The sequence below is a fragment of the Clostridium guangxiense genome, from assembly GCF_021043395.1.
Lineage (GTDB): Bacteria > Bacillota > Clostridia > Clostridiales > Clostridiaceae > Clostridium_S > Clostridium_S guangxiense.
In genome coordinates, this window is record NZ_JAJNKE010000020.1 from 1 (window position 1) to 57,095 (window position 57,095).

Annotated in this window: 71 protein-coding genes, 2 tRNA genes, 1 pseudogene, 1 riboswitch and 1 other annotated feature (1 of these 76 running past the window's edge); of the genes and pseudogenes, 71 read left to right on the forward strand and 3 right to left on the reverse strand. The window is 32.4% G+C overall.

The window, feature by feature from the left end; genetic code table 11:
• Window positions 1-254: 254 nt before the first annotated feature.
• The 64 genes and pseudogenes from rlmB to LQK79_RS12475 form a co-directional block, all read left to right on the forward strand.
• Window positions 255-1,004: pseudogene (gene rlmB / locus LQK79_RS12160) on the forward strand (23S rRNA (guanosine(2251)-2'-O)-methyltransferase RlmB); the annotation flags it as partial.
• A 4-nt stretch (window positions 1,005-1,008) separates the two neighbouring features.
• The gene (locus LQK79_RS12165; RefSeq protein WP_053243590.1) at window positions 1,009-1,536 is read left to right on the forward strand and encodes an NYN domain-containing protein; all 528 of its coding nucleotides are present in this window, start codon (window positions 1,009-1,011) and stop codon (window positions 1,534-1,536) included.
• 63 nt (window positions 1,537-1,599) lie between these two features.
• Window positions 1,600-2,241 (forward strand): RNA polymerase sporulation sigma factor SigH, encoded by a 642-nt coding sequence (sigH, locus tag LQK79_RS12170; protein WP_053243589.1) that lies wholly within the window; start codon window positions 1,600-1,602, stop codon window positions 2,239-2,241.
• Between the two features lie 86 nt (window positions 2,242-2,327).
• Window positions 2,328-2,402: transfer RNA gene (locus LQK79_RS12175), tRNA-Gly, on the forward strand.
• A gap of 10 nt (window positions 2,403-2,412) precedes the next feature.
• A tRNA-Thr gene (locus LQK79_RS12180) sits at window positions 2,413-2,488 on the forward strand.
• 102 nt (window positions 2,489-2,590) lie between these two features.
• A complete protein-coding gene (tuf, locus tag LQK79_RS12185; protein ID WP_053243635.1) occupies window positions 2,591-3,784 on the forward strand; it encodes an elongation factor Tu in 1,194 nt (397 codons plus the stop codon).
• Window positions 3,785-4,037: 253 nt separating this feature from the next.
• Window positions 4,038-4,187 (forward strand): 50S ribosomal protein L33, encoded by a 150-nt coding sequence (gene rpmG, locus LQK79_RS12190; protein ID WP_053242928.1) that lies wholly within the window; start codon window positions 4,038-4,040, stop codon window positions 4,185-4,187.
• A gap of 44 nt (window positions 4,188-4,231) precedes the next feature.
• Complete coding sequence (gene secE, locus LQK79_RS12195) at window positions 4,232-4,456, forward strand: preprotein translocase subunit SecE (protein WP_053242927.1); 225 nt, start codon at window positions 4,232-4,234, stop codon at window positions 4,454-4,456.
• A gap of 46 nt (window positions 4,457-4,502) precedes the next feature.
• Window positions 4,503-5,024, forward strand: coding sequence for a transcription termination/antitermination protein NusG (nusG, locus tag LQK79_RS12200; protein ID WP_053242926.1), 522 nt, complete (start codon window positions 4,503-4,505; stop codon window positions 5,022-5,024).
• Between the two features lie 42 nt (window positions 5,025-5,066).
• The gene (rplK, locus tag LQK79_RS12205; protein WP_053242925.1) at window positions 5,067-5,492 is read left to right on the forward strand and encodes a 50S ribosomal protein L11; all 426 of its coding nucleotides are present in this window, start codon (window positions 5,067-5,069) and stop codon (window positions 5,490-5,492) included.
• A 66-nt stretch (window positions 5,493-5,558) separates the two neighbouring features.
• The gene (gene rplA / locus LQK79_RS12210; RefSeq protein WP_231016745.1) at window positions 5,559-6,248 is read left to right on the forward strand and encodes a 50S ribosomal protein L1; all 690 of its coding nucleotides are present in this window, start codon (window positions 5,559-5,561) and stop codon (window positions 6,246-6,248) included.
• 36 nt (window positions 6,249-6,284) lie between these two features.
• Window positions 6,285-6,420: a sequence feature (ribosomal protein L10 leader region), on the forward strand.
• A gap of 56 nt (window positions 6,421-6,476) precedes the next feature.
• Entirely contained in the window at window positions 6,477-6,983 is a 507-nt protein-coding gene (rplJ, locus tag LQK79_RS12215; protein ID WP_084757065.1) for a 50S ribosomal protein L10, read from the forward strand.
• Between the two features lie 54 nt (window positions 6,984-7,037).
• Complete coding sequence (gene rplL, locus LQK79_RS12220) at window positions 7,038-7,403, forward strand: 50S ribosomal protein L7/L12 (RefSeq protein WP_053242923.1); 366 nt, start codon at window positions 7,038-7,040, stop codon at window positions 7,401-7,403.
• Window positions 7,404-7,807: 404 nt separating this feature from the next.
• Window positions 7,808-11,515 carry a DNA-directed RNA polymerase subunit beta gene (rpoB, locus tag LQK79_RS12225; protein WP_053242922.1) on the forward strand — a complete coding sequence of 1,236 codons (3,708 nt, stop codon included), beginning with the start codon at window positions 7,808-7,810 and terminating at the stop codon, window positions 11,513-11,515.
• A 21-nt stretch (window positions 11,516-11,536) separates the two neighbouring features.
• Window positions 11,537-15,067, forward strand: a complete 3,531-nt coding sequence (gene rpoC, locus LQK79_RS12230; protein WP_231016746.1) for a DNA-directed RNA polymerase subunit beta' — start codon at window positions 11,537-11,539, stop codon at window positions 15,065-15,067.
• Window positions 15,068-15,186: 119 nt separating this feature from the next.
• Window positions 15,187-15,426, forward strand: a complete 240-nt coding sequence (locus tag LQK79_RS12235; RefSeq protein WP_053242921.1) for a ribosomal L7Ae/L30e/S12e/Gadd45 family protein — start codon at window positions 15,187-15,189, stop codon at window positions 15,424-15,426.
• A 127-nt stretch (window positions 15,427-15,553) separates the two neighbouring features.
• Window positions 15,554-15,931, forward strand: a complete 378-nt coding sequence (gene rpsL / locus LQK79_RS12240) for a 30S ribosomal protein S12 (protein ID WP_053242920.1) — start codon at window positions 15,554-15,556, stop codon at window positions 15,929-15,931.
• Between the two features lie 168 nt (window positions 15,932-16,099).
• Window positions 16,100-16,570 carry a 30S ribosomal protein S7 gene (rpsG, locus tag LQK79_RS12245; protein WP_053242919.1) on the forward strand — a complete coding sequence of 157 codons (471 nt, stop codon included), beginning with the start codon at window positions 16,100-16,102 and terminating at the stop codon, window positions 16,568-16,570.
• Between the two features lie 97 nt (window positions 16,571-16,667).
• On the forward strand, window positions 16,668-18,734 hold the full coding sequence (gene fusA, locus LQK79_RS12250; RefSeq protein WP_053242918.1) for an elongation factor G: 2,067 nt from the start codon (window positions 16,668-16,670) through the stop codon (window positions 18,732-18,734).
• Between the two features lie 24 nt (window positions 18,735-18,758).
• The gene (gene tuf, locus LQK79_RS12255; protein ID WP_053243635.1) at window positions 18,759-19,952 is read left to right on the forward strand and encodes an elongation factor Tu; all 1,194 of its coding nucleotides are present in this window, start codon (window positions 18,759-18,761) and stop codon (window positions 19,950-19,952) included.
• A 340-nt stretch (window positions 19,953-20,292) separates the two neighbouring features.
• Window positions 20,293-20,601 (forward strand): 30S ribosomal protein S10, encoded by a 309-nt coding sequence (gene rpsJ / locus LQK79_RS12260; RefSeq protein WP_053242605.1) that lies wholly within the window; start codon window positions 20,293-20,295, stop codon window positions 20,599-20,601.
• Window positions 20,602-20,663: 62 nt separating this feature from the next.
• Window positions 20,664-21,293 carry a 50S ribosomal protein L3 gene (gene rplC, locus LQK79_RS12265; protein WP_053242604.1) on the forward strand — a complete coding sequence of 210 codons (630 nt, stop codon included), beginning with the start codon at window positions 20,664-20,666 and terminating at the stop codon, window positions 21,291-21,293.
• A gap of 23 nt (window positions 21,294-21,316) precedes the next feature.
• A complete protein-coding gene (gene rplD / locus LQK79_RS12270; RefSeq protein WP_231016747.1) occupies window positions 21,317-21,937 on the forward strand; it encodes a 50S ribosomal protein L4 in 621 nt (206 codons plus the stop codon).
• The gene (rplW, locus tag LQK79_RS12275) at window positions 21,937-22,236 is read left to right on the forward strand and encodes a 50S ribosomal protein L23 (RefSeq protein ID WP_053242602.1); all 300 of its coding nucleotides are present in this window, start codon (window positions 21,937-21,939) and stop codon (window positions 22,234-22,236) included. The genes rplD and rplW overlap by 1 nt, the downstream gene beginning before the upstream one ends.
• Window positions 22,237-22,288: 52 nt before the next feature.
• Complete coding sequence (gene rplB / locus LQK79_RS12280) at window positions 22,289-23,122, forward strand: 50S ribosomal protein L2 (RefSeq protein WP_053242601.1); 834 nt, start codon at window positions 22,289-22,291, stop codon at window positions 23,120-23,122.
• Window positions 23,123-23,193: 71 nt separating this feature from the next.
• The gene (gene rpsS, locus LQK79_RS12285; RefSeq protein WP_053242600.1) at window positions 23,194-23,475 is read left to right on the forward strand and encodes a 30S ribosomal protein S19; all 282 of its coding nucleotides are present in this window, start codon (window positions 23,194-23,196) and stop codon (window positions 23,473-23,475) included.
• Between the two features lie 20 nt (window positions 23,476-23,495).
• The gene (gene rplV, locus LQK79_RS12290; protein WP_053242599.1) at window positions 23,496-23,831 is read left to right on the forward strand and encodes a 50S ribosomal protein L22; all 336 of its coding nucleotides are present in this window, start codon (window positions 23,496-23,498) and stop codon (window positions 23,829-23,831) included.
• A gap of 16 nt (window positions 23,832-23,847) precedes the next feature.
• The gene (gene rpsC / locus LQK79_RS12295) at window positions 23,848-24,516 is read left to right on the forward strand and encodes a 30S ribosomal protein S3 (protein ID WP_231016748.1); all 669 of its coding nucleotides are present in this window, start codon (window positions 23,848-23,850) and stop codon (window positions 24,514-24,516) included.
• Window positions 24,517-24,533: 17 nt separating this feature from the next.
• Window positions 24,534-24,977, forward strand: coding sequence for a 50S ribosomal protein L16 (rplP, locus tag LQK79_RS12300; protein WP_053242597.1), 444 nt, complete (start codon window positions 24,534-24,536; stop codon window positions 24,975-24,977).
• Entirely contained in the window at window positions 24,967-25,161 is a 195-nt protein-coding gene (gene rpmC / locus LQK79_RS12305) for a 50S ribosomal protein L29 (RefSeq protein ID WP_053242596.1), read from the forward strand. The genes rplP and rpmC overlap by 11 nt, the downstream gene beginning before the upstream one ends.
• Window positions 25,162-25,191: 30 nt before the next feature.
• Window positions 25,192-25,446: a 30S ribosomal protein S17 gene (rpsQ, locus tag LQK79_RS12310; RefSeq protein WP_084757022.1), complete on the forward strand. Its 255-nt coding sequence runs from the start codon at window positions 25,192-25,194 to the stop codon at window positions 25,444-25,446.
• A 24-nt stretch (window positions 25,447-25,470) separates the two neighbouring features.
• Window positions 25,471-25,839, forward strand: coding sequence for a 50S ribosomal protein L14 (rplN, locus tag LQK79_RS12315; RefSeq protein WP_053242594.1), 369 nt, complete (start codon window positions 25,471-25,473; stop codon window positions 25,837-25,839).
• 16 nt (window positions 25,840-25,855) lie between these two features.
• The gene (gene rplX, locus LQK79_RS12320) at window positions 25,856-26,176 is read left to right on the forward strand and encodes a 50S ribosomal protein L24 (protein ID WP_053242593.1); all 321 of its coding nucleotides are present in this window, start codon (window positions 25,856-25,858) and stop codon (window positions 26,174-26,176) included.
• A 22-nt stretch (window positions 26,177-26,198) separates the two neighbouring features.
• Window positions 26,199-26,741: a 50S ribosomal protein L5 gene (gene rplE, locus LQK79_RS12325; RefSeq protein ID WP_053242592.1), complete on the forward strand. Its 543-nt coding sequence runs from the start codon at window positions 26,199-26,201 to the stop codon at window positions 26,739-26,741.
• Window positions 26,742-26,757: 16 nt separating this feature from the next.
• Window positions 26,758-26,943, forward strand: coding sequence for a type Z 30S ribosomal protein S14 (locus tag LQK79_RS12330; RefSeq protein ID WP_053242591.1), 186 nt, complete (start codon window positions 26,758-26,760; stop codon window positions 26,941-26,943).
• 28 nt (window positions 26,944-26,971) lie between these two features.
• Complete coding sequence (rpsH, locus tag LQK79_RS12335) at window positions 26,972-27,376, forward strand: 30S ribosomal protein S8 (protein ID WP_053242590.1); 405 nt, start codon at window positions 26,972-26,974, stop codon at window positions 27,374-27,376.
• Window positions 27,377-27,401: 25 nt separating this feature from the next.
• On the forward strand, window positions 27,402-27,941 hold the full coding sequence (gene rplF, locus LQK79_RS12340) for a 50S ribosomal protein L6 (protein ID WP_053242589.1): 540 nt from the start codon (window positions 27,402-27,404) through the stop codon (window positions 27,939-27,941).
• Window positions 27,942-27,962: 21 nt separating this feature from the next.
• Complete coding sequence (rplR, locus tag LQK79_RS12345; RefSeq protein WP_053242588.1) at window positions 27,963-28,325, forward strand: 50S ribosomal protein L18; 363 nt, start codon at window positions 27,963-27,965, stop codon at window positions 28,323-28,325.
• A gap of 17 nt (window positions 28,326-28,342) precedes the next feature.
• On the forward strand, window positions 28,343-28,840 hold the full coding sequence (gene rpsE, locus LQK79_RS12350) for a 30S ribosomal protein S5 (protein WP_053242587.1): 498 nt from the start codon (window positions 28,343-28,345) through the stop codon (window positions 28,838-28,840).
• A 12-nt stretch (window positions 28,841-28,852) separates the two neighbouring features.
• Window positions 28,853-29,032: a 50S ribosomal protein L30 gene (rpmD, locus tag LQK79_RS12355; protein WP_053242586.1), complete on the forward strand. Its 180-nt coding sequence runs from the start codon at window positions 28,853-28,855 to the stop codon at window positions 29,030-29,032.
• An 18-nt stretch (window positions 29,033-29,050) separates the two neighbouring features.
• Window positions 29,051-29,491: a 50S ribosomal protein L15 gene (gene rplO, locus LQK79_RS12360; RefSeq protein ID WP_053242585.1), complete on the forward strand. Its 441-nt coding sequence runs from the start codon at window positions 29,051-29,053 to the stop codon at window positions 29,489-29,491.
• Window positions 29,492-30,775, forward strand: a complete 1,284-nt coding sequence (gene secY / locus LQK79_RS12365; protein WP_053242584.1) for a preprotein translocase subunit SecY — start codon at window positions 29,492-29,494, stop codon at window positions 30,773-30,775. It begins immediately after the preceding gene.
• A gap of 30 nt (window positions 30,776-30,805) precedes the next feature.
• Entirely contained in the window at window positions 30,806-31,462 is a 657-nt protein-coding gene (locus LQK79_RS12370) for an adenylate kinase (RefSeq protein WP_231016749.1), read from the forward strand.
• Window positions 31,459-32,208 carry a type I methionyl aminopeptidase gene (gene map / locus LQK79_RS12375; protein WP_053242582.1) on the forward strand — a complete coding sequence of 250 codons (750 nt, stop codon included), beginning with the start codon at window positions 31,459-31,461 and terminating at the stop codon, window positions 32,206-32,208. The genes LQK79_RS12370 and map overlap by 4 nt, the downstream gene beginning before the upstream one ends.
• A 12-nt stretch (window positions 32,209-32,220) precedes the next feature.
• Window positions 32,221-32,499, forward strand: a complete 279-nt coding sequence (locus tag LQK79_RS12380) for a KOW domain-containing RNA-binding protein (protein WP_053242581.1) — start codon at window positions 32,221-32,223, stop codon at window positions 32,497-32,499.
• 7 nt (window positions 32,500-32,506) lie between these two features.
• The gene (infA, locus tag LQK79_RS12385) at window positions 32,507-32,725 is read left to right on the forward strand and encodes a translation initiation factor IF-1 (RefSeq protein ID WP_053242580.1); all 219 of its coding nucleotides are present in this window, start codon (window positions 32,507-32,509) and stop codon (window positions 32,723-32,725) included.
• 15 nt (window positions 32,726-32,740) lie between these two features.
• Window positions 32,741-32,854, forward strand: coding sequence for a 50S ribosomal protein L36 (gene rpmJ, locus LQK79_RS12390; protein ID WP_003720928.1), 114 nt, complete (start codon window positions 32,741-32,743; stop codon window positions 32,852-32,854).
• A 122-nt stretch (window positions 32,855-32,976) separates the two neighbouring features.
• Window positions 32,977-33,348, forward strand: coding sequence for a 30S ribosomal protein S13 (gene rpsM, locus LQK79_RS12395; protein ID WP_053242579.1), 372 nt, complete (start codon window positions 32,977-32,979; stop codon window positions 33,346-33,348).
• 15 nt (window positions 33,349-33,363) lie between these two features.
• Entirely contained in the window at window positions 33,364-33,759 is a 396-nt protein-coding gene (gene rpsK / locus LQK79_RS12400; protein WP_053242578.1) for a 30S ribosomal protein S11, read from the forward strand.
• A 28-nt stretch (window positions 33,760-33,787) separates the two neighbouring features.
• Window positions 33,788-34,408 carry a 30S ribosomal protein S4 gene (gene rpsD, locus LQK79_RS12405; protein WP_053242577.1) on the forward strand — a complete coding sequence of 207 codons (621 nt, stop codon included), beginning with the start codon at window positions 33,788-33,790 and terminating at the stop codon, window positions 34,406-34,408.
• A 63-nt stretch (window positions 34,409-34,471) separates the two neighbouring features.
• Window positions 34,472-35,419, forward strand: coding sequence for a DNA-directed RNA polymerase subunit alpha (locus tag LQK79_RS12410; protein WP_053242576.1), 948 nt, complete (start codon window positions 34,472-34,474; stop codon window positions 35,417-35,419).
• Between the two features lie 93 nt (window positions 35,420-35,512).
• Window positions 35,513-35,854, forward strand: coding sequence for a 50S ribosomal protein L17 (gene rplQ, locus LQK79_RS12415; RefSeq protein WP_053242575.1), 342 nt, complete (start codon window positions 35,513-35,515; stop codon window positions 35,852-35,854).
• An 84-nt stretch (window positions 35,855-35,938) separates the two neighbouring features.
• Window positions 35,939-36,784, forward strand: coding sequence for an energy-coupling factor transporter ATPase (locus LQK79_RS12420; protein WP_053242574.1), 846 nt, complete (start codon window positions 35,939-35,941; stop codon window positions 36,782-36,784).
• Entirely contained in the window at window positions 36,769-37,632 is an 864-nt protein-coding gene (locus LQK79_RS12425) for an energy-coupling factor transporter ATPase (protein ID WP_231016750.1), read from the forward strand. Before LQK79_RS12420 ends, LQK79_RS12425 begins: the two co-directional genes overlap by 16 nt.
• Window positions 37,625-38,431, forward strand: a complete 807-nt coding sequence (locus LQK79_RS12430; protein WP_053242573.1) for an energy-coupling factor transporter transmembrane component T family protein — start codon at window positions 37,625-37,627, stop codon at window positions 38,429-38,431. Before LQK79_RS12425 ends, LQK79_RS12430 begins: the two co-directional genes overlap by 8 nt.
• Before the next feature lie 14 nt (window positions 38,432-38,445).
• Window positions 38,446-39,180: a tRNA pseudouridine(38-40) synthase TruA gene (gene truA, locus LQK79_RS12435; RefSeq protein WP_231016764.1), complete on the forward strand. Its 735-nt coding sequence runs from the start codon at window positions 38,446-38,448 to the stop codon at window positions 39,178-39,180.
• A gap of 183 nt (window positions 39,181-39,363) precedes the next feature.
• Window positions 39,364-39,798, forward strand: coding sequence for a 50S ribosomal protein L13 (gene rplM / locus LQK79_RS12440; protein WP_053242572.1), 435 nt, complete (start codon window positions 39,364-39,366; stop codon window positions 39,796-39,798).
• Between the two features lie 24 nt (window positions 39,799-39,822).
• A complete protein-coding gene (gene rpsI / locus LQK79_RS12445) occupies window positions 39,823-40,215 on the forward strand; it encodes a 30S ribosomal protein S9 (protein WP_053242571.1) in 393 nt (130 codons plus the stop codon).
• A gap of 403 nt (window positions 40,216-40,618) precedes the next feature.
• A complete protein-coding gene (locus LQK79_RS12450) occupies window positions 40,619-41,245 on the forward strand; it encodes a DUF47 domain-containing protein (protein ID WP_231016751.1) in 627 nt (208 codons plus the stop codon).
• Complete coding sequence (locus LQK79_RS12455; protein WP_053242570.1) at window positions 41,238-42,230, forward strand: inorganic phosphate transporter; 993 nt, start codon at window positions 41,238-41,240, stop codon at window positions 42,228-42,230. The genes LQK79_RS12450 and LQK79_RS12455 overlap by 8 nt, the downstream gene beginning before the upstream one ends.
• 223 nt (window positions 42,231-42,453) lie before the next feature.
• Complete coding sequence (gene cwlD / locus LQK79_RS12460; protein ID WP_269144141.1) at window positions 42,454-43,149, forward strand: N-acetylmuramoyl-L-alanine amidase CwlD; 696 nt, start codon at window positions 42,454-42,456, stop codon at window positions 43,147-43,149.
• Between the two features lie 499 nt (window positions 43,150-43,648).
• Entirely contained in the window at window positions 43,649-44,491 is an 843-nt protein-coding gene (locus LQK79_RS12465; RefSeq protein ID WP_231016752.1) for a fumarate hydratase, read from the forward strand.
• 111 nt (window positions 44,492-44,602) lie between these two features.
• The gene (locus LQK79_RS12470) at window positions 44,603-45,160 is read left to right on the forward strand and encodes a Fe-S-containing hydro-lyase (protein WP_231016753.1); all 558 of its coding nucleotides are present in this window, start codon (window positions 44,603-44,605) and stop codon (window positions 45,158-45,160) included.
• A 93-nt stretch (window positions 45,161-45,253) separates the two neighbouring features.
• The gene (locus LQK79_RS12475; protein WP_231016754.1) at window positions 45,254-45,604 is read left to right on the forward strand and encodes a hypothetical protein; all 351 of its coding nucleotides are present in this window, start codon (window positions 45,254-45,256) and stop codon (window positions 45,602-45,604) included.
• 52 nt (window positions 45,605-45,656) lie between these two features.
• Here the strand turns inward: LQK79_RS12475 and LQK79_RS12480 are convergent, their stop codons facing one another.
• On the reverse strand, window positions 45,657-47,663 hold the full coding sequence (locus tag LQK79_RS12480; protein WP_231016755.1) for a sigma 54-interacting transcriptional regulator: 2,007 nt from the start codon (window positions 47,661-47,663) through the stop codon (window positions 45,657-45,659).
• 360 nt (window positions 47,664-48,023) lie between these two features.
• Here LQK79_RS12480 and ptsP point away from each other — a divergent pair, with 360 nt between their 5' ends.
• The 5 genes from ptsP to LQK79_RS12505 all read left to right on the forward strand — a co-directional run bounded on the left by ptsP (window position 48,024) and on the right by LQK79_RS12505 (window position 53,344).
• A complete protein-coding gene (ptsP, locus tag LQK79_RS12485; protein WP_157055769.1) occupies window positions 48,024-49,652 on the forward strand; it encodes a phosphoenolpyruvate--protein phosphotransferase in 1,629 nt (542 codons plus the stop codon).
• A gap of 359 nt (window positions 49,653-50,011) precedes the next feature.
• A complete protein-coding gene (locus LQK79_RS12490) occupies window positions 50,012-51,229 on the forward strand; it encodes a tetratricopeptide repeat protein (protein ID WP_231016756.1) in 1,218 nt (405 codons plus the stop codon).
• A 73-nt stretch (window positions 51,230-51,302) separates the two neighbouring features.
• A complete protein-coding gene (locus tag LQK79_RS12495; protein ID WP_053242618.1) occupies window positions 51,303-51,881 on the forward strand; it encodes a 5' nucleotidase, NT5C type in 579 nt (192 codons plus the stop codon).
• Window positions 51,882-52,149: 268 nt separating this feature from the next.
• Window positions 52,150-52,467, forward strand: coding sequence for a thioredoxin (gene trxA, locus LQK79_RS12500; RefSeq protein WP_053242617.1), 318 nt, complete (start codon window positions 52,150-52,152; stop codon window positions 52,465-52,467).
• Between the two features lie 16 nt (window positions 52,468-52,483).
• Complete coding sequence (locus LQK79_RS12505; RefSeq protein ID WP_053242616.1) at window positions 52,484-53,344, forward strand: NAD(P)/FAD-dependent oxidoreductase; 861 nt, start codon at window positions 52,484-52,486, stop codon at window positions 53,342-53,344.
• 55 nt (window positions 53,345-53,399) lie between these two features.
• Here the strand turns inward: LQK79_RS12505 and LQK79_RS12510 are convergent, their stop codons facing one another.
• Together LQK79_RS12510 and LQK79_RS12515 are read right to left on the reverse strand one after the other, a co-directional pair.
• On the reverse strand, window positions 53,400-53,975 hold the full coding sequence (locus tag LQK79_RS12510) for a cell wall hydrolase (RefSeq protein WP_053242615.1): 576 nt from the start codon (window positions 53,973-53,975) through the stop codon (window positions 53,400-53,402).
• A 3-nt stretch (window positions 53,976-53,978) separates the two neighbouring features.
• Window positions 53,979-54,099, reverse strand: a riboswitch (cyclic di-AMP (ydaO/yuaA leader).
• Window positions 54,100-54,149: 50 nt separating this feature from the next.
• A complete protein-coding gene (locus LQK79_RS12515; RefSeq protein ID WP_231016757.1) occupies window positions 54,150-55,142 on the reverse strand; it encodes a hypothetical protein in 993 nt (330 codons plus the stop codon).
• A 240-nt stretch (window positions 55,143-55,382) separates the two neighbouring features.
• Between LQK79_RS12515 and cdaA the strand changes: the two genes are divergently transcribed.
• On the forward strand, window positions 55,383-56,228 hold the full coding sequence (gene cdaA / locus LQK79_RS12520; protein ID WP_053242613.1) for a diadenylate cyclase CdaA: 846 nt from the start codon (window positions 55,383-55,385) through the stop codon (window positions 56,226-56,228).
• Window positions 56,201-57,095, forward strand: the 5' portion of a protein-coding gene (locus LQK79_RS12525) for a CdaR family protein (RefSeq protein WP_231016758.1). 317 nt of this gene lie beyond the right edge of the window; 895 of the gene's 1,212 nt are visible here — the first part of the coding sequence; it begins with the start codon at window positions 56,201-56,203; its stop codon lies off the right edge, out of view. The genes cdaA and LQK79_RS12525 overlap by 28 nt, the downstream gene beginning before the upstream one ends.

Below are 57,095 nucleotides of genomic sequence, written 5' to 3' on the forward strand. Positions count from 1 at the left end.
TATCGTCTTAGATTTATTAGCTTTATTTAATATCCCAAATCAATATCACCTCGCTAAATTCCAGTTTGTAAGGATAAATTTGGTATTGGTAATTTAAATATTTCAGCTTGTTTATCTATATAGATAAAATACTTGAAAACCTAAAATTACGAATATAAGATTTATACCGATAAACTTAAATTTGAAACAGTGCACAGTGAATTGTTTCAAGTTCCAAAGTGCCAATCTTTATATAGAGAGTTAGAAAGGAGAAAAAAATGGAAAATGAAAATCTAATAGAAGGAAGAAATGCCGTAATAGAAGCGTTAAAAGGTGATAGAACCATTGAACAATTGTTTGTAGCTAAAGGTACAAAGGAAGGCTCAATAAATGTTGTTTTAGCAAAGGCAAAGGAAAAAGGAATAGCAGTTAAGCTTGTAGATAGAAGAAAGCTAGATCAAATGTCACAAACACATTCACATCAAGGAGTTATAGCGGAAACAACTCCATATAAGTATTATGAAGTTGAGGATATTTTAGAATATGCTAAGAAAAAGAACGAAGCTCCATTCATAGTAATTTTGGATGAAATTGAGGATCCACATAACTTTGGCTCTATAATGAGAACAGCAGAAGTTTGTGGTGTTCATGGAATTATAATTTCCAAAAGAAGGAATGTAGGGGTAACATCTGTTGTCTATAAAACATCAGCAGGAGCAGCTCAGCATATGAGAATTGCTAAGGTGAATAATATAAACTCAGCAATAGATAAGCTTAAAGAGAATAATATATGGATTTATGGTGCTGAAATGGAAGGTAAGGAATATTGTTTTGATACGGATTTAACTGGACCGGCAGCACTAGTTATAGGAAGTGAAGGACAAGGTATGTCTAAGCTTACAAAACAAAAGTGTGATGTTCTTGTAAAAATACCTATGATAGGTAGGATTTCATCTCTAAATGCTTCTGTTGCAGGAGGAATCATTATGTATGAAATTCTTAAACAGAGAATAAAAAGAGGGTAAAACCTTGAAAACAATATTTGTTGATGGATATAACGTAATAAACAGTTGGGCGGAACTAAATAGTATAAAAAACAATATAAATTTAGAAAGTGCAAGAGAAAAACTTATTGAAATTTTAATAGATTATTCCGAATTTAAAGGATACAAAATTTTTTTGGTTTTTGATGCTCATCTTATACAAGGCAATTCTGGAGAGAAAATTAAGGTTACAAAAAATTTAATTGTGGTATATACAAAAGAGTCGGAAACGGCAGATAGTTTTATAGAGAAATATGTAAATAGTATTGGACGAAAGTATGAAGTTTGCGTTGTTACATCCGATAATTTAGAGCAGCAGGTTGTTTTTCAAAGAGGCTCTACAAGAATGTCATCTATAGAGTTTTACAATGAAGTCATAAATGTTAAGGGGAAAATAAGCTTAAAAGCAAAAAAAATAGCTAGTGAAAAAAGATATAACAGAATAGAAGATCGTCTTGATGACAATACTTTTAAGATTTTGGATAAAATTAGAAAAGATGATAAAAATAGTTGACTTATAAAATAATGCTAATATATAATTACAATATTGAGGTAATTATACTTGGGGGGGATATAGTTGGATAATGATGCGATTATAAATAATGCTGATGCTGTGTATGAAGATAAAATAGATGAAGAGATAGTTATGTTGGCGAAGTCAGGTGATATAAAATCACAAGAATATCTTATAAATAAGTATCAAAACTTTGTAAAGGCTAAAGCTAAATCTTATTTTCTTATAGGGGCAGATAAAGAAGATATATGTCAAGAAGGAATGATAGGACTATATAAAGCTATAAGAGATTTTAAACCAAATAAATTATCATCGTTTAAAGCCTTTGCGGAACTTTGCATAACAAGACAAATAATAACTGCAATTAAGACAGCTACAAGGCAAAAGCATATTCCTTTAAATACTTATATTTCCCTAAATAAGCCAATATATGATGAAGAGTCTGATAGAACTTTATTTGATGTTATATCTGGTCTAAAAGTTGCAGATCCAGAAGAACTTATGATAAGTAAAGAAGAAGTAAAAAAGATAAAGAATGGTATAGGTGAAGTATTATCTGATTTAGAAATGGAAGTACTTATGTATTATTTAGAAGGTAAATCGTATCAGGAAATAGCCTGCGATTTGGATAGAGGAGCAAAGTCGATAGATAATGCTCTTCAGCGGGTAAAAAGAAAATTGGAAAAGTGCCTCGAAAAAAGATAAGCTTTGTATTGACAAAGAAAATTGTTGATAGTAAAATAAATAATTGTTACGTGATTAAGTATTCAGTAGTTTGTTCACGTAAATATGCGGGAGTAGCTCAGTGGTAGAGCACTAGCTTCCCAAGCTGGGTGTCGCGGGTTCGATACCCGTTTCCCGCTCCAAATGGATATTGCCCATGTAGCTCAGTAGGTAGAGCGTCACCTTGGTAAGGTGGAGGTCACCAGTTCAAATCTGGCCGTGGGCTCCAAAGGTTAAATACATACAATACACCAGGAACAGTTTACATGATTAAAACTGTGGATTTCGTCATGAGATTGATGAATCATTTATTATTAAGGAGGAACCAGAAATGGCAAAGGAAAAATTTGAAAGAAACAAACCACATGTAAACATAGGAACAATAGGACACGTAGATCATGGTAAGACAACATTAACAGCAGCAATCACAACAATTTTATCAAAAGAAGGAAAGGCAAAAGCTTTCAAATATGATGAAATTGATAAAGCACCAGAAGAAAAAGAAAGAGGAATAACAATCAACACAGCACACGTTGAGTATGAAACAGAAAACAGACACTATGCGCACGTAGACTGTCCAGGACATGCTGACTATGTAAAGAACATGATCACAGGAGCAGCACAAATGGATGGAGCAATACTAGTAGTAAGTGCAGCAGATGGTCCAATGCCACAAACAAGAGAGCATATACTATTAGCATCAAGAGTTGGAGTACAATATATAGTAGTATTCTTAAATAAAGCAGACCAAGTAGATGATCCAGAATTAATCGACTTAGTAGAAATGGAAGTAAGAGAGTTATTAAATGAATATGGATTCCCTGGCGACGATACACCAATCGTAGTAGGAAGTGCATTAAAAGCATTAGAGAACCCAGACGATGCAGAAGCAATAAAGCCAATAAAAGACTTAATGGCACAAGTAGATGAGTATATCCCAACTCCACAAAGAGCAACAGATAAGCCATTCTTAATGCCAATAGAAGATATCTTCACAATCACAGGAAGAGGAACAGTTGCAACAGGAAGAGTAGAAAGTGGAGTATTGCACGTAGGAGACGAAGTAGAAATCGTAGGATTAAGCGATGAAACAAGAAAAGTAGTAGTAACTGGAGTAGAAATGTTCAGAAAGTTACTAGATGAAGCAATGGCAGGAGATAACATCGGAGCATTGTTAAGAGGAGTTCAAAGAGAAGACATCGAAAGAGGTCAGGTACTAGCAAAACCAGGATCAGTAACACCACATCACAAATTTGTAGGTCAGGTATACGTATTAAAGAAAGAAGAAGGCGGAAGACATACACCATTCTTCAACGGATATAGACCACAGTTCTACTTCAGAACAACAGACGTAACTGGAACAATCCAATTACCAGAAGGAGTAGAAATGGTAATGCCAGGAGACCACATAGACATGACAGTAGAATTAATAACAAAAGTAGCAATGAATGAAAACTTAAGATTTGCAATAAGAGAAGGCGGAAGAACAGTAGGTTCAGGAGTTGTTACTACTATTTTAGAATAAATTACTCTTACGAACGGATTGGGGTGAGCCTAATCCGTTTGTGTATGATTAAGATGATTTTTTATTGAAATGTTTTAGTGATGATAGATTCTGCATTGAATTCTATTAAGACAATTTTTCAATAAATCTTACATAATAAAAAATAATGCTAGAAAAATTAGTTGACATATATACTACATTATGATAAATTAATAAGGTAGTGCATATTTTCAGAAAAATCGAGTTTTTCTGCAGTAACTGGGAGGTGTAGATTGTGAGAGTAAAAGTAACATTAGCATGTACAGATTGCAAACAGAGAAATTACAATACAATGAAAAACAAGAAAAATAATCCAGATAGGTTAGAGATGAGAAAATATTGTCCATTTTGCCACAAACATACACTTCATAAAGAAACAAAATAGGTAATTAACCGTATTTTGTAATAACTTTTAGGATGTGAATAAAAATGGCTGCTAATGTAAAAAATGATAATGTAAAGAAATCACCATTAAAAGGTTTCATTGGATTTTTTAAAGACCTTGCAAATGAAACACATAGAATTACGTGGCCTTCAAAGGAAGATACTAAAAAATCTACAATATCGGTAATAATATTTTGTGCTATATGTATAGCGCTAGTGGCAGTGTTGGATTATGGCTTTAATAACCTCTTTAGGGTGATCTTTAAGTAAGATGAAAGGGAGGTTATAGGTTCAGGGTGTTCCTGTTCCTTTAATTATGAGTGAAAGAGTTAGATGGTATGTTGTTCATACATATTCAGGGTACGAAAATAAGGTAAAAGCTAATATTGAAAAGACTATTGAAAATAGAAATCTTGAAAATCTTATCTTTGACATACAAGTTCCATTACAAGAAGAAGTTGAAGAAAAAGATGGAAAAAAGAAAATAACATTAAAAAAGGTATTCCCTGGTTATGTGCTCATAAAAATGCTTATGACTGATGAATCTTGGTATGTTGTTAGAAATACAAGAGGATGTACCGGATTTGTTGGACCAGGATCAAAACCAGTTCCTTTGACTGATGAAGAAGTTGAATCTATGGGCATAAAGGAAAAGGTTGTTGATATTGATGTAAAAGTTGGAGAAAATGTGAGAGTTATCTCAGGACCACTTTTAGATCAGGTTGCATTAATTCAGGAAATAAATACTGAAAAACATAAGATTAAAGGTTTAGTTAACATGTTTGGCAGGGAAACTCCTGTTGAACTTGATTTTAATCAAATAGAAAAATTGGATTAAAATTATCCAATTATTTAAACTACATTAGGAGGTGTATGTTTTATGGCAAAGAAAGTAGTAGGTTTAATAAAACTACAATTGCCTGCAGGAAAGGCAACTCCAGCTCCACCAGTTGGTCCAGCACTTGGACAACACGGTGTAAATATCATGGCATTTTGTAAAGAATACAATGCTAAAACTGCTAATCAGGCAGGATTAACAATACCAGTTGTGATTACAGTTTATCAGGATAGATCTTTTAGTTTCATATTAAAGACTCCTCCAGCAGCTGTATTGATTAAAAAAGCATTAGGAATAAATAGTGGTTCAGGTGTTCCTAACAAAACTAAAGTAGGAAAATTAACTAAAGACCAACTTAAGCAAATTGCTGAAACAAAAATGCCAGATTTAAATGCAGCATCATTAGAAGCTGCAATGAATATGATAGCTGGAACTGCAAGAAGCATGGGCGTAGAAGTAGAAAAATAGTATGTTTTTAAATTGTGGGAGGTATAACAATAGTTGTGCCATTATTACCACGAAGGAGGAATAAAAATGGGAAAGAATTATGTGGAAAGTGCAAAGCTTGTTGATAAAAATGCTTTGTATACACCAGAAGAAGCAATGGATTTAGTTATGAAGACATCTAAAGCTAAATTCGATGAAACTGTTGAACTTGCAATTAGACTTGGAGTAGATCCAAGACATGCAGATCAACAAGTAAGAGGTGCTATTGTATTACCTCATGGAACAGGTAAAGAAGTAAAAGTATTAGTTTTTGCAAAGGGCGATAAAGCAAAAGAAGCTCAGGATGCAGGAGCAGATTATGTAGGAGCAGAAGAGTACGCTGCTAAAATACAAAATGAAAATTGGTTTGATTTTGATGTAGTTGTTGCAACACCAGATATGATGGGTGTAGTAGGAAGGTTAGGAAGAGTATTAGGACCAAAAGGTTTAATGCCAAATCCAAAATCAGGAACAGTTACATTTGATATTACAAAAGCATTATCAGAAATTAAAGCTGGTAAAGTTGAATATAGAGTTGATAAAACTGCTATAATTCACGTTTTGATTGGAAAAAGTTCATTTGGAACTCAAAAATTAATTGAAAACTTCCACGTATTAATGGAAGCAATAGTAAAAGCTAAACCAGCTTCAGCTAAAGGTCAGTATATTAAATCTGTAGCAGTTTCATCTACTATGGGACCTGGAATAAAAATAAATCCAGTTAAAGTTTTAGATTAATATTGATTTTTTAGTTTAAATATTATATACTTTTAAAGTCAAATAGTAAATACTCCGTAGATAGTAGGTGCTTTAAAGCGTAACGGGAAACCAACCTGCCGAGGATTCCAATATATGCGTGTAAATATATGGTCTCTTCGAATTTTACGGAGAGGCCTTTGATTTTATTATAAAGTATTTTGAAATTTTTAATAGAGCAGTTTAATACTGTGAGGAGGTGGATACACAGTGCCAAATAAAAACAGACAATTAAAAGAAGAAAAAATTGCTGAAATAAAAGAAAAAATGGATAAGGCTCAGGCTTTGATATTGGTTAAATATCAAGGATTAAATGTTGAAGAGGATACTGCACTTAGAAAACAATTAAGAGAAGCCGGTGTTGAATATAAAGTATATAAAAACACTTTAGCTAGTAGAGCTGCAAAAGAACTAGGTCATGAAAGTATAACTAAATATTTTGAAGGACCAGTAGCAGTAGCAATGGGCTATGACGATGTTACAGCTCCAGCAAGAATCTTAAATGATTTTGCAAAAGATCATAAGGCATTGGAACTTATTGGAGGATTGGTAAATGGGGAAGAATTCGATACTAACAAGGTAAAGGAACTCGCTTCAGTACCACCAAAAGAAGTTCTTATTGCAAAACTTCTTGGAAGCTTCAAGGCTCCATTATCAAAATTTGCTTACTTGTTAAGCGCAGTTCAAGAAAAGAAACAGACTGAAGAGCAAGCATAATAAAATTATAAAAATATAAAATAGAGTGAGAAAAATTCGGAGGTGCTATATATAATGGTAAAAGAAGAAATTATAGAAGCTATAAAAGGTATGACTGTATTAGAATTAAATGAATTAGTAAAAGCTTGTGAAGAAGAATTTGGAGTAAGTGCTGCAGCTCCAGTAGCAGCAGGCGCAGCAGGTGCAGCAGGTGCTGCAGCTGAAGAAAAAACTGAATTCGATGTAGTATTAGCAGAAACTGGTGCTCAGAAGATAAAAGTTATAAAAGCTGTTAGAGAAGCAACTGGATTAGGATTAAAAGAAGCTAAAGAATTAGTAGATGGAGCTCCTAAGACAATTAAAGAAGCAGTAGCTAAAGAAGAAGCAGAAGCTATGAAAGCTAAACTCGAAGAAGCTGGTGCAAAAGTAGAATTAAAATAGTTAAAATGATTAACTAAAAAGAGCACTCGTAAGAGGGCTCTTTTTTTAGAGTAATTAAATGTAAAGAATGAAATCAATTCAACTGAAAATACATATATGAACCAAAATCTCTTGAAGATTCAAATTTTGGTTCATGTATGTATTTAGTTTCATAATGGTTTCATTGTATTACAACATGTAGAATTGATACATTAAATTTATAATTTATGTTGACTTTTAATATTTTGTGTGATAAAATAACTAAATGCGAAGAATTGTATGTTTTTTATAAAATATTCTAGTTCAACTGAATTATTAGTGTGAATGTGGATATAATAAAAAGATAGTTATTGTAAACAATCCAAAAATGTGCTTAAAGGAAGGTCATTTTTGGTTATTTTAGTTTATGCAAGGGGTGAAGGCTAATGATACATCCTGTCCAAGTCGGTAAAAGAACAAGAATGAGTTTTTCAAAACTCAATGAAATTGGTAAGATGCCAAATCTTATTGAAGTTCAGTTAGATTCTTATAAGTGGTTTTTAAATGAAGGTCTTCAGGAAATATTTGATGATATTAATCCAATTCAGGACTACGCTGGTAATCTTGTTTTAGAGTTTATTGGCTATAAACTTGATATGGAGAATATTAAGTATTCTATTGAAGAGTGTAAGGAAAGAGATACAACTTATGCAGCACCACTAAGAGTTAAAGTTAGACTCTTAAATAAAGAAACTGGTGAAGTTAAAGAACAAGAAGTATTTATGGGAGATTTCCCATTAATGACTGAACAAGGAACATTCGTTATAAATGGTGCAGAAAGAGTTATTGTAAGTCAACTTGTAAGATCACCAGGAGTTTATTATAATTACACAGTTGATAAAACTGGAAAGAAGCTATATGCATCTACCGTAATTCCTAATAGAGGTGCTTGGCTTGAATACGAAACAGATTCCAACAGTGTTGTTTATGTTAGAATTGATAAAACAAGAAAATTGCCTATCACAATTTTAGTTAGAGCAATGGGATTTGGTTCTGATGCCGAAATAATAAACTATTTTGGCGATGAAGAAAGATTAAAAGCTACGATAGAAAAAGATAACACAAAGACACGTGAAGAAGCGCTTTTAGAGATATATAAAAGATTAAGACCAGGTGAACCACCAACAGTTGATAGTGCAGTTTCACTTATAGATTCTTTGTTTTTTGACGCTAAGAGATATGATTTGTCAAGGGTTGGAAGATATAAGTTTAATAAGAAATTAGCTATAAGTCTTAGATTAATAAATAAGACAGCAGCAAAAGATGTAATCAATTCAGAAACTGGAGAAATAGTAGTACAAAAAGGTGAAAGAATAACAAGAGAAAAAGCTCTTGAAATTCAAAATTTAGGAATAAATTCTGTAGATATAGTTGTCGATGATAAGGTTATTAAGGTTATAGGAAATAATTTTGTCAACATAAAAAATTACATAAAATTCGACATTAGTGATTTAAATATCAAGGAAATGGTTCACTATCCAGTTCTAAAAGAGATATTAGATAATTATGAAGGCGAAGAAAATATAAAAGAACAATTAAAGAAAAACATTCACAGACTTATTCCAAAACATATAGTTAAGGACGATATATATGCCACTGTGAGCTATGAATTAGGTTTGGCCTATGAGGTTGGAGATGTTGACGATATTGATCACTTGGGTAATAGAAGATTAAGGTCAGTAGGAGAATTGTTACAGAACCAATTTAGAATCGGACTTTCAAGAATGGAAAGAGTAGTCAAAGAAAGAATGACTATACAGGATCAAGAAGTTATAACACCACAGGCTCTTATAAATATAAGACCAGTTGCAGCTTCTATAAAAGAGTTCTTTGGAAGTTCTCAGCTTTCACAGTTCATGGATCAAACTAATCCGCTTTCTGAACTTACTCACAAAAGAAGGTTATCAGCTTTAGGACCAGGAGGACTTTCAAGAGAAAGAGCCGGATTTGAAGTAAGAGATGTTCACCATTCACATTATGGAAGAATGTGTCCTATAGAAACACCTGAAGGTCCTAACATAGGACTTATAAACTCCCTTGCAGCTTATGCAAAAGTAAATGAATACGGATTTATAGAAAGTCCATATAGGATAGTTGATAAGACTGAAAATAGAGTAACCAGTGAAATTCGTTATTTTACTGCAGATGAAGAAGATCAATATTTAATAGCACAGGCAAATGAACCTTTAGATGAAGAAGGACATTTCATAGATAAAAGGATAACTGTAAGAATTCCTGACGATGTTTTGATAGTTCCATATACAGAAGTTGATTTAATGGATATTTCTGCAAGACAAATTGTATCAGTAGCTACTGCTATGATTCCATTTCTTGAAAATGATGATGCGAGCCGTGCACTTATGGGTTCAAACATGCAGCGTCAGGCAGTGCCTTTATTAAAACCTGAAGCGCCTGTTGTTGGAACTGGAATAGAATATAAAGCCGCAGTAGACTCGGGAGTACTTCCTAAAGCAAGAAATGCTGGATTTGTTGATTATGTAAGCGCAAATGAAGTTAGAGTAAGAAGAGATAAAGATGGCGGAGTTGACACTTACAAATTATTGAAATTCAAAAGATCAAACTCAGGAACTTGCATAAACCAAAGACCTATAGTTGATAAGGGCGAAAGAGTAGAAGTAGGAACAGTGTTATCTGATGGACCTTCAACAGATTTAGGTGAAATAGCATTAGGAAGAAATATAAGAATGGGCTTTATAACTTGGGAAGGTTATAACTATGAGGATGCTATGCTTATTTCTGAACAGCTTGTTCGTGATGATGTATTTACTTCAATCCACATAGAAGAATATGAAGCAGAAGCAAGAGATACTAAGCTTGGACCAGAGGAAATAACAAGAGATATTCCTAATGTAGGTGAAGAGGCATTAAAGGATATAGATGAAAGAGGAATAATAAGAATAGGTGCTGAGGTTAGATCAGGTGACATATTAGTTGGAAAGGTAACACCTAAGGGCGAAACTGAACTTACCGCAGAGGAAAGGCTTTTAAGGGCAATATTTGGAGAAAAAGCAAGAGAAGTAAGAGATACTTCACTTAGAGTTCCACACGGAGAAGCCGGAATAATAGTTGACGTAAAGATATTTACTAGAGAAAACGGCGACGAATTACCTCCAGGAGTAAATGAACTTGTAAGATGCTATATTGCTCAAAAGAGAAAAATATCTGTAGGAGATAAAATGGCTGGAAGACATGGTAACAAGGGTGTTATATCCAGAGTATTACCAGAAGAAGATATGCCATTTTTACCTGATGGTAGACCACTTCAAATATGTCTTAACCCACTTGGAGTTCCTTCCCGTATGAATATAGGTCAGGTGCTTGAAGTTCATCTTGGATGGGCAGCAGCTAATTTAGGATGGCATATTGCAACACCAGTATTTGATGGTGCGCTTGAGCCTGAGATAGTAGAATGCTTGAAAAAAGCAGGATATGATGAAGACGGAAAAACTGTATTATACGATGGTAGAACAGGAGAAACTTTTGATAGTAGAGTTACTGTAGGATATATGTATATATTAAAACTTGCGCATTTGGTTGATGATAAGATACATGCTAGATCTACAGGACCATATTCATTAGTCACTCAGCAGCCACTAGGAGGTAAAGCTCAGTTTGGTGGTCAGAGATTTGGAGAAATGGAAGTTTGGGCACTAGAGGCTTATGGAGCAGCACATACTCTACAAGAAATTTTGACTGTAAAATCTGATGATGTTGTAGGTAGAGTTAAAACTTACGAAGCTATAGTTAAAGGCGAAAATATACCTGAACCTGGAATCCCTGAATCATTTAAGGTTCTCATTAAGGAATTGCAGGCGTTATGCTTGGATGTTAAGGTACTAACTAATGACAATGAGGAAATTAAGCTTAAAGAATCTGTTGATGATGATGCAGATGATTTAAATATCAATATAGAAGGTAATGAAGATTCACCAGAACCTCCTGTTACTGATGATTACGTGGAGGGTGATGAAGCTGAACCGGACGATGAAAATTTAGATATTGATTATGATGATTTACCTTTAGATGATCTTCAAAAAGGTTTAGAACTTGAAGATTTTAATGATGAACATTAATTTGTGAAGGGAGGAGTACCCTTGGAATTAAATAATTTTGATGCATTACAAATAGGTTTAGCTTCACCTGAAAAAATAAGGGAATGGTCAAGAGGCGAGGTTAAAAAACCTGAAACTATTAATTATAGAACACTAAAACCTGAAAGAGATGGTCTTTTCTGTGAAAGGATATTTGGACCTACTAAGGATTGGGAATGTCACTGCGGAAAATATAAAAGAATTAGATACAAGGGAATAGTTTGTGATAGATGTGGTGTCGAGGTAACCAAGGCTAAGGTAAGACGTGAGAGAATGGGGCATATAGAACTTGCCGCCCCAGTATCTCATATATGGTATTTCAAAGGAATACCATCACGTATGGGACTTATACTTGATATGTCTCCAAGAGCGTTGGAAAAAGTATTGTATTTTGCTTCTTATGTAGTATTAGAACCTAAAGAAACTCCATTACTAAAAAAGCAGCTTCTTAATGAAAAAGAATATAGAGAAGCTGTGGATAAATATGGTGAAAGTAGTTTTGAAGCTGGAATGGGAGCAGAATCAGTAAAAAAGCTTCTTGAAGAAATAGAACTAGATCAATTGTCACAAGAATTAAAAAGTGACTTGAAAAATAGTACTGGACAAAAGAAAATAAGAGTAATAAGAAGACTTGAAGTTGTTGAGTCATTTAGACAATCTAAAAACAAACCAGCATGGATGATCATGGATGTTATACCTGTAATACCTCCAGATTTAAGACCAATGGTTCAATTAGATGGAGGAAGATTTGCAACTTCGGATTTAAATGATTTATATAGAAGAGTTATAAACAGAAATAATAGATTAAAGAAACTTCTTGATCTAGGTGCGCCAGACATTATAGTTAGAAATGAAAAGAGAATGCTTCAGGAAGCAGTAGATGCACTTATAGATAATGGAAGAAGAGGAAGACCTGTAACTGGACCTGGAAATAGACCTTTAAAATCTTTATCAGATATGTTAAAAGGTAAACAGGGAAGATTTAGACAGAACCTTCTTGGAAAACGTGTTGATTACTCAGGACGTTCGGTTATAGTTGTTGGTCCAGATCTTAAGATGTATCAATGTGGACTTCCAAAAGAAATGGCTTTAGAATTATTTAAGCCATTTGTAATGAAAAAACTTGTAGAATCAGGTATAGCACATAATATTAAAAGTGCAAAGAGAATGGTAGAAAGAGTTCAGGATCAAGTGTTTGATGTTCTTGAAGAAGTAATATCAGATCATCCAGTGCTTTTAAACCGTGCGCCTACTCTTCATAGGTTAGGTATTCAGGCATTTCAACCTGTACTTGTAGAAGGAAGAGCTATAAAACTTCATCCGTTAGCATGTACTGCATACAATGCGGATTTTGATGGTGACCAGATGGCAGTGCACGTTCCTCTATCAGTAGAAGCACAAGCAGAAGCTAGATTCTTAATGTTGGCTGCACATAATATATTAAAGCCATCAGATGGTAAGCCAGTTTGTGTACCTACTCAGGATATGGTACTTGGTTCATACTATTTAACTATAGATAAGGATGGAGTAAAGGGAGAGGGAAAAGCATTTTCAAGTGTTGAAGAAGCTATAATGGCTTATCAATTGGGTGAAATTGATGTTCACGCAAAAGTTAAAGTTAAACTTTCAAGAATGGTTAATGGAAAGCAGGTAGTTGGTATCATAACTACTACTGTTGGAAAAATAATATTTAATGATTCTATACCACAGGATTTGGGATTTGTAGATAGAAGTATACCAGGTAACGAACTTCTTATGGAAATTGATTTTCTTGTTGGAAAGAAAAATTTAGGTAAAATAATAGATAAGTGTTATCTAAAATATGGTCCTACAAAAACATCTATTATGCTTGATAAGATAAAAGCAAAAGGATATCATTATTCAACTATAAGCGCTATTACAGTATCTACTTCAGATATGTCTGTTCCACCGGATAAGAAGAGACTTATGGAAGAAGCAGAGGCTTCAGTTGATAAAATAACAAAGATGTACAGAAGAGGATTCATATCAGATGATGAAAGACATGAAAGAGTAATAGCTACATGGACAAAAACAACAGAGGATGTTGCTAACGCTCTTATGGATAATCTCGATAGATTTAATCCTATATTTATGATGGCAGATTCAGGAGCCAGAGGATCTAAGAGCCAGATAAAACAGCTTGCTGGTATGAGAGGACTTATGGCTAGTCCATCGGGTAGTATTATTGAGTTCCCTATAAAATCTTCATTTAGAGAAGGTCTTGATGTATTAGAGTACTTTATTTCTACTCATGGTGCTAGAAAGGGTAATGCCGATACTGCTCTTAAAACAGCGGATTCAGGGTACCTTACAAGAAGACTTGTTGATGTAAGCCAAGATGTAATTGTTAGAACAGAAGATTGTGGAGCAAAAGAAGGATTTGAAGTTTCAGAAATTAAAGAAGGCAATGAAGTTATAGAATCTTTAGCTGAAAGATTAACAGGTAGATATTCCTCAGAAGATATAACTAATCCAGCAAATGGTGAAGTTATAGTTCCAAGAGATACTTATATGGATGTTAATCTTGCTGAGAAAGTAGAGAAGACTGGCTTAAAGAAAGTTAAAATAAGATCAATCTTTACTTGTAATTGTAAGTATGGAGTTTGTGCGAAATGTTATGGAATGGATATGGCAACAGCACAAAAGATAGGAATTGGAGAAGCTGTAGGTATTGTAGCAGCTCAGTCAATAGGTGAGCCTGGTACACAGCTTACAATGAGAACATTCCATACTGGTGGAGTTGCGGGTTCAGATATAACTCAAGGTCTTCCTAGAGTTGAGGAACTTTTTGAAGCAAGAAAACCAAAAGGTCTTGCGATAGTTAGTGAAGTTTCTGGTACTGTAAGAGTAGAAGAAACTAAGAAGAAAAGAATTGTTTATGTAACAACTGAATCAGGAGAAGAAGTAAGCTATGATATACCATTTGGTTCAAGTTTAAAAGTATCTAATGGAGATGTTATAAGTGCCGGAGATGAAATAACAGAAGGATCAATAAATCCACATGATATACTTAGAATTAAAGGCGTAAATGCTGTTAAAAATTATCTTCTTTCAGAAGTTCAAAAGGTGTATAGATTACAAGGTGTTGACATAAACGATAAGCATCTAGAAGTTGTTGTAAGACAAATGACTAGAAAAGTAAAAGTAGAAGATTCAGGAGACACAGCATTGCTCCCTGGAACTATGATAGATATGTTCGATTTTAATGAAGAAAATAGCAGAGTAGAAGAACTTGGCATGGAACCTGCTAAAGGTAGAATTGCATTGCTTGGTATAACAAAAGCTGCACTTGCTACAGATTCATTCTTATCAGCAGCATCATTCCAAGAAACAACAAGAGTTCTTACAGATGCAGCAATAAAAGGAAAAGTAGATCCTTTGGTTGGTTTGAAAGAGAATGTAATCATAGGAAAACTTATCCCAGCTGGTACTGGAATGACTAGATATAAGAGCATAGAGATAGAACCAGAGGTTAGTGAGGAAGTAAATTTAGAGAATAAAATAGAAGGTTAAAAATTTGTTTTATTGACATAGCAAAGTATAAATGATAAAATACAATTTGTGTGATTATATTTATTGTAGAGTCAAAGCGTTGCTTTGTCTCTACCATTAATATAGGGGAGGTAAGCACAATGGTAAACAGATTGCCGGGTAAAAAGGTAGTAGGTGTAAAACAATCAATTAAGGCTATAAATGAAGGAACAGTAAAGATTGTGTACCTTGCAAAAGATGCAGACAGAGAATTATTCGAAAATGTTGAAAAATTATCTAAGGAGCACTCCCTGCAAATTGTGTATGTAGATACCATGAAAGAGTTAGGAAAGCTGTGCAGTATAGATGTAAAAGCTTCTACAGCAGTTGTTCTTAAGTAAAATATTGTTTTACATTTTGATTTATATAAAGTTTATGAAATTGCAGAGTTTATAATCTTTATATGTTTTGTTATGCTATTCACTAAATTAATATATAGATATAACTTTAAAAGGAGGAGGTGTAAACATGCCAACTATAAGTCAATTAGTAAGAAAGGGCAGAAAGACATCAATAGTTAAATCCACTGCACCAGCATTAAAAGAATGTCCACAGAAAAGAGGAGTTTGTACAGTTGTAAAAACAGCAACTCCTAAGAAGCCTAACTCAGCGTTAAGAAAAATCGCCAGAGTAAAGCTTACAAATGGATATGAAGTTACTGCATATATTCCAGGTGTAGGACACAACTTGCAAGAGCACAGTGTTGTTCTTATAAGAGGTGGAAGGGTTAAAGACTTACCAGGTGTTAGATATCACATAGTTAGAGGTACATTAGATGCTGCTGGCGTTGCTGATAGAAAACAGGCTAGGTCAAAATACGGTGCTAAGAAACCAAAGCAAAAGTAAGGTTTTTAGTTAGTGCTATGTCTTCGGCGTTATATATAGATTACTTTTATATTAAAATTTGTTGTACATATTTTAATATGCTATTTAAATTGCAGAAGCAAAGCATTTTACGACATTAATTGTCGAGTACCGATGAACTTAAATAAGAGTGTTAAGGAGGGAAGAAAAGTGCCAAGAAAAGGACATATTGCAAAAAGAGATGTATTACCAGATCCATTATATAACAGTAAGGTTGTTACAAAATTAATCAACAACGTAATGTTAGATGGAAAAAAAGGAGTAGCGCAAAAAATATGCTACAACGCTTTTGATGTTTTAAAAGAAAAAACTGATAAAGAACCTATGGAAGTATTTGAGGCAGCTATGAACAACGTAATGCCTTTACTAGAGGTTAAAGCAAGAAGAATAGGTGGTGCTACTTATCAGGTACCTATCGAGGTTAGACCTGAAAGAAGGCAGACTTTAGGAATTAGATGGTTATTAGATGCAGCTTTAAAAAGAGGAGAAAAGTACATGTACCAGAGACTTGCTGGAGAATTACTTGATGCTTCAAATAATACAGGAGCTGCAGTTAAGAAGAGAGAAGATACTCATAAAATGGCAGAAGCTAATAAAGCATTTGCTCATTACAGATACTAATACAAATAAACTTTATTTGTATATTGCATAAAACTGTTTTAGCATTTGCTAAAGCAGTTTTATCAGATTAATTAGCACAATGAGAGGAGGAAAAAAATTGGCTAGAAAATATCCTTTGTCAAAATTTCGTAACATAGGAATAATGGCACATATCGATGCCGGAAAAACAACAACAACTGAACGTATACTTTTTTATACTGGAAAAACTCATAAGATAGGTGAAGTTCACGAAGGTGCTGCTACAATGGACTGGATGGTTCAAGAACAGGAAAGAGGTATAACAATAACTTCAGCTGCCACTACTTGTTATTGGAAGGATCATGAAATTAATATAATAGACACACCAGGACACGTAGATTTTACAGTAGAAGTTGAAAGATCTCTAAGAGTCCTTGATGGAGCAGTTGCTGTATATGATGCTAAAGGCGGTGTTGAACCACAATCTGAAACTGTTTGGAGGCAAGCGGAAAAGTATAATGTTCCAAGAATGGCTTATATAAATAAGATGGATATAATGGGAGCTGACTTCTTTAGATCAGTTCAAATGATGAGAGATAGGCTTCATGCTAATGCAGTGCCTATACAATTACCAATAGGTAAAGAAGATAATTTTACAGGTATAATTGACCTTATTAAAAACGAAGCTGTAATATATGAAGATAAATTAGGAACAGTTATGGAAGAAGAACCTATTCCTGATGACATGAAAGAATTAGCAGAAAAATACAGGTCACAATTGATTGAATCAGTAGTAGAATTAGATGAAGACCTTATGGCTAAATATCTTGAAGGTGAAGAAATAACAGTTGATGAAATAAATGCAACAATTAGAAAAGGTGTTATTGCTAATGAATTTGTTCCTGTAACTTGTGGTTCTTCATATAAGAATAAAGGTGTTCAACAAATGTTAGATGCAGTTGTTGAATATTTACCATCTCCATTAGATATACCTCCAGTTAAGGGAGTAGATCTTGAAGGAAAAGAAGATGAGAGAAAAGCAGATGACAATGAGCCACTTTCTGCATTAGCATTTAAGATTGCTACTGATCCATTTGTAGGAAGACTTGCGTTTACTAGAATTTACTCAGGAGTAATGCATAGTGGAAGTTATGTTTTAAATTCTACAAAAGGAAAGAAAGAAAGAATAGGAAGACTTGTTAAGATGCACTCAAATCACAGACAGGATGTTGAGGAACTTGAAACAGGTGAATTAGGTGCTATAGTTGGATTGAAATCTACAACTACTGGAGATACTTTATGTGATGAAGAACATGCAATAGTTCTTGAAAGTATGGAATTCCCAGATCCAGTTATTGAAGTTGCTATAGAGCCTAAAACAAAGGCAGATCAAGAGAAAATGGGAATTGCTCTTGCAAAATTAGCTGAAGAGGATCCAACATTTAAGACATATACTAATCAAGAAACAAGTCAAACTATTATAGGTGGTATGGGAGAACTCCATCTTGAAATAATAGTTGATAGACTTCAAAGAGAATTTAATGTTGAATGTAATGTTGGTAATCCGCAGGTTGCTTATAAAGAAACTATTAGAAAAGCTGTTAAAGCTGAAGGAAAATTCATCAGACAGTCTGGTGGACGTGGACAGTACGGTCATGCCGTAATTGAAATGTCACCAACTGAAGGCGCTTATGAATTTGAAAATGCTGTAGTTGGTGGAGCTGTACCAAAAGAATATATACAGCCTATTGACAATGGTATTCAGGAAGCTTCTCAAAGTGGTATTATAGCAGGATATCCTACTATTAACTTCAAAGTTAAGTTAGTAGATGGTTCATACCATGATGTCGATTCTTCTGAAATGGCATTTAAAATTGCAGGTTCTATGGCATTCAAAAATGCTATGGCAAAAGCAGATCCTGTACTTCTTGAGCCAGTCATGAAAGTTGAAATAACAGTTCCAGAAGAATACATGGGAGATGTTATAGGAGACGTTAACGCAAGAAGAGGAAGAATTGAAGGAATGGAACCAAGAGCTGGTGCAGAAGTAATAACTGGATTTGTACCACTTTCAGAAATGTTTGGTTATGCAACAGCACTTAGATCAAGAACACAGGGTAGAGGAACATACAGCATGGAACTTAATAGCTATGAAGAAGTTCCTAAGAATATTCAGGAACAAATAGTTGGAGAAAAAAATAAATAGTTTATTATTAAGGAGGAACCAGAAATGGCAAAGGAAAAATTTGAAAGAAACAAACCACATGTAAACATAGGAACAATAGGACACGTAGATCATGGTAAGACAACATTAACAGCAGCAATCACAACAATTTTATCAAAAGAAGGAAAGGCAAAAGCTTTCAAATATGATGAAATTGATAAAGCACCAGAAGAAAAAGAAAGAGGAATAACAATCAACACAGCACACGTTGAGTATGAAACAGAAAACAGACACTATGCGCACGTAGACTGTCCAGGACATGCTGACTATGTAAAGAACATGATCACAGGAGCAGCACAAATGGATGGAGCAATACTAGTAGTAAGTGCAGCAGATGGTCCAATGCCACAAACAAGAGAGCATATACTATTAGCATCAAGAGTTGGAGTACAATATATAGTAGTATTCTTAAATAAAGCAGACCAAGTAGATGATCCAGAATTAATCGACTTAGTAGAAATGGAAGTAAGAGAGTTATTAAATGAATATGGATTCCCTGGCGACGATACACCAATCGTAGTAGGAAGTGCATTAAAAGCATTAGAGAACCCAGACGATGCAGAAGCAATAAAGCCAATAAAAGACTTAATGGCACAAGTAGATGAGTATATCCCAACTCCACAAAGAGCAACAGATAAGCCATTCTTAATGCCAATAGAAGATATCTTCACAATCACAGGAAGAGGAACAGTTGCAACAGGAAGAGTAGAAAGTGGAGTATTGCACGTAGGAGACGAAGTAGAAATCGTAGGATTAAGCGATGAAACAAGAAAAGTAGTAGTAACTGGAGTAGAAATGTTCAGAAAGTTACTAGATGAAGCAATGGCAGGAGATAACATCGGAGCATTGTTAAGAGGAGTTCAAAGAGAAGACATCGAAAGAGGTCAGGTACTAGCAAAACCAGGATCAGTAACACCACATCACAAATTTGTAGGTCAGGTATACGTATTAAAGAAAGAAGAAGGCGGAAGACATACACCATTCTTCAACGGATATAGACCACAGTTCTACTTCAGAACAACAGACGTAACTGGAACAATCCAATTACCAGAAGGAGTAGAAATGGTAATGCCAGGAGACCACATAGACATGACAGTAGAATTAATAACAAAAGTAGCAATGAATGAAAACTTAAGATTTGCAATAAGAGAAGGCGGAAGAACAGTAGGTTCAGGAGTTGTTACTACTATTTTAGAATAGTAAAATAAACATGTAATAAAATATAAGCAGATTACTTATTAGATAAATAAGAATTTGACGAAAATGGGGAGAGGACGCTCTCTCTATTTTTTGTTAAAAAAAATGTTGCAAAAGGTTAAAAAGCGGTGTATAATATAAGAGTTGTTATGTGAAAGTAGCGATGAAGCAAGAGGTAGCTGGACTTACGGGGAATTCTTGCTGAGTATGTCACGGTCATGAACCGGGCGACGGTATTCTGTAATTGCGTTTAGTGGTATGTATGGAACACGTGGCACTGTTTACAGAAGGTCCGTTGTTGTACGTAAGAAGTTTAAACGTGCGATGAAAAGGAGGGAATAAAATGGCAAAGCAAAAAATAAGAATCAGATTGAAGGCTTTTGATCACACAATATTAGATCAATCAGCTGAAAAAATCGTTGAAACAGCAAAGACATCAGGTGCTAAAGTATCAGGTCCTGTGCCTTTACCAACAGAGAAAGATGTTGTTACAATATTAAGATCTCCACATAAGTACAAAGATTCAAGAGAACAGTTTGAAATAAGAACTCATAAGAGATTAATTGATATAGTAAATCCATCACCAAAAACTGTTGATGCTTTAATGAGATTAGATTTACCAGCAGGCGTTGACATCGAAATTAAATTATAATTTTAAAATAATAACGGTTATGATTGCTTAGGCAATCCGCTAATGCGTTTGGAGGTGCTGAAATGAAAAGTGGAATACTAGGAAAAAAACTTGGTATGACTCAAATATTTAATGAACAAGGTAAAGTAGTTCCTGTAACTGTAATAGAAGCAGGTCCATGTGTAGTTGTTCAGAAGAAAACAATTGAAAATGACGGATATGAAGCTATACAAGTTGGTTTTGCAGACGTTAAAGAAAATAGAAGCAATAAACCAGCAAAAGGACACTTTGCAAAGGCAAATACTTCTGTTAAAAAGTTTGTAAAAGAACTTAAATTAGATGATTTAAGTGCCTATGAAGTTGGTACTGAAATAAAGGCTGATATATTTTCAGCAGGAGAAAAAGTTGATGTATCTGGAGTATCAAAGGGTAAGGGATTCCAAGGCACTATCAGAAGATGGAATGCACATAGAGGACCAATGAGCCATGGTTCTAAATTCCACAGAGCAGTTGGTTCAATGGGAGCATCATCAGATCCATCAAGAACATTTAAAAACAAAATAATGCCAGGACATATGGGTCATGTAAATACTACAGTCCTAAATTTAGAAGTTGCGAAGGTTATTTCTGAAAAGAACCTTATATTAATAAAAGGTGGAGTACCTGGACCAAATAAGGGATTTGTAGTAATTAAGAGCACAGTTAAAGCTTAAATTTAAGGAAAGGAGGATGCAGAATGCCTACTGTAGGATTATTTAATAATGAAGGACAAAAGGTTGGAGACATAGAATTGTCCGAAAAAGTTTTCGGAGCAGAAGTAAATGCAGATGCATTACATCAAGTTGTAGTTGCATTACTTGCAAATAAAAGACAGGGAACACAAAGTGCTAAAACTAGAACAGAAGTTTCTGGAGGCGGAATAAAACCTTGGAGACAAAAAGGAACAGGTAGAGCAAGACAAGGTTCAATACGTTCACCACAATGGATTCATGGTGGTATAGTATTTGCACCAAAGCCAAGAGATTATAGAATTTCAATTCCAAAGTCAATGAAAAAGACTGCTATGATTTCAGCTTTATCAAGCAAGGTTGCTGAGAATGAAATGGTTGTTTTAGAAGATTTGAAATTTGATGCACCAAAAACAAAAGAAGCTATTAAATTGCTTAAAGCTTTTGAAGCTAAAAAAGCACTTATTGTTGTTTCCGAATCAGATGAAAATGTATATAAATCAATAAGAAATATACCTGGTGCAGCAGTAGTTCCAGCAAATAATATAAATGTATATGACATATTAAAATATGAAAAATTCATAATAACTAAGGACGCTGTATCAAAAATTGAGGAGGTGTATGCATAATGTATACAAATAGCCATGATATACTAAGAAGACCAGTTATAACAGAAAAAAGTATGGCAGAAATGGCAAACAAGAAGTACACCTTTATAGTAGATGTTCATGCAAACAAACCTCAAATAAAGAAAGCAGTTGAAGAAGTTTTTGGCGTTAAAGTTGAAGATGTTAAAACTGCAAATGTACTCGGAAAAACAAAAAGAGTTGGGGTTCATGTTGGTAAGAGACCAGACTATAAAAAAGCTGTAATTAAATTGACAGCAGATAGCAAGGCTATAGAATTCTTTGAAGGAATGCAGCAGTAATAAAGCAGTTAGTGGCTAAAAGCCAGAAAAGCGAAAAAAAGGAGGAATAAACATGGCAGTAAAAGGTTTTAAACCTACTTCCCCTTCATTAAGGCAAATGACTATGCCTACTTTTGAAGAAATAACAACTGATGTCCCAGAAAAATCATTGTTAGTTGCTTTAAAAAGTAAAGCAGGAAGAAATGCTCAGGGAAAAATAACAGTTCGTCATAAAGGCGGCGGAGTTAAACAAAAATATAGAATAATAGATTTTAAGAGAAATAAAGATGGTGTTCCAGCTAAGGTTACAACTATAGAATATGATCCAAATAGATCAGCATATATAGCTTTAGTTGTTTATGCTGATGGTGAAAAGAGATACATAATTGCTCCAGTTGGATTACAAGTTGGAAATACTATTGTATCAGGACCAGATGCTGATATTAAGGTTGGAAATACACTTCCAATTAAAAACATACCAGTTGGTACAGTAATTCACAATGTTGAATTAGCAGCTGGAAAAGGAGCTCAATTAGTTAGAGCAGCAGGTTCATCTGCACAGCTTATGGCTAAAGAAGGAGAATATGCTCAACTCAGACTTCCAAGTGGTGAAATGAGATATGTTAGATTAGAATGCAGAGCAACTATAGGAACAGTATCAAATCTAACACATGAGATTGTTAACTTAGGTAAGGCTGGAAGAAAGAGACATCTTGGTATAAGACCAACTGTTAGAGGTTCTGTCATGAACCCTAATGACCATCCACACGGTGGTGGAGAAGGTAAATCACCAGTTGGAAGACCAGGACCAGTTACACCATGGGGTAAACCAGCTCTTGGATATAAAACAAGAAAGCATAAAAAATACTCAGATAGACTTATTGTTAAAAGAAGAAATGAAAAATAGCAATTTGAAGAGAATTCTTATGTTCTCTTCAATACTATGCTTATATGAAGTTATGAAGGGAGGACAATTAAGTGAGTAGATCAGTAAAAAAAGGACCTTTTGTGAAAGAGTCATTATTAGAAAAAATAGAAGCAATGAACAAAGCTGGAGAAAAGAAAGTTGTAAAAACTTGGTCTAGAAGTTCAACTATTTTTCCTCAAATGATAGGTCATACTATAGCAGTTCATGATGGTAGAAAACATGTGCCAGTTTATATAAGTGAAGATATGGTAGGACATAAATTAGGAGAATTCGTTCTCACAAGAACTTTTAAGGGTCATGGAAATACGGAGAAGACAACATCAGTTAAATAGTATGGAAGGAGGTAGCTTTTATGGAAGCTAAAGCTATAGCTAAATACATTAGAATGTCCTCAACAAAAGTTAAAATCGTTCTTGATTTAATAAGAGGAAAAGATATTAAGGAAGCATTTGCTATATTGCAGTATACACCTAAAGATGCTGCAGTTGTTGTAAATAAATTATTAAAATCTGCTGTGGCCAATGCAGAAAACAATCTAAACTTAGATATAAATAGATTATATGTGTCAGAAGCCTATGCTTGCCAGGGATCAACATTGAAAAGATATCAACCTCATGCACAAGGCAGAGCTTTTCCTATAAAGAAAAGATCAAGTCACATAACATTGGTTGTAAAAGAAAGAGAATAAAGAAGGAGGGAAATAGATGGGTCAAAAAGTAAATCCAAACGGTTTTAGAGTTGGCGTTATTAAAGATTGGAATGCAAAATGGTATGCAGATAACAAGAATTTTGCAAATTATCTTGTTGAAGATAATAAAATAAGAGAATATATAAAAAGTAAACTTGTTAACTCTGGAGTTTCTAAAGTAGAAATAGAGAGAGCAGCAAAGAAAGTTAAGCTTAACATATATACTGCTAAGCCTGGTATGGTTATAGGAAAAGGCGGTCAAGGAATAGAAGCACTTAAAAAAGGATTGCTTACTGTAGTTAATAATGCAAATGTATTAATTAATATAGTAGAAGTTAAAAATGCTGATGCAAATGCACAACTTATGGCAGAAAACATAGCTCAGCAGCTTGAAAGAAGAATTTCTTTTAGAAGAGCAATGAAACAAACAATTCAAAGAGCAATGAGATCTGGTGCGAAGGGTGTAAAAGCATCTTGTGCTGGAAGACTTGCAGGTGCTGAAATAGCAAGAACAGAACAATATCATGATGGAACTATTCCATTACAGACATTAAGAGCTGATATAGACTATGGTTTTGCAGAAGCAGATACTACCTATGGAAAAATAGGAGTAAAAGTATGGGTATACAAAGGTGAAATTCTTCCAGCTAAAAAGGTAGAAAAGAAGGAAGAAGTTAACGCGTAAGGAAGGAGGAATACGTTATGTTAATGCCTAAAAGAGTTAAACATCGTAAAGTACAACGTGGTAGAATGAAAGGCAAGGCTACAAGAGGCAATTTTATCGCATATGGTGATTACGGTCTTCAAGCAGTAGAATGTGGTTGGATCAAAAGTAATCAGATAGAAGCAGCCAGAATAGCTATAAATAGATATCTTAAAAGAGGGGGAAAAATTTGGATAAAGATTTTCCCAGACAAACCAGTAACTGAAAAACCAGCAGAAACTCGTATGGGTTCCGGTAAAGGTTCACCAGAATATTGGGTAGCAGTTGTAAAACCAGGTAGAATATTATTCGAAATGTCTGGTGTTACAGAAGAGCAAGCAAGAGAAGCTCTTAGACTTGCATCACATAAACTTCCTATAAAGACTAAGTTTGTTGCAAGGAAGGACTTTGAGGAAATGGGTGGTGAAATTAATGAAGGCTAATGAATTAAGAGAAAAAACTCCTCAAGATTTAAAAGTTCAGTTAGATGATTTAAAGTCAGAATTATTTAGATTAAGATTCCAGTTAGCTACTGGTCAACTTGAAAATCCGATGAGAATAAGGGAAGTAAAAAAATCAATAGCCCAGATTAAGACCATCCAAAGAGAAGAAGAGTTGAGGGCTTAAAACAGTAGTTTTGAAAGGAGGCTTATGCAGTTGGAAAGAGGAAACAGAAAAACAAGAATAGGAAGAGTAGTATCCGATAAAATGGATAAGACAATAGTTGTCGCTGTTGAAACAAAAGTACGTCATCCTTTGTATGGTAAAACTGTAAACAGAACAACTAAATTTAAAGCTCATGATGAAAATAATGAATGTAAAGTTAATGATAAAGTATTAATAATGGAAACAAGACCATTGTCTAAAGATAAGAGATGGAGACTTGTGGAAATAGTTGAAAAAGCTAAATAATTTGTTCGAAAGGAGGGTGTCTATATGATACAAGAGCAGACTAGATTAAAGGCTGCAGATAATTCTGGAGCAAAGGAAATTATGTGTATAAGAGTATTAGGTGGTTCCAAGAGAAAATGGGGAAACATCGGTGATATAATAGTTGCCAGCGTTAAAAGTGCAACACCAGGTGGAGTTGTCAAAAAGGGAGAAGTCGTTAAGGCTGTAATTGTTAGATCTGTTAAAGGATTAAGAAGAGCAGACGGTTCATACATAAAATTTGATGAAAATGCTGCTGTTATAATAAAAGACGATAAGCAACCAAAGGGAACTCGTATTTTTGGGCCTGTTGCAAGGGAGTTAAGAGATAAAGATTTTAATAAAATATTATCATTAGCACCTGAAGTTCTATAGTGAGGAGGTGTCTTTAATGGCAAATAAAGTGCATATCAGAAAGCAAGATTCTGTTGTTGTTATATCAGGTAAGGATAAGGGCAAAATAGGAGAAGTTTTGGCTGTATTCCCTAAAAAAGGTACTGTATTGGTTAAAGATGTTAACATAGTTGTAAAACATCAAAAACCAAATAAACAAAATATGCAGGGCGGTTTAATAAATAAAGAAGCTCCAATAAATACTTCTAAAGTTATGTTATACTGCACAAAATGTAAAACTGCTACTAGAATTAGTAAAAAGATACTTGACGATGGAACCAAAGTCAGAGTATGCAAGAAATGTGGAGAAACATTTTAAATTCTGAAAGGAGGTCAATTTAATGATTCCAAGACTTAAAGAAAAATATGAAAAAGAAATTGTTCCAGCTTTGATGGAAAAATTCGGATATAAAAATATAATGGAAGTACCAAGGCTCGAGAAGATCGTTATTAACATGGGTGTTGGTGAAGCTAAAGAAAATCAGAAGGTTTTAGAATCAGCTGTTGCAGATATGCAATTAATATCAGGTCAAAAACCTGTTTTAACAAGAGCTAAAAAATCAATAGCTAATTTTAAAATAAGACAAAACATGCCTTTGGGTTGTAAGGTTACTTTAAGAAAAAGCAAAATGTATGAGTTTGCTGATAAATTAATAAATGTAGCTCTTCCAAGAGTTAGAGACTTTAGAGGAGTTTCAAGTAATGCATTTGATGGTAGAGGAAACTATGCTTTAGGAATAAAGGAACAATTGATATTCCCTGAAGTAGAATATGATAAGATAGATAAAATTAGAGGTATGGATATAATCTTTGTTACAAATTCAAAGACTGATGAAGAAGCAAGAGAATTATTAAGATTCCTTGGAATGCCATTCGCTCAATAATAAGGAGGGGAATAAGATGGCGCGTAAAGCTTTAATAGAAAAATGGAAAAAAGAACCTAAGTTTTCAACAAGAGCTTATACAAGATGCAAAATATGTGGAAGACCACATTCAGTATTAAAGAAATATGGAATATGTCGTATTTGCTTTAGAGAACTTGCATACAAAGGTGAAATACCTGGTTGTAAAAAAGCAAGTTGGTAATATTTATTGATTGAAAGGAGGCATAATTATGAGCGGAGTTACTACAGATCCAATAGCTGATTTGATAACACGTATAAGAAACGCAAATATAGTTAAACATGAAGTTGTTGAATTACCTTCATCAAAAATAAAAAAGGCTATAGTTAATATATTGCTTAGAGAAGGTTATTTAAAGGATATAGAGGAATATACAGACGGTGTTGTACCTATGCTTAGATTATCTATGAAATACGGAAAAGGCAAGGAAAGAACAATAACTGGACTTAAAAGAATATCAAAACCAGGTCTTAGAGTTTATTCTAGAAAAGAAGAAACTCCAAAAGTTTTAAATGGACTTGGAATTGCAATTATATCTACTTCTAAAGGAATCGTTACTGATAGAGAAGCTAGAAAATTAGGTTTAGGCGGAGAAGTACTTTGCTACGTATGGTAGTAAGGACAGAACAGGAGGTGTAAATATGTCGAGAATAGGAAAGCAGCCTGTAGTGATACCTAATGGTGTAACTGTTACGGTAACGCCAGACAATGTTGTTACTGTTAAAGGTTCAAAAGGTCAGCTTACTAAGGCTATGCATAAAGATATTAAAATTGCTGTTGAAGATACTCAAGTTGTAGTTACAAGACCAAGTGATGATAAAAATCATAGAGCACTTCACGGACTTACAAGGGCTTTAATAAATAATATGGTAATCGGAGTTACAGAAGGATTTACTAAAACCTTAGAGTTAGTTGGTGTTGGTTATAGAGCACAACTTAAAGGAAAGAAATTAACACTGAGCTTAGGATATTCACATCCAGTTGAAATAGATGCTGTTGAAGGCGTTAACTTTGAAACTCCAGATGCAAATACTATACTTGTAAAAGGTGTAGATAAAGAGTTAGTTGGAGCTGTAGCAGCAAACATCAGAACATGGAGAGAACCTGAACCTTATAAAGGAAAAGGAATTAAATATAAAGATGAAGTTATAAGGCGTAAAGAAGGTAAAACTGGTAAATAATAAGAAGGGAGTGAAAGGATAATGTTCAGCAAGCAAAATAAATCTGAGGCTAGACAAAAGCGTCATTTAAGAGTACGTAAAAAAATATCTGGTACTCCTGAAAGACCAAGACTTGCAGTGTATAGAAGTGAAAAAAATATTTATGCACAGATTATAGATGATGTAAATTCTAATACATTAGTATCAGCTTCAACTTTGGATAAAGATTTTTCTTTGAAAATTGGAAGCAACAAAGAAGCAGCAAAAGTTGTTGGAGAAGAACTTGCAAAGAAAGCTTTAGCAAAGGGCATAGAACAAGTTGTTTTTGATAAAGGTGGATACATATATCACGGAAGAATCAAAGAACTTGCAGAAGGCGCAAGAGAAGTTGGATTAAAATTCTAATAGAAGGAGGGAAATAAATGAGAATAGATCCTAGTACACTTGATCTTAAAGAAAAAGTTGTATTTATAAATAGAGTTGCTAAGGTTGTTAAAGGTGGTAGAAATTTTAGATTCAGCGCTTTAGTGGTTGTAGGAGACGAAAACGGACACGTAGGCGTTGGAACAGGAAAATCAGTTGAAATACCTGAAGCAATTAGAAAAGGAATAGAAGATGCTAAGAAGAACTTAGTTCATGTATCCATGGTTGGAACAACAGTTCCTCATGAAATATATGGAGAGTTTGGAACAGGAAGAGTTCTTATAATGCCTGCTTCTGAGGGAACAGGAGTTATAGCTGGTGGTCCTGTAAGAGCCGTACTTGAGCTTGCTGGACTTAAAGACGTAAGAGCAAAATCCTTAGGATCAAACAATGCAAGAAATATGGTTAACGCTACACTTAACGGTTTATCAAGATTAAGAACGGTTGAAGAAATTGCCGCTTTAAGAGGTAAAACTGTTGAAGAAATTTTAGGATAGGAGGAGTAAGGCATGGCTAAAATTTCAGTAACACTTAAAAAGAGTTTAAATGGAAGAAAAAAAGATCATATAGCTACAGCAAATGCTCTTGGTCTTAGAAAAATAGGTCATACAGTGGAACATGAAGATACTCCTCAAATTAGAGGTATGGTTAAAAAAATAGATTATCTTCTAGATGTAAAAGAAGCATAAAAAAAGGAGGTGTATTTTATGAAACTTCATGAATTGAAACCTGCTGACGGAGCTAGAAAATCACCTAAAAGAATTGGTAGAGGTACTGGATCAGGTTTAGGAAGAAATGCCGGAAAAGGTGAAAAAGGTCAAAAAGCAAGAAGTGGTGGCGGAGTAAGACCAGGATTTGAAGGAGGTCAGATGCCACTATATAGAAGGCTTCCAAAGAGAGGATTCACAAATATATTTGCAAAAGACATTACAGCTATAAATCTTGATAGATTAAATATATTTGAAGATGGAACAGAAGTTACAATTGACTTACTTCTCGAAAGAGGCGTAATTAGCAAAGCTAATGACGGAGTAAAAATATTAGGAAACGGAGAACTCACAAGGAAGTTAACTGTAAAAGTTAATAAATTTTCCAAAACAGCGGCTGAAAAAATTGAAGCAGCTGGAGGAAGAGCAGAGGTGGTATAGTTGTTATCAACCTTACGTAATGCATGGAAAGTTAAGGATTTAAGAAAAAGAATACTATTTACAGTTGCGATGATTTTAATTTACAGGTTGGGGAATTTTATTCCCGTACCTGGAGTTAATGCATCAAAAGTCTTAAATTTAACTAGCAACTCTGGTTCACTTTTAGGTTTTTATGATATGATATCTGGAGGAGCTTTCAGTAAATTTAGTATATTTGCAATGGGAGTTCTTCCTTATATTAATTCATCAATTATAATTCAGTTATTAACTATAGCAATTCCTAGCCTTGAGCAGTTATCTAAAGAAGGCGAAGAGGGAAGAAAAAAGATACAAAAGTATACCAGATACTCGGCAGTTGCATTGTCTGTATTACAATCATTTGCATTTTATGCTATAATAAAAAGCTCTGGGGCTTTAGATAATGACAATAAACTTAGCATGTTTCTTATAATGCTAACACTTACTACTTCTTCTACGTTCTTAATGTGGATAGGAGATAGAATTACGGAAAATGGTATAGGAAATGGAGCATCTTTTATAATTTTTACAAGTATTATATCAAGATTCCCAAGTTCAGCGTATAATTTATATAAGCTGCAAACAACTGGAATTGTAGATATAGTTTCTTTAGCAGTATTTGCTGTTGCAGCAGCTGTTATATTTGTGCTTGTAGTAATAGCAACATTAGCTGAAAGAAGAATACCTGTACAATATGCTGGAAAAGCAGCTGGTGGTAAAGTTATTAAAAGTCAGTCTTCACATATACCTATAAATATGAATGCATCATGCATAATAGCAATAATATTTGCTATGTCCGTTATGGGATTCCCAGAAACAATAGCTCAATTTTGGCCTACGTCTGGATTTAGTAAGTTTGTAACTGGCAGTCCATATAGTATTTTTAAATCAAATAGCATACTTTATGTAATAGCGTACTTTATATTTATAATTTTCTTTACTTGGTTCTATACTCAGGTAACCTTTAAACCAGAGGAAATGTCAGAGAACATGCATAAGTCTGCTGGATTTATCCCGGGAATAAGACCTGGAGAACCAACGACAAGATATATAGAAAAAGTACTAGATAAAACATCAATTTTAGGAGGATTATTTGCAGCAGTTATTGCAATAGCTCCTATAGTAGTACAAATGAGTAATAAAGGATTTAAAGATGTATATTTTGCAAGCACAGGATTATTAATTGTTGTAGGTGTTGCATCTGATACATTAAGATCATTACAATCTCAATTGATAATGAGACATTATCATGGTTTCTTAAAATAAATAAGTATATTGATTATTGGGGATGATTAAATGAATTTAATATTGCTAGGCCCTCCGGGAGCAGGAAAGGGAACTCAAGCTAAATTAATTAGCAGCAATTTCAAAGTCCCACATATATCAACAGGTGATATTTTCAGGGCAAATATAAGTCAGAATACTGAACTTGGAATAAGAGCAAAACAGTATATGGATAAGGGACTTTTAGTTCCAGATGAAGTTACTATAGATATAGTTAAAGATAGACTTACAAAAGATGATTGTAAAAATGGATTCTTACTGGATGGTTTTCCTAGAACAGTTAAGCAAGCAGAGGCATTAGATAAGTTTTTAAACAAAAATGGCGGCAAAATAGATGCTTCAATTTTGATAGATGTACCTAAGGAAAGCATATTTGAAAGAATGACAGGTAGAAGAGTGTGCTCCAAATGTGGAGCTAGTTATCACATCAAATTTAACCCTCCTAAGGTTGAAGGTAAATGTGATTTATGCGGCTCAGATGTTGTTCAAAGAAAAGATGACAGTGAGGAAACTGTAAAAGAAAGATTAGATGTTTATGATAAACAAACACAGCCGCTTGTAGAATACTATAAATCTCAAAAAGCGCTTAAGCCTGTAGATGGTGCTCAAGATATCAATAAAGTATTCGAGGACATTAAAAATGCCTTGAGAGAGAAGAATGTTAAATGATAATAATTAAAAATAATACTGAAATTGAATATATGAGAAAAGCAGGAAAGCTTACTGGAGAAACTCTTTTAATGCTTGAAGAAAAAGTAAAACCGGGTGTAACCACTGAAGAACTTGATAAATTAGCTGAAGATTATATAAGAAAGCATGGAGGAATTCCTTCTTTCAAAGGTTATGGGGGATTTCCAGCATCAATATGTACTTCAATAAATGATGAAGTAATTCATGGTATACCATCTAAAAAGCGTCATTTACAAGAGGGAGACATTATAAGTGTAGATTGTGGAGCAATATTAAATGGATGGCAAGGAGATGCTGCTAGAACATTTCCAGTTGGTAAAGTTTCTGAAGAGGCACAAAAGCTTATTAGTGTTACAAAGGAAAGTTTCTTTAAGGGTGCTGAAAAAGCAGTAGTTGGAAATAGACTTACAGATATATCTAATGCAGTTCAAACTTATGCTGAAAGTTTCGGATATTCTTTGGTAAGAGATTATGTGGGCCATGGAATAGGAAAAGAAATGCACGAAGATCCTGAAGTGCCTAATTACGGTAGATCAGGTAGAGGACCTAAATTAGTAAACGGAATGGTTATAGCAGTAGAGCCTATGGTTAACGTTGGTAAATACCAAGTAGTTACACAGGATAATGGATGGACAGTAGTTACTGAAGATGGTAGCTTAGCTGCTCATTACGAAAATACAATTGCCATATTAGATGGTGGGTCGGAAATACTAACTTTGTGTTAATGAGGTGAATGAATGGGCAATGATTATATTGGCAAAGTTGTTTACTCAAAAGCAGGAAGAGATAAAGAAGGTTGCTTTATCATAACTGGTGTTATAGATGAACAATATGTATATATTTCTGACGGTTGTCTAAGGAAGGTTGAAAAACCTAAAAAGAAAAAAATTAAACATCTTTCCGTTACAAAAATTGTTTCAGAAGAAATAAGAGACAATTTAATTTCTGGAAAAAGTATAAGCAATGTAACTGTTAAAAAGTTTCTGCAGTCAGTATGCACTAATAAGGAGGTTTGATTACCTTATGTCAAAAGACGATGTAATAGAAATGCAAGGTAAGGTCTTAGAATCTTTACCAAATGCTATGTTTCAAGTAGAACTTGAAAGCGGTCAAAAAATATTAGCACATATTTCAGGAAAATTAAGAATGAATTTTATAAGAATATTGCCTGGTGACAAAGTTACAGTTGAACTTTCGCCATATGATTTAACTAGAGGAAGAATCACATGGAGAGCTAAATAAAAAGGAGGGTTATCAATGAAAGTAAGACCATCAGTTAAGCCGATGTGTGAAAAGTGTAAGGTTATCAGAAGAAAAGGAAAAGTAATGGTTATCTGTGAAAATCCTAAACACAAACAAAAACAAGGTTAGACTAGACTGAGCTAATATAAGTTTTGGGAACGGCTGCCAGCTGGCTTTATGCTATGCTGCCTAGAACTGTTAATATATATTTTAAAACATTATTTGTAAAAACCTAGGAGGTGTAAATTTTAATGGCAAGAATAGCAGGTATTGATTTACCTAAAGAAAAAAGAGTAGAAATTGGTTTGACTTATATATTTGGCATAGGACTACCAAGTTCAAGAAGAATTCTTAAAGCTACTGGTGTCAATGCTGATACTAGAGTTAAAGATTTAACTGAAGCTGAAGTAAATACAATAAGAGATTATGTAAATAAGAATATTAAAGTTGAAGGTGACTTAAGAAGAGAAGTTGCTTTAAATATTAAGAGATTAATAGAAATAGGCTGCTATAGAGGAATAAGACATAGAAAAGGACTTCCAGTAAGAGGTCAAAAGACTAAAACTAATGCTAGAACTAGAAAAGGACCAAAGAGAGCTGTAGGAGCTAAAAAGAAAAAGTAATAAGGAGGGCTGAAGATGGCTGTACAGAAAGCTAAAAAGACAAGAAGAAGAAAAGAAAGAAAAAATGTAGAACATGGTTGTGCACATATAAAATCAACTTTTAATAACTCAATTGTTACTATAACTGATGCAGTAGGAAATGCATTGTCATGGTCAAGTTCAGGTGGATTGGGCTTTAAGGGTTCAAGAAAAAGCACACCTTTTGCTGCTCAAATGGCAGCAGAAACAGCAGCAAAAGCTGCTATGGAACACGGACTTAAGAGTGTTGAGGTTTTCGTAAAAGGACCAGGAGCAGGAAGAGAAGCTGCTATAAGATCGTTACAGGCTGCAGGATTAGAAGTTACTTTAATTAAAGATGTAACTCCAATTCCACACAATGGCTGCAGACCACCTAAAAGAAGAAGAGTTTAATTTAATAGTACAGGAGGTGTAATTTTTAATGGCAAGATATACTGAAGCTGTCTGCAGATTATGCAGAAGAGAAGGTTTGAAACTATTTCTTAAAGGAGATAGATGTTATACAGATAAGTGTGCATTTTCAAGAAGAGGATATGTTCCAGGACAACATGGTAAGGAAAGAAAGAAAATTTCAAACTATGGTTTACAATTAAGAGAAAAACAAAAAGCAAAAAGAATATATGGAGTTCTTGAAAATCAATTTAGAATTTACTATAAAAGAGCAGAAAAAATTAAAGGCATAACTGGTGAAAACTTATTGAAGCTTTTGGAATTAAGACTTGACAATGTAGCTTACAAACTTGGCTACGGAAGTTCAAGAAGTGAAGCAAGACAATTAGTTACTCACGGACATTTTCTTGTAAATGGCAAGAAAGTTGATATACCTTCATACACTTTAAAAGTTAATGATGTTGTATCTATAAGTGAAAAGAGTAGAGGAACTGAAAAATTCAAAACTTTTGCAGAAAATCCAAAAACTTTACCAGCATGGATTAGTGCTAACTATGATAATTTTGAAGCTAAGATAGTAGCTGAGCCGAGCAGAGAAGAAATTGATGTTCCAGTTAATGAAACATTAATTGTTGAGTTATACAGCAAATAATTTTAGGTAGAATCAGTTGCCCTCAAATAGGTTGCCATTTTATTTTTAAGGAGGGTTATATAAATGTTAGAAATAGAAAAACCAAAAATAGAATGTGTTGAGTCTACAGAAGATGGTTCATATGGCAGATTTGTCGTTGAACCTCTTGAAAGAGGATATGGAATTACACTTGGTAATTCATTGAGAAGAATACTTCTTTCATCATTACCAGGAGTTGCTGCTAACTCAGTAAAAATTGAGGGAGTACTTCATGAATTTTCAACTATTAAAGGTGTAAAAGAAGATGTTACAGAAATAATTCTTAACATCAAGGCTTTATGCTTAACAATGAATGGTGATGGCCCTAAAACAATATATTTAGATGCAAAGGGACCTGGTGAAGTTACTGGAAATGACATAAAAACAGATGGAGATGTTGAAGTAATCAACAAAGATTTACATATTGCAACTCTTGATGATGATGGAAAGCTGTATATGGAAATCGAAGTAAATAAAGGTAGAGGATATGTCACTCAAAATAGAAATAAAAGAGATGATATGCCAATAGGAACTATTGCAGTTGATTCAATATATTCTCCTGTAAAAAGAGTTAACTTTACTGTTGGAAATACAAGAGTTGGTCAGATAACTGACTACGATAAATTAACCATAGAAATATGGGGAAATGGAACAATAAGACCAGAAGAAGCTATTAGTTTAGCTGCAAAAATATTGATAGAACACTTTAAACTATTTATGACTCTTACTGACCATGCAGATGATATGGAAATAATGGTAGAAAAAGAGGAAGATAAAAAGGAAAAGGTTCTTGAAATGACTATAGAAGAACTGGATCTTTCAGTTAGAAGCTATAATTGCTTAAAAAGAGCAGGAATAAATACTGTTCAGGAATTGACTCAAAGATCTATGGAAGATATGATGAAGGTTAGAAATCTAGGCAAGAAGTCTCTTGAAGAAGTTGAACAAAAACTAAAAGGTCTTGGTTTGTCATTAAAGTTACTCGAAGATTAATTTTAAATGATAACTTTCATTAATGTACATTAATAATTTTAAACTTTATAAAAATATAAAGTTAGAAATATCCATAAGTTGGGAGGTAAAGGCATGGCAATACAACGTAAATTAGGTCGTCCTACTGATCAGAGAAGAGCAATGCTTAGAAATTTAGTTACAAGTTTCTTAAAGCATGGTAAGATACAGACAACTGAAACAAGAGCTAAGGAAACTAAGAATTTAGCAGAAAAAATGATCACTCTTGCAAAAAGAGGAGATTTACATGCTAGAAGACAGGTTCTTGCTTTCGTTACAGAGGAAGATGTAGTTAAAAAATTATTTGATGAAGTAGCTCCAAAGTACGCTGAAAGAAAAGGTGGTTACACTAGAATATACAAAATGGGACCACGTAGAGGAGACGGAGCAGAACAAGTAGTATTAGAATTAGTATAATAAATATTATAGGGGATTAAGTAGCTAATAACTTAGTCCCTATTTTAATAAGTACAGTGAAATTGCTGTAATTGGGGTGTTCGTATGTGTGAAAAGATGATAGAATGTGAAGATGTAGTTTATGAATACCATAATGAAAATAAAGAAAAAGGCAATATTGCAGTTAATGGAGTAAGTATTGATATTAATAAAGGTGAATTTCTTGTTATATTGGGGAAAAATGGCTCTGGTAAGTCAACACTTGCTAAGCACTTTAATGCTTTGCTTGTTCCTACACATGGTAAAGTTGTAGTTGATGGACTTGATACGTCAAATCCAGAAAATACATGGGATGTAAGACATAGTGCTGGTATGGTATTTCAAAACCCAGACAACCAATTGGTTGCTACTATTGTTGAGGAAGACGTAGCTTTTGGACCTGAAAATCTTGGAGTTGAGCCGAGCGAAATAAGAAAAAGAGTTGATGCTTCTTTAAAAAAAGTTGGAATGTATGAATATAGAAGGCATGCACCGCATCTTTTATCTGGAGGACAAAAACAAAGAGTTGCTATTGCTGGAATACTTGCAATGCAGCCTGAGTGTATAGTATTTGATGAGTCAACAGCAATGCTTGATCCATCAGGAAGAAAAGAAGTAATGAAAACAATAAAAGATTTGAACAAAAATAGTCATATGACTATTGTCCTTATAACTCATTTTATGGAAGAAGCTGTTGATGCTGATAGGATTGTTGTAATAGATGATGGTAAAATAATTAAAATTGGAACACCTAGAGAAGTTTTTAGTAATGTTGAAGTTATGAAAAATATAGGATTAGATGTTCCACAAATGACTGAATTATCGTATGAATTAAATAAAGAGGGTATTTCTATAAAAAGGGATATACTTACTATAGATGAGATGGTGAATGAATTATGTCGATTAAAATAGAAAATTTAACACATATATACATGCCAGGAACTCCATTTGAGAAGAAAGCTTTAGACAATGTAAATATTGTTATAAAGGATGGGGAGTTTAATGTACTCATTGGTCATACAGGTTCAGGAAAGTCCACTCTTATACAACATATAAATGGCCTATTAAAGCCTACATCAGGTAAGATTTTAGTAGATGATGTAGATATAACAGACAAATCAGTTAAAATGAGCGATATAAGGAAGAAAATAGGACTTGTTTTTCAGTATCCAGAATACCAGCTTTTTGAAGAAACCATAGAAAAGGATATAGCATATGGACCTACGAATTTAGGGCTTAGTGAAGAAGAAATACATAATAGAGTAAAAAGAGCTATGAATATAGTAGGATTAGATTATGAAACCTTTAAGAATAAGTCTCCTTTTGATTTAAGTGGGGGGCAAAAAAGAAGAGTAGCAATTGCAGGTGTAGTTGCTATGGAACCCAAAATATTAATACTTGATGAACCTACTGCAGGACTCGATCCAAGTGGAAGAGATGAAATTCTTTATCAAATAAAGAAACTCCAAGAAGAATATGGAATGACTATAATTTTAGTTTCACACAGTATGGAAGATGTGGCAAAAGTAGCAGACAAAATTTTTGTAATGTATAATGCTAAATGTATACTTAATGGTTCACCAGAGGAAATATTTACAGAAGTAGATACTTTGGAAAGTGTAGGTTTAGCTGTGCCTCAAGTAACATATTTGGTAAGGAAGCTTCGAGAAAGAGGATTTAATATATCTGAAAAAATATTCACTGTAGAACAAGCTAAAGCTGAAATACTTAAAGTGTTAGGAAGTGCAAAGAATGATTAAGGATATAACGATAGGACAGTATGTACCAGGTAATTCTTTTGTCCATAAATTAGATCCAAGAATTAAAATATTGTTATCACTAGTGTATGTAGTTGATTTGTTCTTGGTAAATAATTTTAAAGGATATATTTTTATTGTTGCTTTCACTATATTTATAATTTCAATTTCTCAAGTTCATATAAGCTATATATATAAAGGATTAAAGCCAATATTTATACTAATTATATTTACAGGAGCTATAAATATTTTAATGACACCAGGGAAAGGTGAGGCACTTTTTCGTTGGAGTTTTATACATGTATATAAAGAGGGGCTCATTTTAGCAGCATTTATGTCCATAAGACTTATATTTCTTATTATAGGAACATCAATTATTACTTTAACAACATCGCCAATTGAGCTTACTGATGGCATAGAAAAACTTTTAAATCCTATGAAAAAAATAGGGGTACCAGCCCATGAACTTGCTATGATGATGACTATAGCGCTAAGATTTATTCCAACACTCATCGATGAAACTGATAAAATAATGAAGGCACAAATGGCTAGAGGAGCAGATATTGACTCAGGAAATATATTTAATAGAGCTAAAAGTTTAGTGCCAATACTTGTACCGTTGTTTATTAGCTCATTTAGAAGAGCTGATGAGCTTGCAATGGCAATGGAAGCAAGATGTTATAGAGGTGGAGAAGGAAGAACAAGAATGAAAAAGCTTACGATTACATCTAGAGATTATATTGCAGTTTTTTCAGTATGTATTTTGGTTGGAATATCAATATGGAGTAACTTTTGGAAGTAATTCAGGTGGTTAATTTGAAAAATATAAAACTTACAGTAGAATATGATGGAACAAATTACTGCGGATGGCAAAGACAGCGTAATGGTAAAAGTATACAGCAGACTATAGAGGAAGCTATAGGTAGGGTTACAGGAGAAAATGTGAAGCTTATAGGTTCTAGTAGAACAGATGCAGGAGTGCATGCCAAAATGTATGTATGCAATTTCTTTACAAATTCTACTATACCACCAGAAAAAATAGGAATAGTAATAAATCATGAACTTCCAGAAGATATTGTAATATTAGCTTCTGAAGAGGTAGACAGCACGTTTCATTCTAGATACTGCAGCAAAGGGAAGATGTATAGTTATACCATATTAAATAGAAACGAAAGAGCTGCAATCGAAAGAAATTATGTATATCAATACGGTAGAAGTGTTGATGTTGAGGCTATGAAAAAAGCAGCAGTATATTTTTTAGGTAAACATGATTTTTCAGCTTTTAAAAGTACTGGAAGTTCCGTTAAAGATAATGTAAGAGCCATAAAAGAAGTGCGAGTTGAAAAAAATGGAGATTATATAAAAATATATGTGTCTGGTGATGGATTTTTGTATAATATGGTAAGAATTGTAGTTGGAACACTACTTTTAGTTGGGGAAAAGAAAATAAGTTCCCTATATGTTAAAGAAATTATAGAATCAAAGGATAGAGATAAAGCTGGCAAAGTAGTTCCTGCAAAAGGCCTTTGTCTCGAAAAGGTGTTTTATTAAGGTGATTTACTTAAAAATGCATTCAAGGTTCAGAGAGTTAATACCAGCTGAAATCTTATTTAATTGTTGACACACCAGGATAATTGTATTATAATAGTTATGTTTGTAAAATTGATAAAAAGATCCACTAGCCCCGGATCTTAGACATAGAATGCGCGAAAGAAGTTCGAGGAGGGAAAAAACATGAAATCGTATTTAGCAAAACCAGAACAAGTTGAAAGAAAATGGTATGTTGTTGACGTTTCAGGAATGGCATTAGGAAGAGCAGCTAGTCAAATAGCTACAATATTAAGAGGAAAAAATAAACCAACATATACTCCAAATGTGGATACAGGAGATTTCGTAATTGTTATAAATTCAGATAAGATAGTTTTAACAGGTAAAAAATTAGATCAAAAAATGCTTAGACACCACTCACTTTATCCAGGTGGTTTAAAGGAAATGCCTTATAGAAAAGCTATGGCTGTAAAATCTGATTTTGTATTCTATGAAGCAGTTAGAAGAATGCTTCCATCAGGTGTTTTAGGAAGAAAAATGCTTAAAAAATTAAAGGTATATAAAGGATCAGAACATAATAACGAGGCTCAGAAGCCAGAAGTATTAGAATTAAGATATTAGAAGTAACCGGAAGGAGGAAGTAAAATGGCAAAAGTACAGTATATAGGAACTGGAAGAAGAAAAGAAGCAATAGCAAGAGTAAGACTTGTACCTGGTGAAGGTAAAGTTACAATAAATAAGAGAGATTCACAAGAATATTTTGGACTTGAAACATTAAGAGTTATAATCAATCAACCACTAGTACTTACAGGTACTAAAGAAAAATTTGATGTAATAGTAAGTGTTAATGGTGGTGGATTCACAGGTCAAGCAGGAGCTATAAGACATGGTATAGCAAGAGCTTTATTAAAAGCTGATGATTCCTTAAGACCAGAACTTAAAAAAGCTGGATTCTTAACAAGAGATCCAAGAATGAAAGAAAGAAAGAAATACGGTCTCAAGAAAGCAAGAAGAGCACCACAATTCTCAAAGAGATAATTATTTCTATGCTTATTACATCCCAGCAAGATTACTTGCTGGGATTTTTTAAGAGTTTTGAAAAAGCTTAAATGCATTTTTATAATAAATTTCTTATTGTCATGAAAAAATATTAATAAAATAAGTCTAAATTTAATAAAATGTATTGTATATCTAAATAAAAATGCAATATAGATAATTCACAGAAAGACAATATATTCTATTGTACAAAATTATATGATATAATGTTATAGTTTAGAGTTAATTTTACTTTAGTCCCATCAAGTGAACAATCCTTTAAAAGTAGTATCTTATAAAACTAAATTTAATTATATACTTAAATATCTTTATTAATAGTATTTATTGTTTTTGTTTTTAACATAATAATATTTATATAAAATAAATAAAATATAGGAGGAATTTTATGTTTAGTTTATCACCCAAAGACGACAAGTTTTTCAATTTGTTTATTGAAAATGCAAAGATAATTTATGAAACTGCGTTATTATTTAAGGATTATGTTAATGAACCAGAAGATGGTGAAAGTAAGCTCAAAGTTATAAAAGATATGGAACATAAAAGTGACTATCAGCAGCACAATATTTTAAATGAACTCAACAAAACCTTTGTAACCCCCTTTGATAGAGAAGATATTTATGTAGTAGCCAACCTTATGGATGACATAGTGGATTTTATGGAAGTTGCTTCAAGTAGATTTATAATGTTTGATGTTCATGAATCCACAGATGATGCAAGAGCAATGGCAGAACTTGTGGTAAGATCATGCAGTAAGATTATAGAACTAATGAAAGAGTTTAAATTTATGAATAAAAGCAAAGAACTTCAGAATATAATTATTGAAATAAACAAGATAGAGGAAGAAGGTGACCTCTGTTTTAGAAAGGCAATAAGAGTTTTATTCACAGAAAAGAAGGATGACGTCCTCAACCTAATTAAATGGAGAGAGATATATCAATATATGGAAAATGTATTAGATGCTTGTGAATCTGTAGCTAATGTTGTAGAAGGAGTTGCTATGAAAAATGCTTAATTCTGCTGTATTAATAACAATAGTAATTGTAATGTTAGCTCTTACGTTTGATTTCATTAACGGCTTTCATGATAGCGCTAATGCTATAGCAACATCAGTTTCTACAAGAGTTTTAAGCATGAGATCAGCGGTTATAATGTCCGCATGTATGAATTTTTTAGGAGCTTTTATTAGCGATAAAGTAGCTAAAACGGTTGGTGATGGTATAATAGATCCTTTTAAGATATCACCAAAGGTTGTTTTAATTGCATTAATTGCAGCTATTATATGGGATCTTGTTACTTGGTATATTGGAATTCCAAGTAGTTCGTCTCATGCCCTAATTGGCGGTCTTATAGGTTCAGCTGTAGTGTACAAGGCTTCTTTTGTCGTGGTTAATTGGGTTACCTTTATGGAGAAAATAGTATTGTGGTTATTCTTATCTCCAATAATAGGATTTTTAGCAGGATACATAGTTATGATATTGCTTCAATGGATATTGAGAAGGTCCAAGCCAATGTTTGTCTCTAAGTTTTTTTCAAAAGCACAAATTGTTTCAGCGATGCTTATGGCACTTAATCATGGTGGTAATGATGCTCAAAAGTCTATGGGTGTTATTACAATGGCACTTTTAAGTATAGGTTCTTTAAATTCATTTTCAGTACCTGACTGGGTTAAGGCTGCTTGTGCACTTGCTATGGCATTAGGAACTTCATTTGGAGGCTATAAAATTATAAAGACTATGGGAATGAATATGGCTAGATTAGCTCCCGTAAATGGTTTTGCAGCTGAAACTGGAGCAGCAGCGGTAATTTTTTCAGCTACTATGTTCCATGCACCAGTAAGTACAACTCAAATAATTTCAACTTCAATTATGGGAGTTGCGGCGTCAAATAGAATGTCATCTGTAAGATGGATGCTTGCTAAGAATATAGTAATAGCCTGGGTTGTGACCATGCCAGTTTGTGCAGGAATTGCAGGATTAATTACACTATTTGTTAGATAGATATTTATATAGATAAAGGTTTTGTTACTTATATTATTATACATAATGGTTTATTAAAGGGTTATAGTGGTTAATTACAGCCGATAACCCTTTTTATTATACTTATTATAAATTATAAATGTTAACGAATTGTTGCCATTTGGATAATTTTACTTAAATAAAATTTACATTAAAGACGCAAAATAAATTAAATGATTAAAAAAATTGTTTAGGGGGTTATATTTTGCGTTTTATAAGTTGTAAAATAAGAAGAGTGATAGTTTTAATTTTACTTTTATCTTTTATCTTCCCATATAAAATTATTTATGCTAAAGGTTCTAATGAAGCACCCAAAATAATATTAATAGATCCAGGTCATGGTGGAATAGATGGTGGAGCTCAGGCAAAGGATGGTACATGTGAAAAAGATATAAACTTAAATATAAGCCTTAAATTAAAGAAGTATCTTGAAAGCAAAAAATTTAAGGTTATCATGACAAGACAGGAGGATAAAGGACTCTATACCGAAGGTGGGAAAATAAGAAAAAAAAAGCTTGAAGATTTAGAAAACAGATGTAAAATAAAATTAAATTCAAATTGTGATGCATTCATAAGTATTCATTTGAATATGTTCCCTCAAACACAATACTATGGAGCACAAGTTTGGTATGGAGATAATGAGAAAAGTGAAAAATTAGCTGGGATAATTCAAAGAAATGCAATTGATGACCTTGATAAAAGCAATAGGAGAAAAGAGAAACCGGCTAAAAACTCATATAAAATATTAAGATATGGTAAGGACATACCATCTGTTATTGTGGAATGCGGCTTTTTATCGAATGATGCAGAGAGACAAAAATTAAAAGACGTAAACTACCAACAAAAAATAGCAGATAGCATAGGAAAATCAGTTGAAGAATTCTTTAAAGAACTAGATTAAAGGAGTTATTGTACCAAATATAAATGTTGCAAAGCAACTATAGTGAAAGGTTTTAACTCGCTCTGCTAGTTAAAAGACTAACTTTTTTACTTTCGGTAAAAGTGAAGGGTTTTAACTTGCTTTGCTCATTAAAAAGTGAACTTTTTAATGAGGATTTTCCTTCGATTCTCTACGGAAAATCTTTAAATTAAATCAAAAATAATCATACGAAGGGCTTATTTAAATTAAAGTAAGTGGTGCCATAACAAAATATTAAATATTATTTATATATAAATGTCAATAAGGTTAAAAATTTTCCATAGTAAAACAGAGGAAAATTATCCTTAACTTTTGGCTTTAGCCAAAAAGTTCACCTTTGACGTGCAAAACATCGTCAAACCCTTCACTTTTCACATAAGTGAAAAAGTTAGTCTTTTAACAAGCAAGGCGAGTTAAAACCCTTAACTTAAATTAGTTATAAATGTAAAAGCCAATATATAAATAAGTTGGGGGTAAAAAATTGAGAGAAATAAGTTCAGAAAAAATAACAGAGGTAGTAAAAAGACTTTGTATTGAAGCAAATTATAATTTACCAGAGGATATAGATAAAAGTCTTAAAAAATTCTATGAAAATGAAAATTGGACTATTGCTAAAGATATGCTTGAGAAAATAATTAAAAATGTATCTATAGCTAAGAATGAACAAGTCCCAATTTGCCAAGATACAGGTATGGCGTGTGTTTTCTTAGAAATAGGACAAAATGTCCATGTTACAGGAAAATTAATTGAAGACGCGGTAAATGAAGGTGTTAGGCAAGGATACACAGAAGGGTATCTAAGAAAATCAGTAGTAAAAGATCCAATATATAGAGGAAATACGGGCGATAATACTCCAGCTATTGTATATTATGATATTGTAAAAGGTGACGAAATAAAAATAACAGTTGTACCTAAAGGCTTTGGCTCTGAAAATATGAGTAAAATTAAAATGTTAAAGCCATCTGAAGGTGTAGAAGGTGTAAAAGATTTTATAATTAAAACTGTAGAAGAGGCAGGACCAAATCCATGTCCACCTATGGTAATCGGAGTTGGAATAGGAGGAACCTTTGATAAGGCTGCATTTTTGGCTAAAAAATCTCTTATGAGACCCATAGATGTAAATAATAAGAATGAGAAGTATGCAGAACTTGAAAAAGAATTGTTAGAAAAAATAAATAAACTTGGTATAGGACCTCAAGGATTTGGTGGAAATACTACAGCACTTGGTCTAAATATAGAAACATATCCAACGCATATTGCCGGATTGCCTGTAGCTGTTAATATAAGCTGTCATGTAACAAGACATAAGAGTGAAATAATATAAGATAAACCATCTAAGACCCAAAATTTAATTGTAATAAAATGCCATGTATTAAGGCATTATGGACACTTAAATTTTGATAGTTGAAGTGTTTTATAAATAGGGGGAAATGGTATGGAAATTGTAATAAATTCTCCAGTTTGTGAAAAAGAAATATCAAAATTAAAAATAGGAGATAGAGTACTTATAAATGGTGTAATATATACTGCAAGAGATGCTGCACATAAAAGACTTGTAGAGCTGCTTGATGAAAATAAAAAGCTTCCTATAGATGTAAAAAATCAAATTATTTATTATGCCGGTCCTACACCAGCAAAACCTAATCATGTTATTGGTTCAGCTGGACCGACTACAAGTGGAAGAATGGATGCATATGCGCCTAGACTTTTAGATCTTGGACTAAAAGGTATGATAGGAAAAGGACTTAGATCAAAAGAGGTTATAGATTCTATAATTAAGAATAAGGCAGTTTATTTTGGAGCTATAGGTGGAGCAGCAGCACTTATTTCAAAAAGTATAGTTAAAGCCGAAGTTATTGCATATGAAGATTTGGGATCTGAAGCAATAAGAAGATTGGAAGTAGTTAACTTTCCAGCAATCGTGATAATAGATTCAAAGGGAAACAATCTCTATGAAGAAGGAAAAAAAGAATTTCTAAGGAACTTTAAATAGTTGTATAATTGTAAAAATATGTGATATTATATTAATTGTCAATTACGTTTAAAGTTTGGAAAGGAGATTGAGAACTTAGTTTCTCATATATTTATGAATTATGATTCAAAAACTTTAAGTCAATATAAAAATAATGGTGATATAGAAAAGTATTTAAGTAATAAATATAAGATGACTGTTTTGAAAATAGGTGTAAAGAGTTTGGTGAATATGAGAAATGAATTACCAGAAAGTGGCTTGATGGAATTAATAGAAAATATAATGGAGGATTCATTTAAAAAAGATATATTCTTAAAAATATTTACAGTAACCAGTTCCGGTCCAGTATTTTTTTTGGTGATTGATAAAAGGTATGAAGAGGTTAAGAGCATGTCTGATATAATATCAGATAAATATTTCTCAAAATGCAATGTTTATGTGGATATAACTAAATACATTGGCTAAGTAAATTTTTGAACCAAAATGCGTGTAAAAAGATTTTGGTTCAAAAAGATTATTATTTATCTACATCTAAGTTGTATTTTTTGCACTTTAGGGCCACTGTCCTGTGAGTTATTCCAAGAACTTTACCAACTTTATTAAAACTTTTGTATTTTTTCATTGCAAGTTCTAAAACTTTTTTTTCATAATCTTCAAGTTTTAATATAGGATTATTTTCATCAATAGTTATAGAATCAGTTTCGGGCTCAATATTTGATATATATATTGGCAAATCCTTTGAAGTTATAACATCATTGTCGCACATATTTATTGCCCTTTCTATTACATTTTCAAGTTCTCTTATGTTTCCAGGCCATTGATAATTTATTAGATAATATATACAGTTTTTATCTATATTTTTTATTGGTTTATTAAGTTTCTTACTTATATTTTTTATGAAATATTCTACAAGGAGGTTAATGTCCTCTTTTCTTTTTCTTAGAGGTGGTAAAAATATAGAAATAACATTCAATCTATAGTATAAATCTTCCCTAAATTCTCTTTTTTGTATCATTTCTTCTAAATTTCTATTTGTAGCAGCAATAATTCTAATGTCTACCTTTTGAGTAGTAAGACCTCCAACGCTTTCAAATTCTCTTTCTTGAATAACCCTTAGAAGCTTTGCCTGCATTGATTTTGGCATATCACCAATTTCGTCTAAAAATAAAGTTCCTGTATCAGCTATGTTAAGCTTTCCGGGTTTACTTTTAAAAGCACCTGTAAAAGCACCCTTTTCATATCCAAAAAGCTCACTTTCTAGTAGATTTTCAGGTATTGCAGCGCAATTTACTCTAACAAAAGGCTTGTCTCTTCTTGAACTATTAGTGTGTATTGCCTTGGCAATAAGTTCTTTACCAGTTCCACTTTCACCCCTTATTAGTACAGTAGAGGTTGAATTTGATGCCTTTGCAGCTGTAATTAAAGTATCCTTAAGGGAACTGCTGCTGCCAATAATATTGCTAAAAGAACCACTTAGTTTAGTATGTCTTATAAGTTCACTCTTATAGTAGTTTAATTCTTCTTCAGATTGTTCTAATTTTTTTGCGACATCTTTTATTTGATCTACAGTTTTAGAAATGGATATAACACCCTTGAAATAATTATCAATAAAAATGGGTTCCACGGTACACATTATATTTACATCATGTTTATTAATAAGCACATCTTCTATTGGTTTTTTTGAATCGAAAACCTTCATCCTATAACCATCAGGAGAAATTTCAATTAAGTCTTTTCCTATTATATCCTTTTCAGTGATATGAAAATTTGTTTTATAAGCAGGGTTTATATAGCTTATTTTTCTATGCTCGTCTACAAAACATATCAAATCATGAGAAGTTGCAAGTATCTTTTTAAATTTTTCATTTAATTCTTTTAAACCAATAAGTTCAGACATATCTTGAAAAACAGACACAGAACCAATCACATTATCTTTTGATATTATAGGTGAACTGTTTGAAATAATTGTGTTGTTTTTTATATGGTATATTTTACCTATTTCCTTTTCCTTGTTTTTCATTACCATTGGAAGTTCTGAATTTGGAAGTATGTTTTGTATAGGAAATCCCAATACGTCATTCAAGTTTTTATTTAGATATTTTAATGCATAGTTATTCATATAAGTAATATTGCAGTTTGAATCAACTACAACAATGCCAACAGGTAAGTTTTCAAGAATTTGTTCATTTGCTATGGTGTTTTCCTGTATTATAGCATCTATATTTGAAAATGAACTGTTTTTATCATTTAATTCTATGGTTATATAGTTGCTTAATTCAAGTACAGCTCTTTGACCATTTTTTGTGTCCTCAAAACAAGATAATTCTACAAGTTCATTTTCTTGAATTTTTAACGAAACAAGTGCTAGCATGCTTATGGCGATTGGTTCATTTGACGTCATCTTTCTTATGTATAAATTGATGTTGAATTTTTGTTTAATTTGAGAGGTTTTGTGAACAATCATAGCTGCAATTCTAGTATGAATTCCATTTTTTATATTTACCGATATGCAATTTTTAAACATAATCTAATCACCTTTCACGTTTTATGATAAAAATTATCAATAATCCCTAAAAGGTATGATAATTTTTATCAATTATATTTTACTACTATAAATAGCACATATCCACAAAAGTTTTGGAAAAAATATAAGTAAGTTAAGTTTTTATTATAACTGTTGATAAAAATTATCAAGAAATCAATTGAAATATTTAAGTTATGATTGTGTATGTCAATTTAAATATTACTTGAATTAAAAATTTCCTATGTTAAATACAGGTTTCACATGTAAAAACTAAATTAAAAATAATAAATTAAAGTACAATTGGCATATTTTTTGCTTATATAATTAGTGAAAGTTTATGCTATCTAAGGAGGAATTGTAATGCCCAATAATATAAAAAAGGGAATAGCGGCATCAAAAGGTTACGCTATAGGACATATTTTTATAAAGGCTGATAAAGAAGTTGAAATAGTTGAGAAGACAATATCTAATATAGAGGAAGAAAAAGCAAGATTTGAAGCTGCTGTAGAAGATTCAAGAAAACAGCTTACTAAAATAAAGGAAAAGGCTGTAAAGGATTTAGGCGCTGACAAAGCGGCTGTATTTGAAAGCCATATAATGCTTCTAGATGATCCTGAATTTGCAGGTCAAGCAAAATCTATGATAGAAGATAAGAAAATAAATGCTGAAAAAGCATTAAGTGACGTAATTGATAACTTTATGAATATATTTGCTGGAATAGAAGACGAATATATTAAAGAAAGAGTTGCAGACATAAAGGATGTTGGAAACAGAATACTTAATAACTTAACTGGAAATGGTTCAGGAGATCTTGGAGACATAGAAAAGGGAACTATTGTAGTAGCAAATGATTTAACACCTTCGGATACTGCACAACTTGATAAAGATAAGGTTGTTGCATTCCTAACTAATATAGGAGGTAGAACTTCTCACAGTGCTATAATGGCGAGAACATTAGAAATACCAGCTATAGTTGGTTTAAAAGATATAGTTTCTTCAGTTAAAAATGGAGATACAGTTATAGTTGATGGAATTGAAGGAGAAGCTATAATAAATCCAGATGAAAACACTTTAAGTGAATATACTGCTAAAAAAGAAGAATTTGAGAAAAAGCAGGAAGAACTTAAAAGACTTATAAATATAGAGACAAAAACAAAAGCAGGTAAAAGAGTAGAAGTTTGCGGAAACATAGGAAAGGCTAAAGATGTAGAGGCTGTTTTAGCAAATGGAGGAGACGGAGTAGGCTTATTTAGAACGGAGTTTCTTTACATGGATAGGGAATCAATGCCTACAGAAGATGAACAATTTGAAGCATATAAGCATGTTGTAGAAAAAATGGGTAAAAGACCTGTTGTTATAAGAACACTTGATATAGGTGGAGATAAGAAATTACCATATCTACCACTTCCAGAGGAGATGAATCCCTTCCTTGGCTTTAGAGCAATAAGACTTTGCCTTGGAAGAAAAGATATATTTAAAGTTCAATTAAGAGCACTTTTAAGAGCTTCAGTTTATGGAAACTTAAAAATCATGTTCCCAATGATCTCTTCACTTGAAGAATTCCTTGAAGCAAAAGAAGTTTTAAAAGAGTGCATGAATGAGCTTACTAAAGAAGGAAAGCCATTTAATGAAAAACTTGAAACAGGAATAATGGTTGAAATACCTGCAGCAGCAGTAAATTCAGAAGAACTTGCAAAATACGTTGATTTCTTTAGTATTGGAACTAACGATTTAATTCAATATACACTTGCAGCAGATAGAATGAATGAAAAAGTATCATATTTATACAATCCAATGCATCCCGCAGTTCTAAAGTTAATAAAAATGACTATAGAATCAGCACATAAAGAAGGAAAATGGTGTGGAATGTGCGGTGAAATGGCAGGAGACGAAAAAGCAATACCAACTCTTGTAGAGTATGGACTTGACGAGTTCTCAATGAGTGCTTCATCAATTCTTACTGCAAAAGAATTGATAATGAAAGCTTAAATTAAGGCATTATATTACTAAATATATATATATATTGGAGCAAACGGTACAGTGTATTGTTTGCTCCATTTTTTTTATCAGAGTACGAAGGACAATGAAGGATGATTTTTCTCTGTTTCACTACGGAAAATACTTAAATATAGAAGATAGCTGGATGACACTTTTAGAAATATAAAGTATAATGATTAAGAGTGAAACTAGCGTCAGCATTAAGTTCTAAGATTTTCTGGAATGAAATGAAAGAAAATCAACCATCACTGTACTCTCTACTCTAAATAAAAGGTTAATTGGTACAAAAATATTTTAGTTGATTTAAATATTACAGGTAATTTTAATATACATAGAACAAGGGTGATCATATGAATAAATCAAACAAGCTTTATAAAAGGGCACTGGCGCTTTTAGAAAATGGAAAAATTGATAAGGCAATTGAAGTTTGTGATAAAAGTATTGCTGAGGATATAAGAAATAAAGGAGCATTAGACCTTAAAGGATTGATTTTCTATTTAAAGGGAGACTTAAATGAGGCAAGAAAAGTGTGGCAGCTTAATTGTAAAGTTAATAAAGATAAAGCAGCAGAAAAATATCTTCAAGGTGTTGATAGTGATGAAAGGTTATTTCAATATTTTTTAAGGGCATTAAAATACATAGAAAAACTAAGAATAAATGAAGCGATGGAGCTTCTTGAGAAATGTGAAAGAAGTGATTATAATTCTATAAATGTGAATAATAATATTGCAATTTGCGCTGTGAAGCAGGGAGATTACAATAAAGCTAATATTCATTTAGAAAAGGTATTAAAATTAGACAGATCAAATGAAATGGCGCTGGAAACCAAGAAAAAGCTTCAGGATATTGGAATTATAAAATCAAAATTTAAAATTAAATCATTACTAAAGCTAGCAGCTGCAGTTACACTTGTGGTTTTAATTGGCTTTGGAGGTTTATACATATATAATGAAAACTTTAAAAATATAAGTAAAGTTTCTGTGAAAAAAGCAAAGAAGATAGCTGTAAAAAAACAAACTAAGGCAAAAGCAAAAAAAGAGGTGAAGGCTACTAATAAGTTTGATGCGGCAGAACTTCAAAATGCCATAAATAATAAGGATTATGAAAAAATATTTTATTACGAAGATAACTTTAAAAATGCAGACATTAGAATAAATGATAAAGTTTTAATGAATAAAGCATTAGAAATTCTTCAAAATGATGGGGTTGTATATTTTTATGGAGTAGCCAATGATTATGCTAAAAAAAGTGACTATGCTAATGCAGAAAAGTATTTTTTAAAAGCATATACATATGGAAGCAGCAATTATTTATATAAGGATACAATATATTTTTTGGCAACTTCATATAAAAATTCAGGTGATATAGAAAATGCAATTAAATATTATACAATGTACGATTCAAATTATAAAGCAGGAAGCTATGAAGAAACTGTTTTGTATGAACTTGCAGTTATTTATAAGGATCTAGATAAAGCAAAAGCTAAGAATTATGCTAGTAATCTTATAAATAATTACCCAAGGTCCGTATACATTAACTCCATAATAAAAAACATAATTTCGAATTAACACTAAGTTAATGCAGCTTTAATATAAGAATAATAAAATATCAATATAAATATTTATTCAGGGAGAGTTGTGTATGAAAAATTTAAATGTTTGTATTGATATTGATGGAACTTTGACCAATCCATACTACTGGCTTGATAAAACAGCAGAATATTTTAATAAAGTTGTTAGACATGAAGACTTTACAAAATATGAATATTCAAGGGTTATGGGAATTTCACAAAGTGAATACGAAGAGTTTTATGAGAAGTACAAGTTTAAATATCACAGTAAGGATATATTAAGATTTAAAGCAAAGGATATAATAAATAAGTTGTATTTAAGCAATAATATTTTCTTTGTAACGGCTAGAGATAAATCTCTTGAAATGTTGACTTTTTCATATTTAAATAAGAAAAATATTAAATTTGATAAGTTATTTGTATTAGGAACTCATCACAAGGTTAAAGAAGCAGAGGAACTTAAATGTGATATTTTTATTGAAGATAATCCTTATAATGCTGTGGAACTTTCAAATGCAGGTTTTAAAGTATTATTAATGGATACAACCTATAACAAAGCAATAGCACATCATAATATTATAAGGGTTTATGACTGGATTCATGTTGAAACGGTTATTAATAGCTTAATATTTGATGAAAAAGCAATTTAAATTGTGGAAATTTAATTTCTAAGATTTTCTGTATTAACAGAAAATCACACTTCACTGAATTCTCTAATCTAAAATCTCTATTATTTATTCTAAATTGCCAAAGTTTTGCAAAAAAATTTCTATAAATGCATGTATAACTTTAATTTTGTATCGTATAATAAAAACGTAGATTAAACGTATACAGAAAAAAACATTGACTTTATGTTATTAAGTGGTAAAATTATAATTAGAAACATACCCTATGGGGGTATACAAGGAGGAATAAATTATGGTAAAAGAAATAGGAGATTTAAATTTTGAAAGTGAAGTAACTGATCCAGAAAAGTTAGTAGTTGTTGATTTCTGGGCCCCATGGTGCGGACCTTGCAAAATGCTTGGACCAGTAATAGATGAAACATCTAATGAACTAAGTGAAAAAGCTAAATTTGTAAAAGTAAACGTAGATGAAAATCCTAATACAGCAAGCAAATTTGGAATTGCAAGCATACCAACAGTTATGATTTTCAAAAACGGAAGTCCTGTAGATACACTTGTTGGCTTTAGACCAAAGCAATCAATAATAAGTGAAATAGAAAAACACATATAAATTTTAGGATGTTAAGATGGATAGATACGATATAGCTGTTATTGGAAGCGGACCTGCAGGATTAGAAGCTGCCATTAATGCTAAAATTAGAAATAAAAAAGTAATAATCTTTGGAAATGAAAATTTAAGCAAGAGTTTAGTTTTAGCACCCAAAGTTAATAACTATTTAGGTTTTTATGGCTTATCAGGTGTGGAACTTAAAGATAAATTTAAGGAACATATAGATAAGATGGGTATATCTATAAATGTAGAAAAAGTAAATACCATATATGCTATGGGTGAGTATTTTTCAATTATGACAAGCAAGGAAAATTATGAGGCTAAAACTGTGATACTTGCTCTTGGAATGGAGCACACAAAACCGGTAAAGGGAGAAGATATACTTCTTGGAAGAGGTGTAGGATATTGTGCAACTTGTGATGCACCACTTTACAAAGACAAAATTGTTACAATAATAGGTTATAATAAAGAAGCTGAGAGTGAAGCAAATTATGTAAGTGAAATTGCAGCCAAAGTATACTATGTTCCTATGTATAAGGATGAGTATGGGCTTAACTCAAATATAGATATAGTAAAAGATTCTCCAGTTGAAATTACAGGACAAAATAAAGTAGAAAAGTTAGTTTTAAAAGCTGAAGAGATAGTTACGGACGGAGTTTTTGTACTAAAAGATAGTGCACCTCCAGAACAGCTTGTTCCTGGACTTCAAATGGAAAATAAACATATTAAGGTTAATAGAAAAATGGAGACAAATATCAAAGGATGCTATGCAGCAGGAGACTGCACTGGAAAGCCTTATCAATATATGAAAGCAGTTGGTGAAGGTCAAGTTGCTTCACTTAATGCAGTAGACTATTTAAATCAGAGTAGAGAGTAAAGATTAGAGAGTAAAGTTAAGAATGAACTTCTGAACTCTACTCTCTACTGTATTTTTAAGGTACTACAAAGAATACGTGTTTGCCTATAATTTTTATATTGTTCTTTTTTATATTATTCATCCATGAGGATGTTGATAACTGTGGATTATAAAAGTAAATTGCTTTTGGAGTAGGATCTTTTCCAGATAAGGCATCAAATACAGCAGAGTAACATTCTTTATTTGGTGTCACTGGTATATCTCCATCCCTAACACATGAAAAAGCATACTTTTGTTTAACGACATCTGTAACTGATTTTGGAAATTGAGGATTTTGAAGTCTGTTTAAAATTACAGATGCAACTGCAACTTTACCCTCATAAGGTTCAGAGCAGCTTTCAGCATATACAACCTTAGCCATTAAATCTACATCTTTGTTTGTAATGTAAATAGATTGACCATTAAAATTAAAAACCTGTACCGCATCGACCTTCTCTTCATATAAATTTTTTGCATTAGTATTGTTTTGAAAATGTAAAAGTTTATACTCTTTTGAACCCTCCTTAACTGGCGAAAACGCTTTTGCATAATTTGGGAATAAAAAACTTCCCATAAAAACAAATAATACAATAGCCCAAAAAGTTTTTCTCATTAAATTTCCTCCTTTTATTTACGAGGTTAGCTGACGGGTTCGGTAAAGGCATAACCTACACATAAATGTGATTCACCCCAAAACATGGTTTCCCCGTTTTTGTTAAACTTAGGCTATTGATATTATGCACAAAAATAAAAAAATAATTCATAAGTAAAATAAAATAAAGAAAATTTATTTATTTTTTTCTGAAATGTATTTTTTTTCAAAAGTGTTATAATCCTTAGTGGTCTTCTTAAAAGCATCCTTAGCTTCCTTGTAAATGTCATTTATATCGGAGGAAGAAACACTGGCGTCTTTTAAATTTGACTCGTAATTTAGTGCAGAAATAAAGTTGTTAATATAAGAAACATAATCATTTAAAACTAAATTGAAGTCTTTGTAAATATCAATCCTATTTGAAGGAACTGATAAATTTTGAAAATTGTTTTCTAGATTTATAAATTCAGCATCATTTTTGTTTATTTTGTCAAATGCATAATCATAGCTTATGATTTTTTTACGAGTTTTAGTTGCATAATCTGAAAAATCGGTTCTTATAAGATTAAATTGAGTGCATATAGCATCCATAGTGTTATCAAAATCACTGCTCATGGAAAGGCTAAAGTTTTTATCAGTTTTATTTCTCTTTCTTATTGTAAAGTAAGTTTGAAAAGAGTCTATAAATTTTAAAGTGTTATCCGGAAGAGAAAATTTTTCATTGTTTATTGTAATTTTTGAATAGTATTTTGTTGATAAATTCTTGTATGTATTAAGTGAGTTCATTGAAGCATCAATATCTGGAGCATCTGGATTATTTGCGCAGGCTTCAAGCTGTTTGTATAATAGAATGTTATTCTTAATGCCATTTTTTAAATTAAAGATTAAAGTTTTATACTTATCATTTATGCTTAACTTTGACAGCTTTGAAGCTTCTTTTGTTAATGCAGTTGATATTTTTTTTATATCTTTTCCAGTTTGTTTTGAATCAAGTTCCTTTGAATTTAAACTAGCTGATTTTTCATTTGCTTTTTTTATTTCATCGGTTATTGTTACTATAGCTTTTTCACTGGAAGTGTATTTATTTAAATTAAACAGACTATAAACTATAAAAATTGTTAAAAATACTATTGCAAGTAAGGAAAGTATGTACAGCAGTATTTTTATTTTAGCGGATTTAATATTCACAATAATTACCTCCTCAAAAAAATATATATATAAGATTATATGAATAATAAACTTGCAAATTACACTTTGAAGAAAATTAAGAAGGTAATTCGAAATTGTAAAAGGTTTTTAAATAATAATATATATATACTATAATAACTTTTGGTAGTGTATAATTATATTTAAGGAATAATAACTGAATTGTTTAAACTGTATTTAATAAGATTTTTACAAATGTACTTTATACTAGGAGGTGAGAATATGGAATTTATAGATATTGTAAACAGTGCAGTTAGGGGAATAACTATTTGGTCCGTAATGGATATTATCGTGGTATCATATATTTTTTATAAAGGTTATATGCTTATAAAAGAAACAAGGGCAGTACAGCTTTTAAAAGGAATACTTTTAATTATACTTTTAATTCCAATAAGTGATTTATTGCATCTCACAATGTTAAACTGGATATTACAAAGAACTATAACAATAGGTGTTCTTTCTATAATAATTATATTTCAACCTGAGATAAGAAGGGCACTTGAGCAGCTGGGAAGAACTGCTTTTAATGAATCTCATATACTTGAAAATGAAAAGGAATATGAAAAACTAATAGATGAAATTGTAAATAGTGTTGGAAACTTAGCGGAGCAAAAGACTGGAGCACTTATTATAATAGAGCAGAAGACAGGATTAGAAGATATAATAAGTACGGGAACAAAAATAGATGCATTAGTTTCATCGGCACTTTTAGAAAATATTTTTGTTGTAAATACACCACTGCATGACGGAGCAACCATAATAAGAAATGGAAGAATAGCAGCAGCAGGATGTTTTTTGCCACTTACTTCAAATAATGATTTAAATAAAAAGCTTGGAACAAGGCATAGAGCAGGAATTGGAATATCAGAAAACTCTGATGGACTTGTAATAATAGTATCTGAAGAAACTGGAAATATATCACTTGCTATAAATGGTAAATTAACTAGAGATTATAGCAAGGAAAAATTAAAAGCCATATTAATGAGGATAATAAGGATTAGGTATAGTAAGAAAACGGCATTGAAAGAGAAGGTGAAAAGATGGAGACAAACAGGAAAAAACAAATAGTTGTAAGAATAGTCTGTTTAATAGCTTCTTTTTGTCTATGGCTTTATATAAATAATTATGAAAATCCTATAAAAACATATAAGGTTAAGAATGTTACTGTACAAGTTTCAAATCAGGACTTACTTAAACAAAATAATTTCGTTCTTTCACCAAATCAAGACTTTAAAATAAATTTAACAATTAAAGGCAATGCTGTAGATGTATTTTCAGTTAGAGCCAGCGACTTTAAACTAGTTGCAGATTTAAGTTCTTATGCACTAAAAAAAGGTGATAATAGGATACCTGTAAAAATTGAAAAATATCCTAATAACATAAATGTAGTTCAAACGGATAGCTTATGGGTTGATGTTAATTTAGATGAGTATGCACAAAAAACCGTTCCGGTAACTACAAATATACAGGGGAAGCCTCAAATAGGACGTTACTCATCAGAGGCTACAGTTAATCCCAGAAATGTTACTGTGAGTGGTCCGTCAAAAAATGTACGATTGGTAGATCATGTAGAGGTCAATGTTAATGTAAGTAACTTAAGCAGTGATGCACAACTTAAAGTTACACCTCAACCTGTTGATTCAAAGGGAAATCTTATAAGCGATGTTAAGGTGCAGCCGGGTACTATAAATGTGAGCGTACCAATAAGAAAAGCTAAAAGTGTAAGTATAAATGTAAAAACCTCAGGTCAGCTTCCTTTAAATTTAAGTATAAAATCTATATATTCTGAACAAGACTATGTAGATATAATAGGAAATGAAAGTGCACTAGGAGATGTAAGTACGATAGATACAGAACCTGTAGATTTGAGCAGCATAACAGGTGATACTGAACTAAAGGTTAAATTAAATGTTCCTAAAAATATGAGAGTTGTTG

Coding starts and splice junctions, on each gene's coding strand:
- tuf (WP_053243635.1), top strand. CDS start 2,591: ATGGCAAAGGAAAAATTTGAAAGAAACAAACCACATGTAAACATAGGA.
- secE (WP_053242927.1), top strand. CDS start 4,232: ATGGCTGCTAATGTAAAAAATGATAATGTAAAGAAATCACCATTAAAA.
- nusG (WP_053242926.1), top strand. CDS start 4,503: ATGAGTGAAAGAGTTAGATGGTATGTTGTTCATACATATTCAGGGTAC.
- rplK (WP_053242925.1), top strand. CDS start 5,067: ATGGCAAAGAAAGTAGTAGGTTTAATAAAACTACAATTGCCTGCAGGA.
- rplA (WP_231016745.1), top strand. CDS start 5,559: ATGGGAAAGAATTATGTGGAAAGTGCAAAGCTTGTTGATAAAAATGCT.
- rplL (WP_053242923.1), top strand. CDS start 7,038: ATGGTAAAAGAAGAAATTATAGAAGCTATAAAAGGTATGACTGTATTA.
- rpoB (WP_053242922.1), top strand. CDS start 7,808: ATGATACATCCTGTCCAAGTCGGTAAAAGAACAAGAATGAGTTTTTCA.
- LQK79_RS12235 (WP_053242921.1), top strand. CDS start 15,187: ATGGTAAACAGATTGCCGGGTAAAAAGGTAGTAGGTGTAAAACAATCA.
- rpsL (WP_053242920.1), top strand. CDS start 15,554: ATGCCAACTATAAGTCAATTAGTAAGAAAGGGCAGAAAGACATCAATA.
- tuf (WP_053243635.1), top strand. CDS start 18,759: ATGGCAAAGGAAAAATTTGAAAGAAACAAACCACATGTAAACATAGGA.
- rpsJ (WP_053242605.1), top strand. CDS start 20,293: ATGGCAAAGCAAAAAATAAGAATCAGATTGAAGGCTTTTGATCACACA.
- rplC (WP_053242604.1), top strand. CDS start 20,664: ATGAAAAGTGGAATACTAGGAAAAAAACTTGGTATGACTCAAATATTT.
- rplD (WP_231016747.1), top strand. CDS start 21,317: ATGCCTACTGTAGGATTATTTAATAATGAAGGACAAAAGGTTGGAGAC.
- rplW (WP_053242602.1), top strand. CDS start 21,937: ATGTATACAAATAGCCATGATATACTAAGAAGACCAGTTATAACAGAA.
- rplB (WP_053242601.1), top strand. CDS start 22,289: ATGGCAGTAAAAGGTTTTAAACCTACTTCCCCTTCATTAAGGCAAATG.
- rplV (WP_053242599.1), top strand. CDS start 23,496: ATGGAAGCTAAAGCTATAGCTAAATACATTAGAATGTCCTCAACAAAA.
- rpsC (WP_231016748.1), top strand. CDS start 23,848: ATGGGTCAAAAAGTAAATCCAAACGGTTTTAGAGTTGGCGTTATTAAA.
- rplP (WP_053242597.1), top strand. CDS start 24,534: ATGTTAATGCCTAAAAGAGTTAAACATCGTAAAGTACAACGTGGTAGA.
- rpmC (WP_053242596.1), top strand. CDS start 24,967: ATGAAGGCTAATGAATTAAGAGAAAAAACTCCTCAAGATTTAAAAGTT.
- rplN (WP_053242594.1), top strand. CDS start 25,471: ATGATACAAGAGCAGACTAGATTAAAGGCTGCAGATAATTCTGGAGCA.
- rplX (WP_053242593.1), top strand. CDS start 25,856: ATGGCAAATAAAGTGCATATCAGAAAGCAAGATTCTGTTGTTGTTATA.
- rplE (WP_053242592.1), top strand. CDS start 26,199: ATGATTCCAAGACTTAAAGAAAAATATGAAAAAGAAATTGTTCCAGCT.
- LQK79_RS12330 (WP_053242591.1), top strand. CDS start 26,758: ATGGCGCGTAAAGCTTTAATAGAAAAATGGAAAAAAGAACCTAAGTTT.
- rpsH (WP_053242590.1), top strand. CDS start 26,972: ATGAGCGGAGTTACTACAGATCCAATAGCTGATTTGATAACACGTATA.
- rplF (WP_053242589.1), top strand. CDS start 27,402: ATGTCGAGAATAGGAAAGCAGCCTGTAGTGATACCTAATGGTGTAACT.
- rplR (WP_053242588.1), top strand. CDS start 27,963: ATGTTCAGCAAGCAAAATAAATCTGAGGCTAGACAAAAGCGTCATTTA.
- rpsE (WP_053242587.1), top strand. CDS start 28,343: ATGAGAATAGATCCTAGTACACTTGATCTTAAAGAAAAAGTTGTATTT.
- rpmD (WP_053242586.1), top strand. CDS start 28,853: ATGGCTAAAATTTCAGTAACACTTAAAAAGAGTTTAAATGGAAGAAAA.
- rplO (WP_053242585.1), top strand. CDS start 29,051: ATGAAACTTCATGAATTGAAACCTGCTGACGGAGCTAGAAAATCACCT.
- LQK79_RS12370 (WP_231016749.1), top strand. CDS start 30,806: ATGAATTTAATATTGCTAGGCCCTCCGGGAGCAGGAAAGGGAACTCAA.
- map (WP_053242582.1), top strand. CDS start 31,459: ATGATAATAATTAAAAATAATACTGAAATTGAATATATGAGAAAAGCA.
- LQK79_RS12380 (WP_053242581.1), top strand. CDS start 32,221: ATGGGCAATGATTATATTGGCAAAGTTGTTTACTCAAAAGCAGGAAGA.
- infA (WP_053242580.1), top strand. CDS start 32,507: ATGTCAAAAGACGATGTAATAGAAATGCAAGGTAAGGTCTTAGAATCT.
- rpmJ (WP_003720928.1), top strand. CDS start 32,741: ATGAAAGTAAGACCATCAGTTAAGCCGATGTGTGAAAAGTGTAAGGTT.
- rpsM (WP_053242579.1), top strand. CDS start 32,977: ATGGCAAGAATAGCAGGTATTGATTTACCTAAAGAAAAAAGAGTAGAA.
- rpsK (WP_053242578.1), top strand. CDS start 33,364: ATGGCTGTACAGAAAGCTAAAAAGACAAGAAGAAGAAAAGAAAGAAAA.
- rpsD (WP_053242577.1), top strand. CDS start 33,788: ATGGCAAGATATACTGAAGCTGTCTGCAGATTATGCAGAAGAGAAGGT.
- LQK79_RS12410 (WP_053242576.1), top strand. CDS start 34,472: ATGTTAGAAATAGAAAAACCAAAAATAGAATGTGTTGAGTCTACAGAA.
- rplQ (WP_053242575.1), top strand. CDS start 35,513: ATGGCAATACAACGTAAATTAGGTCGTCCTACTGATCAGAGAAGAGCA.
- LQK79_RS12420 (WP_053242574.1), top strand. CDS start 35,939: ATGTGTGAAAAGATGATAGAATGTGAAGATGTAGTTTATGAATACCAT.
- LQK79_RS12425 (WP_231016750.1), top strand. CDS start 36,769: ATGTCGATTAAAATAGAAAATTTAACACATATATACATGCCAGGAACT.
- LQK79_RS12430 (WP_053242573.1), top strand. CDS start 37,625: ATGATTAAGGATATAACGATAGGACAGTATGTACCAGGTAATTCTTTT.
- rplM (WP_053242572.1), top strand. CDS start 39,364: ATGAAATCGTATTTAGCAAAACCAGAACAAGTTGAAAGAAAATGGTAT.
- rpsI (WP_053242571.1), top strand. CDS start 39,823: ATGGCAAAAGTACAGTATATAGGAACTGGAAGAAGAAAAGAAGCAATA.
- LQK79_RS12450 (WP_231016751.1), top strand. CDS start 40,619: ATGTTTAGTTTATCACCCAAAGACGACAAGTTTTTCAATTTGTTTATT.
- LQK79_RS12455 (WP_053242570.1), top strand. CDS start 41,238: ATGCTTAATTCTGCTGTATTAATAACAATAGTAATTGTAATGTTAGCT.
- LQK79_RS12470 (WP_231016753.1), top strand. CDS start 44,603: ATGGAAATTGTAATAAATTCTCCAGTTTGTGAAAAAGAAATATCAAAA.
- LQK79_RS12475 (WP_231016754.1), top strand. CDS start 45,254: ATGAATTATGATTCAAAAACTTTAAGTCAATATAAAAATAATGGTGAT.
- LQK79_RS12480 (WP_231016755.1), bottom strand. CDS start 47,663: ATGTTTAAAAATTGCATATCGGTAAATATAAAAAATGGAATTCATACT.
- ptsP (WP_157055769.1), top strand. CDS start 48,024: ATGCCCAATAATATAAAAAAGGGAATAGCGGCATCAAAAGGTTACGCT.
- LQK79_RS12490 (WP_231016756.1), top strand. CDS start 50,012: ATGAATAAATCAAACAAGCTTTATAAAAGGGCACTGGCGCTTTTAGAA.
- LQK79_RS12495 (WP_053242618.1), top strand. CDS start 51,303: ATGAAAAATTTAAATGTTTGTATTGATATTGATGGAACTTTGACCAAT.
- trxA (WP_053242617.1), top strand. CDS start 52,150: ATGGTAAAAGAAATAGGAGATTTAAATTTTGAAAGTGAAGTAACTGAT.
- LQK79_RS12505 (WP_053242616.1), top strand. CDS start 52,484: ATGGATAGATACGATATAGCTGTTATTGGAAGCGGACCTGCAGGATTA.
- LQK79_RS12510 (WP_053242615.1), bottom strand. CDS start 53,975: ATGAGAAAAACTTTTTGGGCTATTGTATTATTTGTTTTTATGGGAAGT.
- cdaA (WP_053242613.1), top strand. CDS start 55,383: ATGGAATTTATAGATATTGTAAACAGTGCAGTTAGGGGAATAACTATT.